This window comes from Rhizobium sp. LEGMi-198b (assembly GCF_054114205.1).
On record NZ_JBSYVH010000001.1, the window covers coordinates 286,587 to 343,898 of the forward strand.

Below are 57,312 nucleotides of genomic sequence, written 5' to 3' on the forward strand. Positions count from 1 at the left end.
GGACGGATCCAATAGGCCTGCGATTTCTCGCCGCTCTCCTTCGACGGACGATGCCATTCGTAAAAGCCCGATGCCGGGATCAGGATGCGCCGATGGCGCATGGCGGCGCGGAACGATGCCTTGCCGATCGCGGTTTCTGCGCGGGCATTGATCAGCAACGGAAATTCCTTGGGATCCTTCACCCAGGCCGGCGTGAAACCCCAGCGCACCAGCAGCGCGCGGCGATCCGGCAAATTGCTGCCCCGCTCCTGCCGATCGCCTGAAACGACGACCAGAATCGGTTGTGTAGGGGCAATGTTGAAGCGCGCGGGAAAGTCTTCATGCTCGAGATAACCGAGCAATTCCCGTACCTTCTTCTCCGTTTCGGTCAACGCAAATCGTCCGCACATGCAGCTTGTTTTGCACCCGCAAGGCGCCCGGTCAAGAACAAGGTCAGTTGCGAGGACCAAAGAGAATGATGGTCGCGCCCGCAAGGCAAACGGCAGCGCCGGAGAGATCCCAGCGATCCGGCGAACGCCCCTCGACAAGCCAGAGCCAGAGTAGGGAAGCAACGATATAGACGCCACCATAAGCGGCAAAGGTGCGCCCCGCCGCATCGCTCGGCACCAATGTCAGCAACCAAGCAAACAGCGCCAGCGACACCAGACCGGGCGCAAGCCACCAGATCGGCTTTGCTAGCCGCAGCCACGCCCAGAAGGCGAAACAGCCGGCAATTTCGGCCAGCGCCGCGAGCGCATAAAGTCCATAGGTCATCATGATTTCGGCAGCCTGGCTGGCGGATCCGAATCGCCGCCATTCTCATTCGCGAGTAAAAGGGCTTTTATTTCGGACGACAAGCACCGTATCCTTTGCCGCCGATATCTTCACCAGAACCCGAATCGACCCATGACCTCCACCCCTCGCCCCGCCTCCTCCGCCATCCTCGAACGTGACGGCCGGTTCCTGCTGGTGTTGCGGCGCAATCCGCCATCCGCAGACATGTATGCCTTTCCCGGCGGGCGAGCCGAAGACGGCGAAACGCCGTCGGAAACGGCATTGCGGGAGTTCAGGGAAGAGACCGGAATATCAGCCCGAAACCCCCGTCTCTACGAGACCTACGATCTCAGGAGCCATGCAGCAGACGGGAAGCTCGTCAGCCATTTCGTTCTGTCGGTCTTTCTGGTCGATGCCGACGAGGATGCGATTGCCGAAGCTGCCGACGATGCCGCGGCGATCGGCTGGTATTCGCTGGAAGAGATCCGCGTCCTGCCCGTTCCGGCGAGCGTGCTCGAATGCGCCGAACGGCTGACGGCTGCTCGGGTCTAACAAGATATTCGAAGCCCCAGCGTTAACGATGCGTAACAATAACGGCGTGGAAAGTGAGGCTTTCGCCTTGCTCCGGTCATGCTTGGCATATCAACTGTGTGTATGAATCACCGTCGCCTCATCAACCTGTTCCCGGTCTGCGCCGCGTTTGTGGCCGCATTTCCGGCCTTTGCGCAGCCTCCGGCGAGCGTTCCGGAGGCGCAGGTGCCGGGCAACACCGATAATGCTGAGCGGCCGACGCCCTATGACGATCAGTTGTCACGGCTCGCCGAAATTCTCGGCTCGATCCACTATCTGCGCAATCTCTGCAACACCGGAAAAGAAGATTCCTGGCGGGCTGATATGCAGCGATTGCTGGACGCAGAGACGAAAGACGAGCCGAAACGCAAGGAAAAACTGACTGCCTCGTTCAACCGAGGATATAGATCCTTTGCATCGGTTTACACGGATTGCACGCCGCAGGCTATCGTGGCTGAGGAGCGCTACCGTAACGAAGGTGCAACACTTGCCACAGAAATAACCGCTCGCTTTGGAAATTGACGATTTATTAACCCCTTTTCATGCCGAGCCGTGTCGTTTTAGGAAAAGGCTGATAAAGTCGTTAATCAAGCGGTAAGGACATGGACGTCTCGAGGAACGAAACAATGGAACCAAGCCTGAACGACATCGACGACATGATTGTCCACGAAAAAAGGCAGGCAGCGCTGGAATACCAGAACGAGGCCTGGGCTGACGGGATGGCTGACGGCATCGAGCCGGAAATCATCGCCGACGCTGCAATTGCCCATGCCATCCGCGAGACTATTCGCATTCAGGGAGAACAGGGCGCAGAAGCCTTGCTCGAATCACTTAGGGACCGCATGCTTGCTGGTGAATTCTCTCCGAACCGCACCCTGCAATAACAGCCAGAGATCCCTATGCACACCGTACCGGGCAATGAGTTTCGACGTTCCATTGCCTCGCTTGCCGTAGCGACCATGTTTTTCGGCAGCCTCGCCCTCCCTTTCCCGGCCTTTGCCTTCTCCCAGCTCAATCCGCCCGCCGCCCAGCCGGGCGTTGCCGGGAAATCAGCGCAGCAGCGCAATGACAAGCCGGTCGAAGAGGCGCTGGAGGCACCCTCAAAAACAATTCCCGCACCCGATCCGCTGGTTAACAACCAGGCCGGACAGAGCAGTGGTGCCGCATCGAGCAGTGCACCGAATGGCGGCAAGCAGGCGGAGATTCTCTTCGATATCAGCAAGGCGCCTGAGCCGGTGCGCAAGCTGCGGGAAGCGATCGTCGAGGCGGCCGCCTCCGGCGATCTCGAGCGTCTGCGTCCGCTGATGAACGTTGGCGGCGGCCTCAAGCAGACGCAGGTAACGGCGGACGATCCGACCGAAGACCCGATCAAGACGCTGCATGATCTTTCCGGCGATCCAGATGGTATCGAGATCCTCTCCATTCTCCTTGACATCATGTCGTCCGGCTTTGCGCATGTCGGCCAGGGCACACCGGATGAAATGTATGTCTGGCCCTATTTCGCGGAGAAGGACATCAAGTCCCTGACTGCGCCGGAAAAGGTCGATTTGATGCGCATCGTTACCGCCGGCGATTTCTCCGACATGCTGGAATTCGGCGGCTATAATTTCTACCGCGTCGGCATCACGCCCGATGGCAAGTGGAAATTCTTCACGTCGGGCGAATGATCCCTGCTCAGAACTTGCGGTTCCCGACCGGAGGCCTTACCTCTGAGCGATAGGCCAAATTAGCGGGTCCACAATGCCAGCCGTATTCCTCAGAGATCGCTCCTTTCTTCGCGTCACCGGCGCGGAGGCGGAAGCCTTCCTGCACAATCTCATCACCACCGATCTTGCCTCGCTCGGCGCGGACGAGGCCCGTCCCGGCGCGCTCCTCACACCGCAAGGCAAGATCCTGTTCGATTTCATGATCTGGCGGGATGGCCCCGGCTTTCTGTTGGAGACCGATGCAGCGCAGAGAGAAGGGCTTCTGAAGCGGCTCACCATGTACCGCCTGCGCGCACCGGTCGATTTTGCTGTAATAGAGACGGAAGGCGTCACGGTCGCCTGGGGCGAGAATGCGGCTGAAAGCCGGAAGGACAGCCGTTTTGCCAATGCAGGGATCACGCTGACGCGCACGCCCGGCCAGCACGGCGACGATGCGGAGGCGCTCTACCAGACGCTCCGCATCGCCAATGGCATTGCACTTTCCGGCCAGGATTTCGCCCTGCAGGATGCTTTTCCGCATGACGTGCTGATGGATCTGAACGGCGGCCTCGGCTTCCGCAAGGGCTGCTATGTCGGTCAGGAAGTGGTGTCCCGCATGCAGCATCGCGGCACGGCACGCCGGCGGGTCGTCATCGTCAGCGGCAGCGCCGATCTGCCCGCCACCGGCACCGAGTTGACTGCCGATGGCAAGCCGATCGGCACGCTCGGTTCGATCGAGGGCGCCAAGGGCCTTGCCATCGTCCGCATCGACCGCGCCGGCGAAGCCATCGCCGCCGGCACGCCGATCCTTGCGGCAGATCGCGAAGTTTCGCTCGCGCTGCCCGCCTGGTCCGGCCTCTCCTTCCCCACGCAGAGCGATGAGGCTTCGGCATGACAGCGGGTAATATCCCGCGCGCCTGGCAGCGCATGTTGTCCGGCCGCAGGCTGGATCTGCTGGACCCTTCGCCGCTCGACGTCGAGATCAGCGATATTGCCCACGGGCTTGCCCGCGTGGCGCGCTGGAACGGCCAGACCTCCGGGGATCACGCTTTCTCGGTGGCGCAACACAGTCTCGTGGTGGAGACGATCTTCCGGCATCTCAACCAGCCGACGCCGGACGAGCAGTTAGCGGCGCTGCTGCACGATGCGCCCGAATATGTCATCGGCGACATGATCTCGCCGTTCAAATCCGTGGTCGGCGGCGACTACAAGGTGGTGGAGAAGCGCCTGGAAGCCGCGATCTACCGACGCTTTACCCTGCCGCCGCATTGCGGGCCGGCATTGAAGGAAAAGATCAAGAAGGCCGATACGGTCTCTGCCTATTTCGAGGCGACGCTGCTTGCCGGTTTCACGCCGCAGGAAGCGCGCAAGTTCTTCGGCCAGCCTCGCGGCATTACGCAGGAGATGTTGCCGATGGAACCGATGCCGGCGATCGAAGCACAGAGGCTTTTCCTGGCGCGCTTCGCGGCGATCGAGGCAGAACGCGCCATCGTGAGAACCGACGCATGACCGCGATTGTCGTATCGCCGCTGGCACGCATCGCCGAGATGGCCGTTCGTCACGGCGCATCCGAAATGATCAGCTTGATGGCCAAGGAACAGACGTTTCACCGGCCGGCGGTGATCAAAGCAGAACGGCACCTGCTGCTTGGCATGAACGACATCAGCTTTCCCGGCACCGGCGACCTTGTGGCACCGCAGGAAACGCATGTCCGCGATATCATCGATTTTGCCAGAAACTGGGATCGCACGGCACCGCTACTGATCCATTGCTGGATGGGCGTGTCGCGCTCCCCCGCGGCCGCGCTGATCGCAGCGCTTGCCGTCCATCCCGAGCAGGACGATCTGGCGCTTGCCCATCGGCTGCGCAGCGCCTCGCCCTATGCGACGCCGAATGCACGGCTGATCATGATCGGTGACCAGATGCTTGACCGCAAAGGCCGGCTCGTCGACGCCGTCAAAGCGATCGGCCGTGGCGCCGATGCGGACGGCAACGCGCCCTTTGTCTTGTCGCTACAAACGGAAATCGGCGTCATATAAAAACGGAGACTGCGCTTGCGCAATCTCCGTCCATTTTCAGCTTTTACGAGAACGGCCGATCAGGCGGCAACGCTATCCGACGGATCGGGATCGTATTGACCGTAGGTATTCTGATAGACATTCATCGAGGCCTCCATCTCTTTGATGAAGACTTCCAACGCATTCTGGCTGGTATTGTCGCTCGTGGCCGTGCCGCCGCTGCTGCTGTTGGACGTCTTTTCCACGGATGAGGTGTCGGTGGCTGACGAATCAGTGCTGGTCTCGCCACTGCCGCTGCTCTGCTGCATCTGCAGCAGCATAGACGCCAGATTGCCCGAGAAAGCGCCCGTGGCGCTCTGATCGCTGCTGTCGTCACTGTCCTCGTCGGCAAGAACGCTTGCAGACAGGAGGCCGGATTGTGCTGCTTCCTGCAGCTCCTGGGCGTCCACAACGCCATCGTGATTCTTATCAAGGGGATTGTACGAGGCAGCGCTCATGCTGCTTCCAACTGAAGAAATACCACTCATCCAAATCTCCTGAAGTAAACGCTGTCAGGCGTTTTCGGTGGGACGCAGTACGCTCGTTGAAATGCCGATTGGCATAGGCCGATTTTCGGAGGCGGTCAAAGATAGGTGTTAATTGATTATTAACCCCAATTGACAGGCAGCGAATCATATTGGCGGTGGACCTCTGCGAGCGAGAGACAACCGCTGCTTGGCGCAGATCACGACAGTCGAGCGAATCACCCTTGGCGCAGGGCTATTCGATAACGGCGCAAGCCAGCCGTTTACCGGCGCCGCCGACAGGTTGGCTGCGGTAATCATCCGACTCCGCATGGATCATCAGCGTTCGGCCGCGAATGCCGTTTTTGCCGTCCAGCAAGACCATGCCGTTGAAGACTTGCGCCCTGAGCTTGCCGTCCTGATCGACATATTGATTAGGCATGTCGCCGGCATGCGGGCCATTGGCCGCAAGCAGGCCGTGTTCGGCATTTGCGGGATTGAAATGGCCGCCGGCGGATTCGAAGCCGTGCGTGTGGTCACAATGATTGTTCTCGTGAATATGGAAGGCGACCCATCGATTGGCAGGCAGGCCGGACACGTCAAGTTCGATCAGCACGCCCGTCTTCGCCTCGGTCAGGACCGCCCGTCCCGCCTGTTTGCCGTCGACACCGATAAAATTGGCAATTGCCGTCTGCTTGTCCTGCGCAGTCGCGGGCAGAGCTGCCGTCAAGGCCAGGGCCGCAGCAATAATGATCGTCCTCATGGAACATTCTCCCGTTTGAGTCGTGAAGGCAACGCATCACAGGGTCGGGTGTTCCCGCGAGAAGAGAAATGGGCAGGTCTTGGACGCAAAAAGGCCCGCCACTGTCCGGCGGGCCTTTATGATGGCATGGCCAAGGCGACCGCTCAGGCCGCCATGCTGCTGTCCACGTCGTATTGGCCGTAAGTGCTGTTGTAAGCATCCATCGGCGTCAACAGATCGAGGTCGTAAGCATTACTGGCCGCGGACATTTTGCCCGTCGTCGCGCTACCGGTGGGCATTTGCATCAGCTTTGCCATCAGGCTGCCCAATGCGCCATTAGCGCTACCGTTATCGACCGCATCGGTCTCGAGAATGCCCGGACGCTCGTCGGCTTCGCGCTCTTCACGACTCAAAACACCGTCGTCATTCGCATCGAGCCGCGAAAGCGTACCGCGATAAGGATAGGTACTATTGGATGTGGAAGATACATGGGACATACAAACCTCCTTGGGTGAGGAGCCGCCTCATGCGACGTCGTTTGTACGCAATACGTTCTGGTTAACTATGAGTGTTGATAGGCTGATTTGCCGCCCGGGTAAAGACGAATTGTTAATGAGTATTAACAATAGTTTTCAAGTTATAAATCGCTATTTCCTAATAAGTCTATGATGGCCGACCGCGCGATGCGTCCCGCTCTCTATCTGGTAATTCACTGTAATCATAGGGAAAATCGGCCGATTGGCCCTTCCTGTCCTGGTCTTTTCGTATAATGTAACGACGGAAGCCCATGGAGTGGATATGACTGAACTGCTGCTGATCGTGATTGTGGTCGTGGGTATTTTGATCCTGCGCAGCTACAACCAACGGCTACAACGGCTGGAAAGCCGCGTTTCAGAGCTGCAAAATGCGCTTGCCGGGCACGTGTTGTCGGTCGGTGCAGGCGAATCAGCAGCAGCGGCAGAGTCTGTTGAAGAGGTAATCGAAGCGTCCGAAACCGCGGCGCAGCCATTGACCGAAGCCGCTGCAGAGACAATGTCAGACATGGAGGAAGCCGCCTTTTCCGATGGCGGCACGCCAGAGCAACAAGAGGACATGGTCGCGGCCGCCCTTCAGCAGAAAGACGAAAGTCTGGAGAGCACGATTGGCGCCCGCTGGGCCGTCTGGGTGGGCGGTATTGCGCTGGCGCTCGGCGGCATCTTCCTGGTCAAATATTCGATCGAAAGCGGCCTGCTCAGTCCTGTCGTGCGGCTGGTGCTTGCCGCCATCTTCGGCTTGGTCCTTATCGCTGCTGGCGAAGTCATCCGGCGCCGGTCCGAGCCTATGCTGGCCAACACCTTCCAGAACGCGATGATCCCCGGCGTGCTGACGGCGGCGGGTGTCGTCGCGCTGTTCGGCTCGACCTATGCTGCCCATGGCATTTACGGCTTCATCGGACCGGCGGCCGCCTTCGTCCTTCTGGGGCTGATTTCGCTCGCCACGCTTGGCCTGTCGCTGCTGCATGGCCAGGCGCTTGCGGGGCTTGGGCTCCTGGCTTCCATGATCACCCCGGTGCTCATTGCCTCGACGGCGCCAAGACCGTGGACGCTGTTCGGCTATCTCGTCTTCACGTGGCTCGCCACCATTGCGGCATCGCGCCTGCGCCGTTGGCACACCGTACCGTCTTTCGCCAATGCCCTCCTCAGCATCTGGCCGCTGCTTTACATCTTCAATAGCGATGTCGTCGACCTGCCCCCGGTTACTCTGGCCATGCTGGCGATGATCGCCGGCACGATTTTCATTTGGCCCGGACGCTATGGAGCAGCCGCAACGATCGAGAAAGATATAGATTCGGTCGAAACCGAGGAGTTATCGGTCGCACCACCGGCCAGCCATTGGGCCGCGTTCCTGGCGCGCGCACCGCTTGGAATGACGCTGACGGCATCGATCGGCAGCGCCGCGGTCGCCCTGGCCTTCCTCGCTTACAGTCTTCTGTACGGATACCCGCTCCCGGACGCATCGCTGCTCTTCGCTGTGATCGTCGCAACCGTTGCGGCCTTCGGAGCCAGCCGCGTGTATGCGGCCTGGGCGGCAATCCTGTCGGCGATAGCGGCCGGCTTTGGCATGTTCATCGCCCTGATGCAGCCGGAGATCGGTGCGGAGCTGAACATAGCGCAGATCGTTCCGGCACTTTCCCATCTTGTCGTCTATGACGGTCTCGGCCTTGGCGCGATCTTTGTCATCGCCGGCTTCTTCTTTCTCAAGCGTTTTGGCGAAAGCGAGAAGCCCTTTGCCGCGCTATGGAGCGCGATCATGGTCGCCACGCCGCTGACGATCGCCGTGATCAGCTATGTCACCTTCGGCAACTGGATGCGCGACTGGCTGCATGGGCTTTATGGCATCGTGCTTGCTGCGGTCCTGATGGCGCTCGCCGAATTGCAGCACCGCCGTTCCCCGGAAGCCAACGGGGCCTTGCCGACCAATATCCTCGCGGCAGGCTCCTTCGCTGCCCTGGTCTTCGCTCTTCATACGCTGACCCATGACGCCACCCCGACGATACTGCTGCCGGTGCTTGGCATGGCATTTCTGCTCGCCGGGCGCGCCCGCTCCTGGCCGGCCCTGCCATGGACGATGGTTGCGGCGCTGCTCATCACCCTCGGGCGCATTGCCTGGCAGCCGACCATCGTCGACCCGGATGAACTCGGCACGACGCCGATCTTCAACATGCTGCTTGCTGGTTACGGCATCCCCGCGGCCCTCGCCGTCTGGGCCGCCTTCGAGCTCAGGCATTCGCAGGACCTCCGGCTGCGCAACACGCTGCAGGCGCTTGCGAGCTTCCTGGTGCTGCTGACCATCGCAATCCTGGTGCGCCATGCGATGAACGGCGGCGTCTTGAATGCAAACATTCCGACGCTCAGCGAACAATCGATCTACACATTGCTGGCGATCGGCGCCTCGGCGACGCTGATGGCGCTTGATCTCAGCGCATCGAGCCCCGTCTTCCGTTATGGCGGAATGGCGCTCGGTGTCCTCTCCGTCATCCTGATCCTGTCGTTGCATTTGCTCGGGCTCAACCCCTTCATGACAGGCGAAAGCACCGGCGGGATTCCTTTCTTCAACCTGTTGCTGCTCGGCTATCTGCTGCCGGCGATCGCCTATGGCGGCTTGGCGCTCTATGCGCGGGGCAGACGGCCACGGCCTTATGTGACGATGTTGGCCGTCGCCGGCGCGGTCATGGCCTTTGCCTGGGCGACGCTGTCGGTGCGCCGTTTCTGGCAGGGCGAATACATCCCGTTCTGGAATGACTTCATCCAGGGGGAAGTCTATTCCTATTCCGTCGTCTGGCTGCTGATCGGCATCGCCCTTCTTTGGCTTGGGGCGCGTTTCGATGCTCGCAGCCTGCGTATCGCGTCGGCTGCGCTGGTGTTCGTCGCTGTCGTGAAAGTGTTTCTGATCGACATGGCAAATCTCGAAGGCTTCCTGCGGGCACTATCGTTCATCGGCCTCGGCGCGGTGCTGATCGGCATCGGCCTGTTCTATCAGAAGGTCCTGACGGGGAGGAAAACGACGGAATGATTGCGGCGAATCTCTGCGCCCGGTAGGAACGCACGAGATCATTCCGACAGATCACTCCGACATGGGGCCGAAGATGGATACCAACAGGATGGCGCGGGCCTTTGCCCCGTTCGAGACGCTCGCCGCGCAGCTTATTCCACATGCGGCCGATGGCGACGACGGCTCGCACGACGTCGCCCACATCCTGCGCGTCTTCAAGAGCGCCATGTCGATCCAGGCCGAAGAAGGCGGCGATGCCCGCATCCTCGCCGCCGCCGTATTGCTGCATGATTGCGTCTCGGTGGAGAAAAATTCGCCGCATCGCGCCCAGGCATCGCGGCTGGCAGCCGAGAAGGCCTCGGGCATCCTGAGGGAGCTTGGATGGGCTGGCGAGGATATCGCCGCCGTATCGCACGCGATCACCACGCACAGCTTTTCCGCCAATATTCCGCCGGAAACGCCGGAGGCGAAAATGCTGCAGGATGCCGACCGGCTGGATGCGATCGGCATGGTCGGCGCTGCCCGTTGTTTCTATATCGCGGGGCGCCTGGGCTCGGGCCTCTACGATCCGTTCGACCCGCTCGCGACAGAGCGGCCGCTGGACGACAAGCGCTTCGCCATTGACCATTTCGAGACAAAGCTGTTCAAACTAGCGGATGGGTTTAAAACCGAAACCGGCCGCAGGTTTGCCGGCGAGCGGCACGAGCGGTTGAAGACGGTGCTGGCAATGTTCATCGACGAAATCTGAGGGCTATTCATGCGGATCAGCGATCTCTTCATCTATCCGCTCAAGAGTGCGCGCGGCATTGCCATTCCATCCGCCTCCGTCGACGCTTTCGGCCTGGTCGGCGATCGTCGCGCCATGCTGGTCGAACCATCAGGCCAATTCATCACGCAACGCGAATTGCAGGATCTTGCCCGCATCGACATCCAGCCTGGCCCCTCCTATCTGCGTCTGAAAATGGAGGGCAAGGCCGACATCATCGTGCCTCCGCCGCACCCGGACAACCGCATGGATGTCGTCGTCTGGAAATCGGATGTCAGCGCTTCTGTTGCCGACGAGGAAACCAACAAGGCCCTGTCGGCGTGGCTCGGTCGCGACGTCAAAATGGTCTTCTTCGACAGGCTCGCCAAGCGCGTCGCCAATCCGGAATGGGCCGGCGGCGACGCGCCGGTTACCTTCGTCGACGGATACCAGATCCTGATCACCACCACCGGCTCGCTGAAGGCGCTAAATGCCGATCTTGCCACCCATGGCGAGGGTTCGGTCGGCATGGAGCGTTTTCGCCCCAACATCGTCATCGACTGCGATGAGGAGTGGCCCGAGGACCGCTGGGCGGCGATCGAGATCGGCGGCATTCGGCTCGATCTCGTCAAGCCATGCGCCCGCTGCATCATGACGACGCAGGACCAGAAAACCGGCTCGCGCGACGTTCCGAACCCGATGCCCGCCATGGGCCGCGTCCGCATGTCTGCCGACCGCCGCGTCCCCGGTCCGCTCTTCGGCTGGAATGCCGCACCGCGCGGCGAAGGCACGGTAAAGATCGGCGATACGGTGACCGTGATCGAGGGGCGGCCCGAGGGCTGGTCATTCAAACGGCGATAGTCGTTCTACCACTTGTTTAGTGCTTGCGGGCCTGAGGCAGCAGGTTCATGTTTATCGCCATATTGAAGACCGTTGGTTGCGGCTGAAGGAGCCGTGGCGCACCGGGCTTTTTCGAGGTGCGTCCGATGGAATGTGCGGGCTGCGGTTTCGATATTCAGAGCGGTTTTGCTTTCTGTCCGCGATGCGGCGCAAAGCAACCCATCTCCTGCGCCGCGTGCGGCTTTCCCTGTCAGCCTGATTTTGCTTTCTGCCCCCGATGCGGCGCCGCGATTTCCGACAAAGCCCCATCCGCAGCCAAGCCGATCATCGAGGCTCCGCCGGCAAAATCCGGGGACGATGCCGACCGGCGACCGGTGACCGTGCTTTTTGCCGATCTCTGCGGCTTCACGACATTGAGCGAGCAGATCGACCCGGAAGTGATGCGGGTGCTGCAGAACGAATTGTTCGAAGAGATGACCCAGGCGGTCGAGGCCTATGGCGGCTTTGTCGACAAGTTCGTCGGCGATGCGCTGCTGGCTCTGTTCGGCGCGCCGGTTGCCCATGAGGACGATCCGATGCGGGCACTGAATGCAGCGCTCAACATGATCGATCGGGCGACGCAGGTCGGCGAGCGCTGGCAGCCGCGCGCCGGCGTACCGCTACGTCTGCATATCGGCATCAACAGCGGCCCGGTCGTCACCGGCGGCTTCGGCGCCGTTAGCACAAAATCCTATTCCGTCACCGGCGACACGGTGAATACCGCCCAACGCCTGCAATCCATGGCCGGCGAAAACGATATCCTCGTCGGGCCGCTGACCTATCGCCTCACCCGCCATGCCTTCGCTTTCGACAGCCTCGGCGCCCAAGCCTTGCGCGGCAAAAGCGGCAACGTGCTTGTCCATCGGCTGACAGGACCTTTGGAGGCACCGCATACGGCGCGCGGGCTCGAGAGTTTCGGCCTGCGAGCCCCGATGATCGGACGGGATACCGAATTGTCGCGGCTATTGACCTGTCTCGACCTTGCCTGCGGCGGTGCGGCGCAACTTGTCCGCCTCATCGGCGAAGCCGGCATCGGCAAGTCGCGGCTGGTCAATGAATTCATCGGGATCGCCGGCAATGCAGCCCGCTTTCAGGGCCTAGCCATCCGCAAGGCGACCTGCTCCCCTCTCGGCGAACAGTCCTATGGCACGCTTGCCGCGGTCGTGCGCAGTGCCTACGGCATCGGCGAGCGGGACAATCTCGACAGGACGCGACAATTACTGGCGACGGGTTTCCGCGCGCTCGATCTCACGCAGGAGGATGTCGAGGGACTTTCGCCGCTCTTTCTGCATGTCCTCGGCCTCGGTGACCCCAGTGGAGCGCTGCGGCACATCGAGCCGGAACAGTTGCGGCGGCAGATCTTCTATGCGGTCCGCACCGTCTTCGAGCGGCGGCTGGCGCAGGGTCCTCTACTGCTTGTCATCGAGGATCTGCATTGGGCGGATGCGGCCTCGCTGGAAGTGCTTCGCTTCATGCTGGATCGGCTGGAGCGCAGCCGGCTGATGCTGCTTGCGATCTACCGGCCGACATCGCAGATCGATCCGCTGGACTCCAATCGCGTCAGCGTTACCGTCCAACGTCTTGGCCCACTCAACGCAACCGACGGGCAGAAGCTGCTCGCCGCGTTTTTCGGCGAGAGCCATAGCAAGCTGCCGGTCGCGATGCGCAAGCGCATCCTTGATCGCGCCGGCGGCAATCCGCTCTTCATCGAAGAGATCCTGCGGGGATTGATCGATATGGGCAGGCTGCACAATGACGGTCAGCGCTGGCAAGTTGCGGCGGAAGAGACGGATGTCGATATTCCAGTCAATCTGCAGGCTCTCTTGCTTGCCCGCGTCGATCGTCTGCCGCAGGAGATTAGACGGTTGGCGCAGGAGGCGGCGGTGGTCGGCCCGAAGTTCGACACCGCCCTGCTCTGCTCCGTCGCCACCGACCCGACTGCCATCGATGCTGCGTTGGATTATCTCTGCGATGCAAATATCATCGAGGAATTGCGCGGGCCTGATGCCGGTGTTTCTCCCGCCTATCGCTTCAGCCAGTCCCTGCTGCATGACGTCATCTACCATAATCTCCTGCTGCAACGGCGCATGGAGCTTCATCACCGGATCGGACGGGTTCTGGAGCGCCAATATGGCTCAGCGCCCGACCGGCCGGAGCATTTATCACAGCTCGGTCATCATTTCAGCCTGACCACCGAGAAGGCAAAGGGGGCCAGCTACCTGATGGCTGCCGGCGATCTGGCGCGCAAGACCTACGCCAATGACGACGCGATGCGCCTCTACCGCCAGGCGCTTGCCGCCTTTGCAAACGAGCCGGAGGTGGCGCCGGAACAATTGGCACTCTTGGAGCGTCTCGCCGATCTCTGCGGCCCTGCCGGTCGCCGCGATGCCGCCTTGAACCATTATCAGCAAGCGCTTGCGATCCATCGTACCGGAGACGATCGGATCGCGGCGGCGAGGATATTGCGTAAGATCGGCCGGCTGCATCTCGAAGCGGGCCGCCGCGATCAAGCGGAGGCACATTGCGCCGAGGCCGAAGTCATGATCGCGACAATAGATGCGCCGATCGAACATGCGCATCTCCTGCAGGAGCGCGGCCATCTGGCGTTCCGCATGGGCGATCAGGCCGCTGCCGCCGAATGGGCGACACAGGCCCTGCAGCGGCTGCAAACGCTACCGATTGACGGAACGACCGAGGCCGGACGGGAGGCAGCGCGAGCGATGGCGGAGGCGCTGAACACCAAGGGCGCTGCACTCGCACGGCTCGGTCGCCGCCGCGATGCCGTGCAGGAAGTGGAGCGCAGCCTCACCGTTGCCGAAAAGGCCGATCTGCAAAGTGCCGCCTGTCGGGCCTATTCCAATCTCGGCGTGCTCTACACAATTGTCGATCCGGCCAACGCCATCAAAGTTTGCCGGCGCGGGCTGGAGGTCGCAACCCGGATCGGCGATCTCGGCTTCCAGGCACGCCTTCTCGCCAACCTCGCCGTTTCCTGCTGCACCTTCACGGATCGTTGCGCCGCCGAAGGTGTGCCGGCGGCGGAGAAGGCAGTGGAGATCGATCGCGCACTCGATCAGCGTGACCATCTCTCCGTACCGCTGATCGTCCTCGGGCAGATCCATCAATGCCATGGGCAGCCGAAGCTAGCTCGTAAGTATTACGAGGAAGCCCTTGAGGTCGCGAAGGAAATTGACGAACCGCAACTGCTTTTTCCGTGCTATGATGGCCTGGCGACACTGAGCCTTGAGCATGACGACATGGATGAGGCGGAACGGTATTTCTCGCTGGCACAGGATGTGTGCATCCGCCACAACCTCGATCCAGGCACACTCGTCGTATTGCCGTTTCTCGACTGATTGTCCTCGTCATGATGGTCGTCGGAGATCCATTGGGAGAATCGATTCAAGCACTTAAAGGGAGGAACGAACCATGCAGGAGAACCACGCCGGAAGACCATTGCAGCCTGGAGATCGCGCACCGAACGTCGTGCTGGATGCGATCACGCGGCAGGGCAAGGTCGCCATCGACGATTTTCGCGGCCAGAAGCCGGTGTTTGTCGGATTGTTCCGCGGGCTGCATTGCCCCTTCTGTCGCCGGCAGATCGCCGCCATGGCCGAGCTCACCGATGCATTGCAGGAAAAAGGCATAGACAGCCTGACCGTCGTCAACACGCCGATCGAGCGCGCCCGCCTCTACTTCCGCTACCATCCGCTTCCCAATTTGCTGGCAGCCTCCGACCCGGAACGGGTGTCGCACAAGGCCTTCGGCCTGCCGAATCTTCAGTTTACCGAGGCTGAGAATGACTGGCCGCACAAGGTCAGCATGGATGCGGTGATGTCGATGCGCATCGATCTGCCAGGCGAGCTTCCAGAGCCCATGAACCCGATGGCAGCGATGGAATTCCTCGACAAGGCGGACGGCTATGAAGTCAACGAGGATGACAAGCGGATGATCGCCACCGGCGAAGGCCAGCTTGTCGGCGAATTCCTGCTCGATCGGGATGGTGTCATCCGCTGGTCGTTCACGGAGGTCGAAGAGGCTGGCCGCCATATGTTTGGCATTCCCGCCCCACGGGAAGTCATGTCGGCAGCATCGAATATGGCTGTTTGAAGCGCTTTTTTACTTCCGAATCATGCCTTAGAGCATGATCCTTTCGGATTATGCTCTATCTTTTTGCGGCAATGCTCGGCCGCTCCTGTGCTTCCAAGGACGCCGCATTCATCGCTTTCAACGCCGCCTGGATGAAGCCGTCGCGCGCCGCGGCAATCTCTATGCCGCGCGGTTCGTAGACATGGCGATGCAGGAAAAAGCCGGTCAGGCGGAAGGCGGCAGCGAGACTGCCGGCATCCGCTGCTTCGACGGCGCCGGCGGCGAGGAAAGGCGGCAACACCAGCATCTTGTCGGCCCAAGGCAGGCCTGCGGCACGGCAGACGGCTCGCCCTGTCTTCGGCGAAACAAAGGCAAGATCGTCGTGCGTTCCCGTCGCCGCGCACTCCGTCAGATCGAGGCCGAAACCCAGGTCATTGAGGACCGCCAGCTCGAAGCGGACGAAAAGTTCGCCGGCATCCATGGGGTTCTGCAGGTTTTCGAGAATCACATTCAGCGCATCATAGAGATGCGGATGCGGGTCACGCTCAGGCAGCAGGCGCAGCAGAGCGCCCATGGCTTGCACGCCATAGACGGCGGTCGCCGTCTCCATCAGCCTCGCCGCCCGCAATCGCACCGGCTCCATGCGGAACTCGCCGAGATGCTCATGCAGCCGTGCCCGCCAGGTCACTTCGACCAGATTGCCAGCCTGCAGCACCGGCTGCATGGCGCGGGACCGGCCGGAGCGCACCAATCCCATGTGCCGACCGCGATCACGCGTCATCACCTCGGCGACGACACTCGTCTCGCCAAGGCGTTTGACGCCCAAGATGATCGCCTGATCCTGCCACTGCATCGGCCGGTTCGTCCTATAGAATGTCGTGATTCGAGTTTAGGACAAACGGCAGGCGCTGTCACATGTCAGACGATCCGCTTGGTAGCGGGCTGCTTGATGGCTCTGCCGGTGCCAGCCTGTCGACGAACGCCCACATGGCGGCCTCGTCGAAAGGCTTGTTGAGCAACGGCACATGCCGCAAATCGGGTGGAAAATCGAGCGTATCGGGATAGCCGCTGACGAAGCCGAAGGCGATGCCGCGCTCCCTCAGCAACCGGGCAAAGCCGAAACTCATCGACTCCCCCAGATTGACGTCGAGCACCGCAAAATCATAACTCTCGGTGTGAATGGCGTTGACCGCCTGTTCCAGGTTCGAGGCGATTTCCACCTCCTTGACCCCGATGAGACGAAGGATTTCCTCCGCCTCCATGGCAATGATCAGATTGTCTTCCAAAATGAGAACGCGCTGAACTGTCATATCAGCGCCGCCCCCGCATCCCCGCGCCAAGCGGCGTCGTGCCCCGTAAACATTCCCACATCTATCCCTCCGGCGCCAATCATCGGCCCGTGTTGAATGGATGGCATTCCCCCATCCGTATTGGCTAGATCTCATGTGACATGACCTTGCCCTGACCCGCTTCGCACTTTTTGTCCCGCCGGACTATGGGCTCGTCATCATGCTCCAAACGCATTTGCCGCCGCGGTTAGTAAAAGGTGAAACTGGTCGAAAAGTGACGAAAATGTAGTCTATGCTGATACACTCGTCATGAACATTTAAAAAAGACATGTGGCGGCCACATCATTGCCACCACGTCAGATGAACGGTCGCACGCCCGCATCCAGCCCGTCCCACTCGGCAAGCGCGGCGAGTCCTTGACCATTCAACACGTCGCAGCCGCGTTCATGCCAGCGGATCAAGCCGCGTTCCGACAGCTTTTTCAATGTCTTGTTCGTATGAACGATGGAGAGACCGAGCGTGTCGGCGATGTGCTGCTGCGTGATAGGAATGACCTTGCTGCCGTCGAAGAGATGCAGGGCCTTAGCCCGTTGATGCAGGTAGGCGAGCAGATAGGCGGCTCTTTCCAGCGCGGACCTGCGACCGATGCTTAAGAGGTGTTCGTCCAAAATGCGTTCTTCGCGCGCGGCGATCCACGTGAGATCGAAGGCGAGCGACGGATGCTTGTTGTAGAGCGCCATCAGTTCCGCACGCTCGAAAACACAGAGCGAGACCGGCGATAAAGCCTCGGTCGAATGCTGCATCTCGCCCATGATCGAGCCTTGCAGGCCGATGAGGTCGCCGGGCATCACATAGTTGAGGATCTGCCTGCGTCCGTCTTCGAGGGTTTTATAGCGAAAGCCCCAGCCGGAAAGGATCGTGAAAAGGTGGGCGCTGTGGGCACCCTCCAGAAAGATCGTCGCACCGGCGTCGACGACAAGCTCACCCTTCTTGAAATCCGAGACGAAACTCAGCTCATCGCGACTGAATTCGCGAAAATGCGGCAATCGCCGCAGCGGACAGAGCTGGCACGGCGTTTTTTTCCTGTGCATCGTCGTGGTCTTGACCATTCACGCCTCTTAGATCGCTTCGGTTGAAGCGATCTGTCCGATGGCAGTCGTGAGCTAAGACACTCAACGGGGAATTGTTCCCTCAGCGCGGAAACTCAAGTCCCATTTCGCGGAAGCGTTCCGGATCGTCGCCCCAATTCTCACGCACCTTGACGAAAAGGAAAAGGTGCACCGGCTGTTCGAGAATTTCGGACAGTTCCTTGCGAGAGGCCGTTGAGATCGCCTTGATCGTCTCGCCTGATTTGCCCAGCGCAATCTTCTTCTGGCTTTCGCGCTCGACATAGATCACTTGCTCGATCCGAACCGAACCGTCCTTGCGCTCTTCCCATTTTTCCGTTTCGACGTGCGAGGAATAGGGAAGCTCCTGATGCAGGCGCAGGAACAGCTTTTCGCGGGTTATTTCGGCGGCGAGCTGACGCATCGGCAGGTCTGAAATTTGGTCTTCGGGATAATACCAAGGACCCTCCGGCAGGGTCTTTGCCAGATAGTCCATAACATCGTCGCAGCCCGAACCGTTTTCGGCCGAAATCATGAAGGTCTGCTCGAAGGCGATCTTCTCGTTGGCGGCGGCGGCGAGCGCCAGCAGGTCCTCGCGACGGACGCGGTCGATCTTGTTCAAAACAAGGATCTTTGGCTGGGAAACTTCCTTCAATCCTTCGAGAATGGCTTCGGCATCGCCGCGTATTCCGCGCTCGCTGTCGATCAGGAGCATGATGAGATCTGCATCCTTGGCGCCGCCCCAGGCTGATGTCACCATGGCGCGATCGAGGCGCCGGCGCGGCTTGAAGATGCCGGGCGTATCCATGAAGACGATCTGCGCATTGTTGTGGATGGCGATGCCACGCACGATGGCGCGCGTCGTCTGCACCTTATGGCTGACGATCGATACTTTGGCGCCGACGAGCCGGTTGACGAGCGTCGACTTGCCCGCATTGGTCGGGCCGATGAGGGCCACGAAACCCGAATGCGTAGGGCCGATATTTTCAGCCGCACCTTCGCCGGCCAGGTCTTCCTGATTGGTCATTTTTTCCGTCATTTCTAGGCAGTCATTTTCATTTTTGAAGAGACTGGGGCTGCCATACACCTTCGCGCTCCAAAATCCGTGTCGCAGCCACCTGCTCGGCGGCGCGCTTGGAGCGTTCTATCCCGGTCTCGGGTGCCGTTCCCGCCACTTCCACCGTTACCGTGAAGCGGGGATCATGATCCGGTCCGCTGCGGTCATCAACCCTGTAAACGGGCGTGACGCCGAATTTCGCATGCGCCCATTCCTGCAATTCCGTCTTGGCATCGCGTCTGGCACCGTCCGCACGGACAGCGCGGCGCTCCCAGTAGCGCAGGATGAATTTGCGCGCCACCTCGAGGCCACCATCGAGATAGAGCGCCGCAATAAGGCTTTCCACGACATCGGCGCGCACGTTCAGCATGCGTTTGCCGGTCAACTTCTTTACATCGGCGCCCGTGCGGATGAAGAGATGGAGTTGCATCTCATCGGCGACTTCGGCGCAGGTCTCGGCGCTGACAAGCTGGTTGAGGCGCACCGAGAGCTCGCCCTCGGTCGCCGTGCCAAAGGTCTGAAAAAGGAGCTCGGCGATGCATAGGCCGAGAACCCGGTCGCCGAGAAATTCCAGCCGCTCATAGTTGCCGGCCTTATGCGTTCGGGCGCTGGCATGCGTCAGAGCCCAGTCGAGGCGCCCCTTCTCAGCGAATTCGTGGCCTATGACGGCTTCAAGCCTGACACGATCCGCCTGCGGGAGCGTCTGGGTCTTCGTCATTCGACAACCTTGAAGATGCGGTCCCAACGCATGTTGGTCGGCCATTTCCAGATTTCGCGGAACGAGGTGTCGTGGCCGAGCGAGAAGAAAATAACGCTGGCACGGCCGATCAGGTTCTCAGCCGGCACGTAGCCGACGTCGAAACGGCTGTCGTCGGAATTGTCGCGGTTGTCGCCCATCATGAAATAGTTGCCCGGCGGCACGACATATTCCTGGGTGTTGTCACCACGCGACGTCTGCGACAGATCGAGCGTGTCGTAGACCTTGCCGGTATCCGGCAGGCGCTCGCTGTAAACAGGGATGTCGTCGCCCGGCTCCTGGCTGTAATCCGAGGCAAAGGTTCCGTGCGGCTCCCGCGGGACAGCCTGGCCGTTGATGTAGAGGATATCGTTCTTCACCTGAATACGGTCACCCGGCAGGCCGATGACGCGCTTGATGTAATCGACATCCGGATTCGGCGGGAAGCGGAAGACCACGACATCGCCGCGCTTGGGTTCGCTGCCTAAGATGCGGCCGCTGAACAGATCCGGCGAGAAGGGCAGAGAATATTTCGAATAACCGTAAGCGAACTTATTGACGAAGATATAGTCGCCAACAAGAAGCGTAGGCATCATCGAGCCGGACGGAATGGTGAAGGGTTGAAATAGTACCGTGCGGATGATCATGGCCAGGACTAGAGCCTGTACGATGACCTTGATGTTTTCCCACAGGACATTCTGCTGTTTTTCGGCTTTCTCGGACACGCAGTCTTATTCCTTTTTCGCACCCCACCGGCGCACTTCACTTTCAGGCACTCTCTATCCGCTTCATACCACGGCGGCAATGGCGCAGGTATTAAAAGCGACACACGGTCGTCATTCAGCCCGCAATCGGCAGTGCTTCGATAATCACAAAGGCCTGAGCGAGAGGGAAATCATCGGTTATCGTCAAATGAATGGCGGCGCGATGATTTTCCGGCAGCATCGCCGCCAGTCTTTTGGCCGCACCGCCCGTCAACTGCATGGTCGGCTTGCCGCTCGGCAGGTTGACGACGCCCATGTCGCGCCAGAAAACGCCCTGCGCCAGACCTGTACCAAGTGCCTTGGAGCAGGCTTCCTTGGCGGCGAAGCGCTTGGCGTATGACGCAGCCTTGTTCTTGCGCCCTTCGGATTTGGCGCGCTCGATATCGGTGAAGCAGCGTTCGGTGAACCGTGTGCCGAAGCGTTCGATCGACTTTTCCACGCGGCGGATGTCGATAAGGTCGTTGCCTATCCCGATAATCATGAGAAGGCCCTCCAGCCAGCCGCTACGGCGCCGCGTTCCGTCAGACGCTCGATGCGTTCTCGGCAAGGGCCAGGCGTTCGCGCGCCCGCTCCATCAGCCGGGCCTTGCGGCGGCTCTTGAAGCTCTTCACGCCATAATAGGTCAGCGCATAGACGACGACGCCCGTGACGATTGCCGGCGGAATGCCGCCGATCAGCATCGGCTTCAGGATCGGGTCCCAAATCTGCAGCAGATCGCCCTTATGCCACAGCGCCGGCAGATCGACGCCACCGCCCTGACCGCCGCTATCGCGCGCCAGGATCAGATGGCCGATTTCCCAGGTGAGGCCCCAGATGAAAGGATAGGTGATGGGATTGCCGGCCGCCAGACAGCCGAGCGCGGCCGCGATCACGTTACCGCCGACGACATAGGCGATGATGATCGCCATGATGAAATGCACGCCGATAAACGGTGTCCAGGATACGACAATGCCGGCGGCAAAGCCCGCGGCCACCGAATGTGGCGACGCGGCAAGGCGCACCAGGCGTTTCCCAAAATATTGGAACGAGCGAATGAAACCCTTGCGGGGCCAAAGATGCTCCCGCAATTTTTCACTCAGCGTCAGTGGTTTTCGGCGGCGAAATAACATGCGGCTTATCTAGTGCAGGGAGGGCCGTCATGACAAGAGCGGCAAAGCGTATCTTGCGTCGATTATCCGGCCGCAGCGCCTGTACTCCTCAGAGTGCCACATGTTCAAGGAACATCAACGGGCCACTCCAGCTTTATTTGAGACTGAACATCCTGTCTGCTTTCGGCGGGATGCCCCAAGGGCGCAACAACAGGTACGCCCCTTCCCATTTTGCAAGTATTGTCAGCGATTAACGCTGGCGGAAGATACCGCGATCGACCTGACGCTGACGATATTCAAGGTCAAAACGGTCGTGCGAACCATTCAGATAGGCCATTTCACGTTCTTCAGCACTCGGAACGCGCAAGGCGCGGGCGAATTTCTTGATAGGACCAAACATTGTCTTACTCATCTCTGTTTCGTTTCTTCGATGACCAGAAGATAGGCGTGACAAAAGTTAATTACCACAGCTCGAAAATAGAAGCAGCCATGCGTCAGGCGCATGCCTTAGGCCGAACTTAGGCAAATATGATCATTAAATGATCACAAACTATGCAATCGGCTTTCAATCGAGCCATCGCGAAAGATAATTATTCGTAAAGCCGCTTCACGGTGGCAATGCAATCCAGCTCCTTGAGCTGCACCAGGAGCTGATTGAGCTGGCGCAGATCCCAGACTTCGACATCCAGCGCCATCTCGGTAAAGTCGGCGGCAACGCGCACCGTGTTGAGAAGGCGGATGTTAACGTCGATGTCGGCGACCGTCTGCGCGACCTTGGCTAGTGTTCCCGGCTCGTTCAGCGCATTGATCAGAATGCGCGCGGTGAAGCGGGACTTGTTGGCCTCATCCAGATCCCAGCGTACGTCGATCCATCGCTCCGGCTGGTCGTCGAAACGCTGCAGGACCGGTGACTGGATAGGATAGATGGTGATGCCCTTGCCCTTTTCCATGATGCCGACGATACGGTCACCGGGAACGGCACCGGTCGGAGCGAAATGCACGTCGACATCCGCTGCTAGGCCGCGGATCGGCAGGGCATCCACGCCTTCGACGCTGGCGGCGAGATCGGCCTTGGTCTTGCCGGGGATCTTGAAGATCATGCCGGAGGCGCTGCGGACATTGAACCAGCCTTCGTCGCCGGCGGGCTTGATCGTGACGCGCTCATCCTGATGATCCGGATAGACGGCCCGCAACACATCGAGCGATGACATCTCCCCTCGCCCGACAGCAGCAATCGCGTCCTCGACATCCTTCTGGCCGAGGCGGTGTAGCGCCGGCTTCAGAGCTTCACGCGAAAAGACCTTGCCGGCGCGCTCGAAGGTGCGCTCCAGAATGCGGTGGCCGAGGCCGGCATATTGCTTGCGGATGGCAAGGCGCGTTGCGCGGCGAATGGCGGCGCGCGCCTTGCCGGTCACGACGATCTCTTCCCAGGCAGCCGGCGGCACCTGCACGCCAGAGCGGATGATCTCAACTTCATCGCCATTGGAGAGGCGCGTCACCAGCGGCATGATCCGGCCGTTGATCTTGGCGCCAACGGTGGTGTCGCCGATATTGGTGTGGACGGCATAGGCAAAATCGATCGGCGTCGCGCCGCGCGGCAGGGCGATCAACTTGCCCTTCGGCGTGAAGCAGAAAACCTGATCCTGGAACAGTTCCAGCTTGGTATGCTCCAGGAATTCTTCGGGGCTGTCGCCTTCGGCCAACGCCTCGATGGTGTGGCGCAGCCAGGAATAGGCATTGCTTTCGCGCGATAGCAGTTCACCATCGCCATTATTGTTGGTGCCGTCCTTATAGAGCGTATGGGCAGCGATGCCGAATTCGGCGATCTCATGCATGCGCTTGGTGCGGATCTGCAGCTCGATGCGCTGGCTGGACGGGCCGACGATAGTCGTGTGCAGCGAACGGTAGTCGTTCTGCTTCGGCGTGGAGATATAATCTTTGAACCGCCCGGGCACGACGCGCCAGCGCGTATGCACGATGCCGAGCGCGCGATAGCAGGACGGAACATCATCGACGAGCAGGCGGAAGCCATAGACATCGGAGAGCTGTTCGAAGGAAAGCGATTTCGACTGCATCTTGCGGAAGACCGAATAGGGCTTCTTCTGCCGGCCCTTGACCATGGCGTTGGCGAGGCCGTTGGCAACCAGCAGGTCGCGCAGTTCCGTCTCGATCTTCTTCACCAAACCTTCGTTGCGCCGCGACAGCTCCTCCAGGCGCTTGGTGACCGTGTCGTGCGCCTCCGGATTGATATGGCGGAACGAAAGCTCCTCCAACTCTTCGCGCATATCCTGCATACCCATGCGGCCGGCAAGCGGCGCATAGATATCCATCGTCTCTTCGGAAATGCGGGCACGCTTTTCCGGCGACATGTGGTCGAGCGTGCGCATATTGTGCAGGCGGTCGGCCAGTTTTACCAGGAGCACGCGGACATCGTCGGAAATTGCGAGCAGCAGCTTACGCAGATTCTCGGCCTGCTTCGCCTTCTTGGTGACGAGATCAAGCTTCTTGATCTTGGTTAGCCCTTCGACAAGACGACCAATATCCTCACCGAACAGTTCGTCGATTTCGGCACGCGTCGCGGTCGTATCCTCGATCGTATCATGCAGGAGCGCAACGGCGATGGTCGATTCATCCAGACGCATGTCGGTCAGGATGGCGGCAACTTCGAGGGGATGGGAAATATAGGGGTCGCCGCTGGCACGCTTCTGTTGCCCATGCTTCTGCATCGCATAAACATAGGCCTTATTGAGAAGCGCTTCATTGGCATCGGGCTTGTATTTCTGCACACGCTCGACAAGCTCGTATTGCCGCATCATTCCCAAGCTACTCCCGCAAAATAAAAGCGCGCCAGTCATACGACCGGCGCAGGCATTACTTCATCATATCGCTCTTGGTTAGAGCATCAAGCTCGACGATCAGTAATCGTCGCTTTTTTCTGGCGGAACAAGGCCTTCGATACCGGCAAGAAGCTCTTCTTCCGACATCTGATCGAAAGTAACGGCTTCCGGCTGATCTTCTTCCTCATCGCCCGAAGCAGAAGCGACAGCGCCAGCGGCCAGGAGGCTTGCCGGATCGGGCTCTGGCTCGTCGACTTCAACGTGCTTCTGCAGCGAGTGGATCAGGTCTTCCTTCAGGTCATCAGGAGACAGCGTCTCGTCGGCGATTTCGCGCAGTGCGACGACCGGGTTCTTGTCATTGTCGCGGTCGATGGTGATCGAGGAACCCTGCGAAATCAGGCGAGCGCGATGGCTGGCAAGCAGCACGAGCTCGAACCGGTTTTCTACTTTATCAATGCAATCTTCTACTGTGACACGGGCCATTGCCTGTCCTTTGCGGTCGTGATGTCGTCATCATGTCTCGGAGTAGCACGCCCGATACAAGCAAACGATGGCAAATTCAAGTTTTTCCTGCTTCGGGGCTGCCAATCCCTCCACATTGGGCTAAAATTCATTAGACAAATCGCGCATTCAACCTACAGTTGCTTGGAATATCATAAATCGTGCCCTAAATCTCGGATATATGAATAATTCATAAAGTAATACGAATTATTCTTGGGCGTCATACAAGACATTGTTTTGACTGCATTTTGGGTAAAAGTAATTGCGTTTTGGTAACAATGGATATGTAAGCGATGTTCGACCCACGCGAAAAAATTGCACTTTTTATAGACGGCGCCAATCTTTACGCTGCGTCGAAAAGCCTTGGTTTTGATATCGACTATCGTAAGCTGCTGAAGGCCTTCCAGAAGCGCGGATATCTGCTTCGCGCTTATTACTATACGGCACTTATCGAAGACCAAGAATATTCCTCGATCCGCCCGCTCATCGATTGGCTGGACTATAACGGCTACAAGGTCATTACCAAGCCGGCGAAGGAATTCACCGACTCCATGGGCCGCCGCAAGATCAAGGGCAACATGGATATCGAGCTGGCAATCGACGCCATGGAGCAGTCGGAAACCGTCGATCACCTGGTCATCTTTTCCGGTGACGGGGATTTCACCACCTTGGTGGAAGCATTGCAGCGCCGTGGCCGCAAGGTGTCCGTGATCTCCACGATGTCCACCCAGCCGCCGATGATCGCCGACGACCTGCGCCGCCAGGCCGATCACTTCATCGATCTTGTATCGCTGAAGGCCGAAATCGGCCGCGACCCCTCCGAGCGTCCGCAGCGCCCAGTCGAACCGGCGCCTGCTGCGGCAGAGGCCGAAGATTAATCCGGGATCGGCGGGAGCGTCTGTGTCTGCCGCCGCAGCCGGCCCTTCGCTTTGGCTTAGGGCGTTCGTCTCAGTGTGTTCGTCGCTGCGATCGATTGACTGCTGGCTTTGATTGTCGGCGAGGAATTTCATAGACGGTGGAGTATTCCGCGTTTGCCGCGGCAGCCGGCCCTTCGCTTTGGCTCAGGGCGTTCGTCGCTGCAATCGATTCACTGGATCGATTGCTCGGGCTTTGCCCGACCGCTCCTCACCCTCACCCATTGTCCTTGAGAAGCCGGTTCTTCTGCCGGTTCCAGTCGCGTTCCTTCTCGGATTCGCGTTTGTCGTGGATCTTCTTGCCCTTGGCGAGCGCCAGCTCCAGCTTGGCACGACCGCTATCGTTGAAATAAATCTTCAGTGGGATCAGCGTCATGCCTTCACGATTGACAGCGGAGCGCAGCCGGCCGATCTCACGGCCGGAGAGCAAGAGTTTGCGGCGGCGGCGCGGCTCGTGATTGAAGCGGTTCGCCTGCAGATATTCCGGCAGATAGGAATTGATCAACCAGATCTCGCCGTCCTCATCGGAGGCATAGGATTCCGCGATATTGGCCTTGCCTTCCCGCAACGACTTGACCTCGGTGCCTTTCAGCACGAGCCCCGCCTCATAGGTGTCGATGATCTCGTAGTTGAAGCGCGCCTTGCGGTTTTCCGCGACAATCTTCTTCACCACGCGTTGGCTGCCTTTGGGTGCCATGGTTCTTCTTCTTTTTCGTGCGTCAATTCCGGCAGCGGCCACCGGCGCGCCAAGGTTTCACCCCTTAAATAAGCGAGACCGCCCTCCTTGTGAAGAGAGCGGTCGCGACGGAGACTGCGTGTGTGCGCTGGCGTTGCCGTCAGTTCAGGAGACCGGCGTGGCGCATGGCGGCGTCGATGGCCGCTTCCGTACCAGGCTCCAGCGTCGAGAGCAGCGGCGAGCGCACATTGCGACTCATCCGGCCAAGGCGGGAAAGGCCGTATTTCGCGCCACAGAGCCCCGGCTCCAGGAAAATCGCCTTATGCAGCGGCATCAATCGATCCTGATAGTCCAGCGCCTTGGCATAGTCGCCGGCAAGGGTCGCCGCCTGGAATTCGGCACAGAGGCGCGGCGCGACATTGGCCGTCACTGAGATACAGCCGACGCCGCCATGGGCGTTGAAGCCAAGCGCCGTCGCATCTTCGCCGGAAAGCTGGCGGAAGTCGTGGCCGCAGGTGATGCGCTGTTCGGAGACGCGCTCGATCTTGCCGGTCGCATCCTTGACGCCGACGATGTTGCCATGCGCCTTGACAAGCGCACCCATCGTCTCCGGCGTCATGTCGACCACCGAGCGGCCGGGAATATTGTAGATATAGATCGGCAGCTTCACCGCTTCGGCAATGGCCGAAAAATGGGCGTAGAGCCCCTTCTGCGTCGGCTTATTATAGTAAGGCGTCACGACCAGAACTGCGTTCGCGCCAACCTTCTCGGCGTGCTGGGCAAGCTCGATTGCCTCGCGGGTATTGTTGGAGCCGGCGCCGGCCATGACCGGGACGCGCTTGCCAGCCACCTCGATGCAAAGCTCGACGACGCGCTTGTGCTCATCATGCGACAGGGTCGGCGATTCACCCGTCGTGCCGACGGGAACGAGCCCGCTGCTGCCCTCTTTGATCTGCCAATCGACATGGGAAGCGAAGGATGCTTCATCCACCTTACCGGCGTCAGTGAAGGGCGTAACGAGTGCGGGAATGGACCCCTGGAACATGCAAGTCTCCTCGCGGCGCCGCTTTCATGCTTCAGCCGCAATCCATGGTTATGAATCCGCGCACCATAGAGCGCTGCCTTGACGGCGACAAGCGCGCTTTCGATGGTAAAGGGCAGTTTCCGATATCATAATTGATTGAAATTCGGGCCAACGCTAAGGTTTCGTTAATATAAACTTCGGCAAATGGAGGGGGCCTGTTTTTTGTCGTGAGTAGCCGGATGAAAAGACCTGTGATGATCTTGACCGCTATGGGCGTGGCGGTCGCATGGAGCACTTTTGCCTCACAGCTTCCCGGCGAGCAGACATCGGCCCCCGAGACGACCGATGTGGCGATGACCATGCCGGATCCGTTGAATACCGGATCAATCCCGCGCGGCTCCGCAATAGCACCCGTCAGCGGCGACCTGAAAGCCGGTCTCGATGCCCTCTCCAATAAGAACCCGATGCAGGCGCTCGCCATCCGCAACAGCATGAGCCAGGGTACGCTCGACCGCCACATTCTGACCTGGGCGATCGCTACCTCGGGCCGGCCCGGAGTTCCCTCCGGCGAAATCGCCGCGGCGGCGCGTGAGCTTACCGGTTGGCCGGGTCTCGCCAGCCTGCGTGGCAATTCCGAACGCGCGCTTTACGCTGAAAACCCGCCGGCCGACCAAGTGCTTGCCGCCTTTGGCAATACGCAGCCGGAAACACCGGAAGGCGCTGTCATCCTGTCGCGCGCGCTGGTTTCGCGCGGTGCGTCAGCGCAAGCGGCCAAACTCATCCGCAAGATCTGGCGCAATGAGGGGCTCGATAAGTCCTTCGAAGACAAGATCCTTGCCGAATTCTCGAGCCTCCTGTCGCCGGCCGATCACAAGGCGCGCATGGACTATCTGCTTTATCGCGGCCGCACGGCAGAGGCCAAGCGTTTCGGCGATCTCGGCAGGGCGCAATCACTCTACAAGACCTGGGCGGCAATCAACAATCGTTCCGCCAATGCCGGAACTTTGCTCGCCACTATCGATCCGCAATGGCGCAAGGACCCCGCCTATCTCTTCATGCAGGTCGAGAACCTGCGTCGCCAGGACAAATATGACGATGCCGCCAATCTGCTGATGCAGATGCCGCGTGACCACAGCGTACTCGTCAATACCAGCCAATGGTGGGATGAGCAGCGCATCGTCAGCCGCGGCCTGGTGGATCAAGGTAAATTCAAAACCGCCTATCGCATCGTCGACGCCAGCGTCGCGGAGAGTGCGCAGGATGTCGGTGAGGCGGAATTCCATGCCGGCTGGTATGCGCTGCGCGGATTGCAGGACGGCGCGACGGCCGCAACGCATTTCCGCAAAATTCTGCAGATATCGAACGGTCCGATCTCGCTGTCGCGCGCCTGGTATTGGCTCGGCCGCTCCGCCGAAGCCGGCGGTCCGGGCAAGGCGGCGGATTTCTATGCCAAGGCCGCCTCTTATCCCAGCACATTCTATGGCCAGCTCGCGGCCGAAAAATTGGGGCGCCGGACGCTGAACGTCACCTACCCCTCGCCGACGACCGAGGACCGGGAGCGCTTCCAATCCCGCGAAGCGGTCCAGGCCATCGCGCATCTCGAAGCGGCAGGTCACGGCTGGCGGGCTGACGCCCTTTACCGGGCACTGGCGAAACAATTGCAGAGCCCCGGCGAGATCGCCATGCTGGCGGCACGCGCCGAGCGCTCCGGCAATCATCAGCTTTCCTTGCAAGTCGGCAAGATCGCCTATGGTCGCGGCGTCGACGTCGCCGCGCTCGCTTTCCCGATCGGCGTCATTCCGGACAATGCCAATATTTCCGGCTCCGGCAAGGCACTCGCCTATGCCATCGCCCGGCAGGAGAGCGCCTTCAATCCGGCAGCAGTCTCCTCCGCCAATGCGCGCGGTCTGCTGCAGCTTCTGCCGAAGACGGCCAAGGCCGTCGCCGGCCGTCACGGCATAGCCTATTCCGCGGACAAGCTGACGCAGGATGCCGGCTACAACGCGACGCTTGGGGCCCATTATCTCGGCGAGCAGATCGACACCTTCGGCGGCTCCTACATCCTGACCTTCATTGCCTACAATGCAGGGCCAAACAAGGTTCCCGAGTGGATCAGCCGCTACGGCGATCCGCGTGGCAAATCGATCGACGATGTCGTCGACTGGATCGAGCGCATCCCCTTCCCCGAAACGCGCAACTATGTCCAGCGCGTCATGGAGAATTATCAGGTCTATAAGGCCCGCCTTGGACAGAAGACCGATATCGAGCACGATCTGATCTACGGACGCGGCTGAGCGCCGCGCCGGCGCCAGCATCATTGTTCAAGACGACAAAATCGCGTTACATCCCTCGTGAAACGCCATCCACGAGGGCTATCGATGCGTAATGACGACGAGAGCGGCTTTGTTATCAAAACAATCACTGCACCGGACGGGCTGAAGCTTTCCGCACGCGATTACGGCGGCGATTCGCCGGCCTTAAACCTGGCCCCGATCGTCTGTTTGCCGGGTCTGACCCGCAACTCCCGGGATTTCCACGAGTTGGCGCTGCTTTTGTCGCGGGATCCGGTGGCACCGCGCAGGGTGATTACGCTCGATGCCCGTGGACGCGGTTTATCGGCCTGGGACGACGACAAGAGCCACTATAATCTCGTGGTCGAGGCCCAGGACGTGCTCACAACCTGCGCCGCGCTGAATATACCAAAGGCCGTCTTCATCGGCACCTCGCGCGGCGGTCTTGTCTTGCATCTGCTGGCGGCAGGCCATCCCGATATCCTGAGGGCCGTCATTCTCAACGACATCGGTCCCGTTCTTGAAAAGGAAGGGCTTGTCGATATCCGCGACTATCTGAACCGCAACAGGAAGCCAGCCAACTGGGACGATGCTGTCGAGATTCTGCGGGAGAATCACGGTCGCGCTTTCACGGCACTTACAGATGACGATTGGCGCGACATGGCTCGGGCGATCTATACGCTCAAGGATGGTAACGTCGTAGCGGATTTCGATCCCGCTATTGCCGTCCAGATGAAGTCGCTCGATTTCGAAACGCCGCTACCGGATCTCTGGCCACAGTTCGAGTCATTTCAGAATATCCCCTTGATGGTGATTCGCGGGGAAAACTCCAAGCTGCTGACGACAGCCAGCCTAGAGGAGATGGCACGGCGCCATCCCGACATGACGGCAAAGATTGCTATCGGGCAAGGACATGCTCCGATTCTGCACCTCGGAGATATTCCGGCCGCGATTCGGCGTTTTCTGGCAACGATCTGAGCTTGCGCACAGCACCAGCGGCACCCATTGCGCAGAATAGAAAAGGCCCGGTTGGGAAAACCGGGCCAATCCTCTTCTGATCGGAGGTCAGATCAGAGTGTATGCTAATTCGGTTTTTGATAACCGAATTAGAAGCTGCGCTGGAAGCGGAGGATACCAGCCCACTGATCCTGGTTTACAGAATCGAAGTTGGTGTAGGTAACTTCCGGCTCGATGAGCAGGTTCTTAACCGGGTTGAACTTGAGGTTCGTCGTGGCTTCGAAGATCTTCGAGTCGGTGTAAGCGAGCTGCACGTTCCACTTCAGCTTGTCGCTGATCTTATAGCCAACGCCACCCCAAACAGCCCAGTCGCCCCAGCCGCAGAGGTCGCCACGGCCAACCGGGCAAGCAGATGCGTTCAGGTTCGAACCGGCATACTGGTTCAGCTTGTCGCCGTCGGTGTTCCAGCCGCCCATCAAGAAGGCCGTAAACGCGCCGAAGTCGGCGTCGATACGAGCCTTGATAGCGCCTTCTTCGACGATCGAGTCATAGCCACCGACAACCTTGAAGCCGAAGTTGCCAGCCTTGTAGCCAACGCCGGCAACGACGTTCGGGGCATAGTGGTCAGCCTTGGACTGAACCCAAGCGCCGCCGTAGGAAGACGTATCCGAACCGGAGTTGGAGTCTTCAAGCGAGACGACAGCCTTGAAGCCGTTGCCTGCATCGTAGTTGTAGGTGATCTGGTTCAGTTCGTACGGGCCGTCATAGACCACGTCGTCGTTGATGACGTCGCCGGCATAACCTGCGAACAGGTTGTACTGCGAGTCCTGCTTACCAACCAGGAAACCGCCGAGGCTGATGTTAGCCCAGAGCAGCTTGGTGGTCGTAGCGTTGCCGTCGTTCCAGTCGAAACGATAAACGGTGTTGGTCTTCAGCGGACCGTATTCGGTGTCCGTTGCGGTGTCGACGCTGAGCTGAGCGCGGGTGTGCCAGTAGGTGCCGCGATCGCCGCCCGGACCCGGGTTGTAGGCGTTGTACCAGCCGCCTTCGGTACGGACCATGCCGCCGATCTTGAGGCAGGTTTCGGTACCCGGGATGAAGAAGTAGCCAGCGCCATAAGCGTCGCAGATGCGAACGTATTCAAGCGGCTCCGGCTCGGCAGCAACGACGGCATCGGCTGCATGAGCACCGGAAACTGCTGCCAGCGCAGCAGCGGAGCCGAGAAGAAGGCTCTTGATGTTCATAATAACTCCAGTTCTAAATATCGATTAGGTATGAGAATTCGCGCCGAGAAATCGACGGGCCCTACCCCACCCCTGTGTTCAAAGTTGACCCCTGATCTGGGAGAACCAAGACGCTAAGTCTTGCTTCCGAGTTGGACCCTACAGATCGAATTTTTCAGAGCAATATCAGAGACAAACTATAATCATATGTGACGCGCGTTTCGAATTTCGCGTTGCACAAAAATCACGTCGCAAAACTGTCACATAGTTTCCATGTTCAGAAATTGAACTCTACTAGGCAATACTCTCCGAGAACACTCAAGTTATAAAATCTATACTTAGTTAGTATATTATAAATCAATAAAATACTGAAGCACCGCTTCTCCGGTATCCAAAGCAGCGAAGATCGGACTGTCCGAAATACAAAAAGCCCGGCTCAAAAGCCGGGCTTTTCGTCACCAATGTGACAATCAGATTATGACCGAGGTCAAACCAGATTAGAAGGTACGCTCGAAGCGGAGGATACCAGCCCACTGATCTTCGTTGATCGAATCCCAGTTGGTGTAGGAAACTTCCGGCTCGATGAGCAGGTTCTTAACCGGGTTCCACTTGATGTTCGTCGTAGCGGCGAAGATCTTGGAGTCGGTGTAAGCGAGCTGCAGGTTCCACTTCAGCTTTTCGTTGATCGGAACGCCAACGCCGCCCCAAACTGCCCAATCGCCCCAGCCGATGTCAGCAGCGTCGCCGCCACCGTTCGAGCCAGCGTACTTGTTCAGCTTGTCGCCGTCGGTGTTCCAGCCGCCCATGATGAAGGCAGAGAGAACGCCGAAGTCAGCGTCGATACGAGCCTTGATAGCGCCTTCTTCGACGATGGAGTCATAACCACCAACGACCTTGAAGGACCATGCGCCAGCCTTGTAGCCAGCACCGGCAACGACGTCCGGAGCGTAGTGATCCGAGCTGTCTTCGCCGTTGGAGCCGGTTGCGCCAACGCCAGAGTTGCTGTCTTCCAACGAGATCACAGCCGTGAAGCCGTTGCCGGCGTCGTAGTTGTAGGTGATCTGGTTGAGTTCGTACGGGCCGTCATAGACCACGTCGTCGTTGATGACGTCGCCGGCATAACCGGTGAACTGGTTGAACCAGGAGTCCGTCTTACCAACGGTAAAGCCGCCGAGGCTGATGTATGCCCAGAGAAGGTTGGTGCTCGTGGAGCCGCCTTCCTGCCAATCCCAACGCAGGATGGTGTTCGTCTTCAGCGGACCGTATTCGGTGTCGGTCGCGGTGTCGATGTTGAGCTCGGCGCGGGTGTGCCAGAGCGTGCCACGAACGTTGTTCGGGTTGTAAGCGTCGTACCATTCACCTTCGGTACGAACCTTGCCGCCGATCTTGAGGCAGGTTTCGGTGCCCGGAATGAAGAAGTAGCCAGCGCCGTATGCGTCGCAGATGCGAACGTATTCGAGCGGCTCCGGCTCAGCGGCAACAACAGCGTCAGCCGCGTGAGCACCGGAAACTGCTACGAGCGCAGCAGCGGAGCCGAGAAGAAGGCTCTTGATGTTCATTATTGACCTCCAGTCAAAGTTTCAATCGAGAATGAGAACTACCCGAAGGCATTCCCTGCCCCATCCTCGTGTTTCAAGAAGTGGACGATCAATCGCCCTCGCTTCCGAGATTGAAAATACAAGACGCGAACTGTCACGCAATCTACATCTTACCGGAAAGGGGGATTTGCGTGAGCCTTCCGTAATTCCTGTTGCCGAAAGGACACAAGTCCGCCACACGGGCCTCGGATTTGTTTATAGTTTGTTAAGAAAGCCCTTACGGTACCAGCACTTACAGGCTGCTTTTAAAAGATGACGTGGGCGCGGGGCCGGCCGTCACAATGGCCGATCCAAGGCAAAACCATGGCTGCCGCGACGTCGCGTTCGCTGTTTTCGACATTTGCCGGGATAGTCATCAACAGTGCGAAGCAAGCAAAATCACCTTCGCCATCTCAGCATAGCATCGAGAGCCAGTGATTCTGCTACGACCGATTCGATCGAGAATCGGTTTTGCCGATCATGTGCCAGCAAGATTGCAGCGAAATGACAAAAAGAGAATCGGCAACGACTGACGTGAGAGGTCGTTTGATATCAACGGTGAAGGGGGAAAATAGCTGTCCTGCAAAGTGCAAAGCAGGATGGCGGAGAAGATGGGAAGCTCCGCCATTTTCTCTTAACCGGCTGATCTAATTGATTTTCCTTGACGATAGCCGGTGATTTAGGCAGAAATGCTAGGCAGAAACCCTGCAATCAGCACTCGGAGACTGCTCTTCATGGCGGGATATCGGGCCAAGCCCCAGCGGCTTCTTCGCCTCAAAGGCAAGCAATACCAGTTCCAGATAGGCATTCCCCTCGCCTGTCGTGCCTACTTCAAAGGCGCTAAGAACGTCATCGAGAACACCGGCACCGGAGACCTCATGGCGGCACGACGGTGGCGCGACAAACGCGAACGGGAGATGCAGGACCTCTTCGCAGACATTCGAAGCGGACGACTCGTATCCGACGAAGCTGCCATGGTGGCGCGAGAGGGCGAGCTGGCGCGGGAAGCGTTCAGGAAATCAGAGGACGCGGATGAGCAGTGGCTGATTGTCACTAATGCTCAGGACCGTAGTGAGCAGCTTGAGCGGAAGCCCGAACTTCAGGCGACATTCGACAAGACTTGGTCCGGCCAAGAGGAAGTGGACGCCCATGTCGATGCATGGCTGAAAGAGATCCGGTTGGCAGCAAAGACCACTGCTGACTATCGAGGGATCATCAATCGACTCACTACATGGTGCAAGACAAAGAACTACACAATCGCGAGCATCGATAGGAAGGCGGCTGGCAAGTATGTAGCGGGCGAATTGCTTGACCCGGAGAAGATGACTCGGGTGACGGCGAAAAAGCACCTTACCGCTATCTCCGGTTATTGGGAGCACCTGCGGGTGCGCGGACACTCCGACCACCTAAAAGGTTCCAGCCCCTGGGCCGACCAGATACCCCAAGAGCGCGGCAAGCAGGGCGTGAAGGATGAACCGGAGCGGCCCTTCAGCGACGAGGAATTGCAGAAGCTGCTCTATCTCGATACGCCTTCGAAGCGTGGTCAGCCCGCATGGGTTTCTGAGCTAAAGGAGCTTGCATTGCTATCGACGCTCAGCGGACTACGCATAAGCGAGATCACTGGTCTTACGGTTGAGGCATGTCAGGCGGACGCCTTCGACCTGTCGAAAGCCAAGACCGAGGCCGGTGTCCGCTTGGTGCCGATACATTCGAAAGTGGCCGACCTTGTTGCCAAGCGCTGTGAAGGGCGGTCTGGGAAGGCACTGCTTTTCGCGGAATTCGAAGACCTCCCCAACGCACCCGACACGCTTTCAAAGGCATTCACGCGCCGCAGGAAAGCACTCGGGGTGCACGAGGGCCGCGAAGGTAAGCGCCGCAGTCTCGTCAACTTCCACAGCTTTAGGCGGACGTTCTCCGAGAAGGCGCTCCATGCGGATATTCCGGAAGCGTTCATTGAAGCGGTCATCGGACATATAGGCGACAGCAAGGGGAAGAAGTCCGTTCTTCGCAAGAGCTATGCCGTGAGGGGTGAGAGTTGGGAACAGCGTGTCCGCTGCGTCGAGGCCGTGACCGTACCGCCACCAGACAACAACCATGAACAATAAGAAAGGTAGTATGACAGACAACAAAAGACGCCGACGTTCCGAAATGACACCGGAAGAACTTCGGCAACACAAGCTGACCATTCAGCGCAAGTCGTATCGCAAGAAGCAGGACGAGGCGGGCAAAGCGCCGCGTAAAATCTTCGCCACAGACGAGGAACGCAAGGCGGCGGCGAACGCCCGACAGAGGAAGTGGTTTGACCGCAAGAAGCAGGATCGGGAATGGCTCGACAAGTGGAACGCTGAACAGCTTGCTCGCTACCAGAAGCGGCAGGGGCCGAAGGGACCGCCGAAACCACGGTTGACCGAGGAAGAGCGTAAGGCTCGACGGAAGGCGTATCGGGAAAGCTACGTCCGACCTGAGCCTACACCCGCGCAGATGGCCAAGTGGTCAGCGAATCGGAGGGAACGTTGGGCCACGTACTATGCCAATGAGAGACCGGAGCAACGAGAGGCACGGCTGGCTGCCAAGGCTTTCTATAGGTTGACCGAGGTGCAGCCAAAGGTCCGGGAGATTGTCGAGCACATCAAATACGACTTCGCCAAAGCCTCCTCAGAGGACGCACGGCAGGAAGTTGCCGACGAATGGGCCGACACGGGCCTCAGTTGTTGGCTGACGGCAAAGGCGCTGTGGTACCACGACGTTGCCAAGATCATGGCCCGGTATGGGTATAATGATTTCGAAGACCCGCTATAAAAAATGCCGCAGAAATCTTTGGGGGCATGAATAGAGTAGACCACGCGGAAGTACCCCCGTGCCCCCCTCGCGGCCTAATAGGGTACCTTGGCAATTTGTCGAGGATGAGTGAGGCAACGTGAGGTGTCCTGGCGAAAGGGGACTGTTGTAGGCTGCGCCAAGCGCTGCTGCAGTTATCTTCATGTTTCAATTTGCTTTGCCACGCGAACCCTCGCCCACGTAACTGCGGTTTCTCCGTAGGCCCACTCAAAGCCAGCAATGGTGTCTCCGTCCTCGGCGATACTCAGTAGCAATGTTTTTTCGGTCCCGACCATCCCAAGCAAGGTGGTAGGTTTACCGAGAGTAACTCGGAAAATACTGCCCTCAAGAGCTGCTCCAAATCGCCTAAGCCTTACAGTTACTTGCACACGCTCTTTCGTAGCTAATAGAGGCCATAACACCCCATTTTCGACGGGCCGCTCAAACTCTGTCACGGAAGTGTAGCCTCCAGCCTCATCACTGACCAACTTGATGATGCCGTCAGGTGTAGACCACTCTCCGAGAATGTCAGGACCAGACATCACCGCAGCGGCACGACCGACAACCCTTCGAACTTTTTGGCGACTGGCACCTATTTTCAAAGCAGCCGTGTGGTCCGCAGCTTCCTTCGAACGGGCCGCCTGAAGGGAAGTCAGCACGGTCACAACAAACGGGTCGTGGTTTTCGATAGATATCGCACCCTCCGCCTTCTGCTGCGCCTCCGCAAGGAAGCCGGCTTCCTGTAACATCTGGGCTAAGTTGCCATCGGCAATGGTCTCCCCCTTGGCTGAGGCTTCTTGGTAGGCCGCTACAGCCATCCCCTTGAGCTGTAGTTTGGCAAAGGCGACCCCAAGGTTGTTCCAGGCCACCCCGGTTCGTTCAGCCTTTGGGATCGCGTCATAGTGAAGTGCAGCAAGCTCGGGTTGATTTTGCTCGGAGTAGTCGAAAGCAAGCTCGAACCGTGCAGTAGCGTCACTAGGACGTCGTGTAACTATCATCTCACCAATGGCTATTGGAATTTCCTTGAAGCCGGCATATCGAGCTATCGCACCCAACGCAGTGAGGAAATCCGCCTCATCGGCATTTGTGGATCGGGGAACCGCATTAAGCTTTTGAAGAAGTGCCTCCGCCCTCGGCTGCTCGTCCTCATCGTCGCTAAGCTGAATAATACGCTCTATGACGGCGCAAGCCTGGGCTATATCGCTTGTGGCGTCCAAGGCATCTAGCAGCAGACGCCGAGCTTCCTCCACCTCTCCATAGTGTTGCATGGTACGGCCCAGGAGTTCCATCAATGCTGCATTTTGCGGATATCTTTCACTCCTTGACCGGATGAGTTCGACATCAACCGCCCGCCCTGAGAAGAGGGTCGTATACTCCTCAGAAGCCTCCCAATGCGCCACCTCTTCGTCGGAAGAGGCGAAACGAGACTTAAGGAACGCCTCAGCTATTTCGTCAGCTCGTTGTTGGTTCTTGCTGAAAATTGCGAAAGCGTACTGCCACCTGAAATCGGCGGCTGTCCAATCGACTGTAATTGCAAGTTCGTTTGTGACCGCGCGGGGTTCGTCCTCGTCAGCCTTGTCACTTCTCGCTTCGGTAGGTTCCGGTCTTTCTAGTGGTCTAATGCTCGCCATCTTCCGTTTGATACGGTTGCAAGCTGGCCCAAGGGCGGCCTCGGGGCTCGTTGAGAGCAGGACTTGATCGTAGTTTTCTGGGGAGATGCCCAGAAGATCGGATGGTAGATGCAAATCGGCATTACGGGGGCTGATGAGAAACGTTCTATCCCGGCCCAATCGGCCCATCGCGAGGCCTAATTCAAAAATAATATTATCGCGAATAACATTTCGCTTCTGTCCACGAATAACTGTGTGGTCGTTCTCTTCAGGGACACAGATGAAAATGGCAAAATCAGAGGCCTTCAGGCGACTCTCAAGTGCATCCAATGGATATTGAGTGGGTTCGAAAGTATCCTGCGTCCAGATAATGGGTGTGACGTCGAAATCGAGAACATTTTGAACAAGCTCCGCGATGTATTTAGTCTCAACAGACGATCCAATGAAGACGGTGGGCTTTGCCATATGCTGTGCGCTCGTGCGGTTTTGTCTAGGTGGATCGATAGAACCTAGATAAGGCTCCAACTTCAAGTCCTTGGGAATGCCCCAGGTCACATATGTCAGAAATATTCACTTAGTTGCGGCAGCGCGGCCTCGCCGCCTCAATGAACCCCGCGTGTCGCGTCTCTCCTCCCAGAGGTTCGATTTGCGAAAGGGCATTGGCGAAACAGTCGGTAGCGATTTTCTCGAAATGTATAATCTGCGAGACAGGCTATTGACCCGTCTCAAATGTCGTCTTATAAATCTTATATCGCAACCTCTAAGGGATTATAAGACAATGGCATTGATCGGATACGCACGTGTCTCCACAGTAGGACAGTCCCTTGAGGTGCAGATCGCCAAGCTGACCGCAGCCGGCGTTGAGTCCGACCATCTCTATTCCGACAAGAAGACCGGCGTGGATCGGGACCGCCCAGGCTTGAAGGACGCGCTGCGCTTCGCTCGGAAGGGTGACACCTTTCTCGTTTGCAAGGTGGACCGTCTGGCGCGGTCTACCATCGACCTGATGAACATCGTCAACGAACTCGACAAGAAGGGCGTTCAGTTCAAGGTTCTGGACCAGAGCATCGATACGACCACCAAAGAGGGCCGAATGATGCTTGGGTTCCTTGCGGTTATTGCGCAGTTCGAGACCGAGATCAGGCACGAGAGGCAGATGGACGGCATTGCGCAGGCAAAGCAGGATGGCGTCAAGTTCGGTAGGAAGACGGTCATGACCGATGAGGTAGTGGACATGATCAGGACCATGAAGGCAGACGGGAAGCCTATTGCGGAGATCATGAAGGCTTCCGGCATGTCCAGACCGTCAGTCTATCGGGCCCTTGGCACCGCAGGGGAATAACCCACGCTCTGGCACGTCGAGTTGACCACTGTTACGCTAGACAGACTATCGTTCAACCTCCTGAGGTCTCATGGCAAAGAGCAAACGTCATCTTGCACTCCTATCTCCTCATGTGGAGACCTTGAGGCGTGGAGAGACGGCAGAGCAATTTGGGACTATCTGTTTTCGTCCTCGTGGTGATGGGATGGTCGAAGTTCTTCTAATTACCACCCGCGAAACAGGCCGATGGACCATCCCCAAGGGCTGGCCAATCAAAGGGCTGAAGCCACACCAAGTCGCGGAGCGCGAGGCTTGGGAAGAGGCAGGCATCAAAGGGAAGGTAAAGAAAGCTTCGTTTGGGTACTACAGCTATCTGAAGACCCTGGTCGACGGAAGTGTGGTGCCGTCGATAGTGGAAGTGCATCTCCTCAGAACCGAGCAGGCATCCGAGAAATTCCCAGAGCGCGGGCAACGGCTGTTAGAATGGATGGTCCCCGAAGAAGCTGCGTTTCGTGTACAGGAGCCTGAGCTGAAGGGGCTCTTCAGAAAGTTGGCGGAGCGCTCGTTCACAGCCGCCTCTCCATGATTTGCGAGATGGTACCGGCATGATTGCCCCTTCCACTAGCGATAACCCACGCCCTGGCACGTTAGGTATACCCCTAGCATGGGTCCCCGTACGCATACTATGGTCACTTATGGTTACACCTAAGAGGAACCATGGTCACCAGGGTCCTGCCCAGCGTAGCGGATGATGGGCTTATGGTAACCTAAGGTGTCCATGGCGTGGGGCCGGCCCATGAAGGAGCCCATACCAAGATCAACCTGAGACACCATGGTTCTACCCGGCATGGCGACATGGCTACCGTTGTGCGACCGATGATGCGGCCTGCCCGAGCGTTAACCCACGCCCTGGCACGTTAGGTTCCTCACTGGCACGACAGGACGTTAGGTACATCGCTAGCATTGTCCTGACCCCTAGCTATTTCCCCTTCCCCTGGCACGACATGACGTTGGGTTGCCCCCTAGAATGACCGAGGTGGCATGAGGTTGTCCTGCGGCATCCCGGCAACTCTGAATTATGTACCCCCCTAGCACAACATACCGAAATCCAAACGATAGCGCTTGCCTGTCTGACCCGCCGCTCCTCCGGGGCGCGATGGGGTGGAGCGCTGCCGTGTGGGTTTCGCTTCGAAGATGTTCAAGACCCGTGTCTCGGGATCGGTATCGAACAGCCTGAGTACACATCCCCTACCCATCTTTTCACCCAACCATAGCCATAGCAAGACAACATAAGGAGACCAATGGAGAACCATGACATTTAAGCTTCGAGGAACAGGCACGGGCAAACCGCAGCTTGTCGGTATCACAGCAGGGGAGTTGCTGAAGAAGGATTTCGCGCCGAGGGAGTTTGCCATTGATCCGTGGTTGAGGACCGGAGAAACCGCGCTGATCTGGGCGGCAACGGGGGTCGGCAAGACGTGGCTCACGCTGTCCCTTGCGGTGGCTATGGCTGGTGGCGGTCGCGTATGGGAATGGAAGGCACCGAAGCCACGGAAGGTGCTTGTCGTGGACGGCGAGATGAACCTTCAGGACCTCCAGGGGCGCTTGAAGACACTGGTGGATACCGGAGCTGTCACAGGACTGGACCGGGTGGCGCTTGGTGAGAACCTGAAGTTCGTTGCTCGACAGGCACAGGACCCGGACAGCGAGTTCTTCGACATCACCGATCCATTGTCTCAACAGCACGTCTTGCAGGCCATGGACGATACGGGCTCTGAGGTCGTCATCATTGACAACGTCACCACCTGTGCCGATGGCCTGAGAGACGAGAATGACAGCGTGGCTTTCCGGCCCGTCATGTCCTTCCTGATGCGGATGAAGCAGGCTGGCAAGGTCGCAATCCTCGTTCATCACGCCAACAAATCCGGTCAGGACTTTCGAGGCTCCACGGCATTGGAAGCGACCTTCGAGGTCAAGCTGGGTCTGCACCCGGCAGGGGCGAGCGTCGGCAAGGCGTCGTTCATCGCGAAATTCGGCAAGTTCCGTGCACAAGGAGATAGCACCATTCAGCCACGGCAGTGGACCCTAGAGCTCTCAGGTTGGACCGTGGATGACGATGAGAGCGAGGGTGCCGGCAACGATGTCCTGAAGGCGCTGAAGTCCTGCAAGTTCGTCACGGCGGTGGAGATCGGGGACCACATAGGCCGGGATAAGCACTACGTCGGTCGCCAATTGAGGCTTCTGGTGGCCCAAGGGCAACTGAGGGAGGAGGATAAGGACCGCTATTTCAAGGCAGCTAAGCGCTTGAGGTCCAGTCCGTTCGATGACGAAACCTTTGAGGTGGACGATGGTGACCTTACGGGGACCGAAGTTGCACCATTGCACTGAGTAGCTTGGACGAGAGGGAGGCTCTGCCCCCTCGGGAGAATGGAGTTGCAGAGTAGCATTTACTAAGTGCTACTGCAATTTGCTACTTTCAATATAATCGAACAAATTCAAATAGATATGGAGAATTTCGCGGACACAGCAATGTGAGCCGTGCAACTCCCATTGATCGCACACCAACTATCGAAACGAAAGGACCAGACATGTGGTCAGGAATAAGAAACGGCAGGGATGCCCAAACACGCAGGGTACAGCCGAACTGGGCACTGGAATGCGTGAAGGCCGGTATTCCCCTTTGCCAACTCCCGCCGGCACCGGCAGCGGATGCGACCTACAAGGAGAAATGTCAGTACACCTGGGCGCTGCGAAGGGCCTGGGAAAGTAAGACCGGTCGCAAGATCGAACGGCTGACACCGCCAGGGTACAGCGACAGCACCACCCAGAAGCGGCGGGAGACGCGGATGAGCTAAGCCCAGAACTTACAGCTCTTGGCCTGGGTAAATCCCCGACATAGCGACGAAGGCGCTTAGGACGAAGAAGAGCGAACACCAGCCGCCAGTCCTATCGTTAGCCCTGAAGCGAGATACGGCTAGCCATCCCCAGAGCCCGATCCACAACGCATAGAGCGCCAACCTGATCATCCCAAATTCCATGTAATCCCCAATGCGCCGAGAGCGCTCCCCATTACGCCCGCCCCGTTCAACGCGAACCCAGGCGAACCCCAATCCACAATACGCAACCACAGCGTCCTCGGCAACCTATCGGGGCGCTTTCCGCATTCAACATTCACGCAACAGAAGAGGTACAATGTCCGACGCTATTTCCGTCATCAAGGGATTTGAGGGCTACATCGACCACGCTAAGTGGGACCGCACCGCTTACCGCGCTGGCTACGGTTCCGATACGACTACCCTAGCTGACGGACGTGTCGTTCCGATCTCCTCAGACACCGTCGTCACCCGCGAGGACAGCGAACGCGACCTAGCCCGTCGTGCGCAGGAGTTCGAGAATACCGCAGCCGGCCAAGTCGGCCAGGATAAGTGGGCATCGCTCCCAGGTAACGTCAGAGCAGCCCTTACGTCCACCACGTACAACTATGGCAGCCTTCCGCATGACGTGGTGGCTGCAGCGCAGACCGGTGACATCAATGCCATCGCTTCGGCTGTTACAGGCCGTGGTGACGACAACGGCGGTATCAACCGTGGTCGCCGCTCGAAGGAAGCCGAGATCATCCTCGGTGGACCTCAGGCCGCTGCTGACCAAGCTCCGTACACCCCGCATGTCTCCAATGCCACCCAGTACACCGCAGAGACCGAAGTTCCCCTTCCGGTCAACGAGGCTGTCTCTGGTACCCCGCGTGTCGACAAGCCGGAAGCCCCGAGCCTATGGCAGACCGAGAAGGACGCATGGAACCAGAACAGCACCCTGGCCCTGATCCTGAACAGCAATCCCTACAAGGCCGACCCTAATTGGAAGAAGCCGGGTGAGGAGCAACTTGCTGCCGATCTGGAGAAGGCGAACCTTGACCCAGAGCGTTATGCCAAGTTCCTTGGTGGCTCTACGTCCCAGGCCGGCTACAACAAGGCCATCCAAGACGCTCAGGCTGACCGGGATCGCCTCACGCGACTATCGCAAGCTGGCCTCACAGGGACAGTCCTCGACTTCGTCAATCAGGCCCTGGACCCAGTCAACGTTGCCACGGACCTTGCGGTCTCCGCAGTGGCACCAGAGTTCACCATAGGCAAGTACGGTTACCGCGTCAGCAAGGTTCTGTCCGCTGCCCTGGCCGGTGGCGCATCAGGTCTAGCGACCTCAGCCATCAACTACGGCTTCAACCCGAACGCAACCAAGGCCGATCTTATGATGGGCACGGTGATCGGGGCTGGCCTGGGTGGCATCGTTGGTCGTCTGTCCGCCAATCCGGCGACAGCGGCAGAGGGGCGTGGTCTCCAGCAGATCGGCCATCAGGTCATCGCTGAGCATGAAGGTGTCCCGTACGTGCCTCCTGCCAACCGTGGTTCCGTTGGTGCCGCTGCCGTGACCAGGGAGAACAGCGTCCTCGATCCTGAAGCCGCGATGGCCCAGGTGGAACATGACGCGACACCCCGGTCTGCATTCGCAGGCATCCGTGGCGACCTTGCTGCCATGGGTGACAAGTCGAAGAACCCCGGCACCCGCCTCACCATGAGCGGTCTCGTTCAGGACGGCACCGGTAAGATTGGGCCTTCCATCAACGGTCGTGCAGCGTCGGAAGATGCCGCCATGCTCAAGCAAGAGTTCGACGGTGCCTTCTATCGCACTTGGAAGCCGCAGAAGGACGCCTTCATCGCCAAGGGTGGAACAGCTCAGCAGTTTGATGACCTCGTCTTCAAGTATGTCGAGGACACACGGCTGCACAAAGGTGACTTCTATTCGCCCGAGGTGAAGGCCGCTGGCGACAACTGGGCAGCGCTCCGTCGCGAACAGCTCAAGTTGCAGCAGAACGCCCTCTATCGCGAAGGCGGCATTGCTCGTCCTGTGCAGGGTGCCGACAAGGTCAAGGCCAATGAGAACTACATGGTTCACGAGTGGCATAACGTCCTTGTCCATGCCGCTGACGAGCATTTCGAAGACGGCACGGTGCAGGCAGTGATCAAGGGTGGGATGCGCAAGTCCAACCCGACGATAGCCGAAGCCGATCTGGACAGGGTATCCGCTGCCTTCCTGAAGTCCATCAAGGAACGAGGGGCAGGTCTGGACAGAGGTGACTTCCTCGCTCGGGTATCCGGCGACAACATGGAAGACGCCATGAACGCCCTGGTGGAAGCGGGATCGCTCCGTCAGGAGGAGGCCGACAACTTCCTCAAGAACTGGGTGGCCGACAGCGGGAACGCCAAGTCGGATACCGGTAACGCCAAGCCGTTCAAGCACCGAGCGCTGATCGATACCAGCTATGTCCTGCCATACCGTCCCCGCGTTCGTGCCACCGGCCTGGAGCATGACGCAGAGTTCGGTGTGAAGGACCTCCTGAACCGCAACGTCGAATATCTGAACAACAAGTACTCCCGTCGTGCCGCAGGTAACATTGCCCTGGCGAGAATGAGGCTTGCGATCTCAGACATGAAGGACGAAGCCGGTGAGGTCATCTCGCACGGCACCACGGTTCTCGACGGTATCACCTCCGATGCCGAGTGGCGGGCTCATCTCGACCAAGTTGCCCGTCGTGGCGCTGAGGCTGGCCAGACTTCCCAGGAGATCGCTCAGGACCGGAGGCGTCTTCAGTTTGCTTACGACATGATCAAGGGGACGAAGACCTACGACATCAACAACACGACGTTCGGCTGGGGGCTCCGCATGTTGCGGAAGGTCAACTTCATCCGCATGATGAACCAAGTTGGTCTTGCTCAGCTCCCAGAATTGGGCAACCTCGTCGGCAGTGTCGGTCTGAAGGCGATGGTTCAGCAGGTCCCGAACATGCGCCGTGTGATCGGAGCTGACGGTGTGGCTCACCTGAAGAATAACTTCGGTGATGATGTCGAAGCTATCTTCGGCAACGGTCTCGAAGGTTGGACGAGGACACCCGAGGAGCGCTACGATGCCATGCTGGACATGATCCAAGGCACCAAGGGTGGCGATTGGGCGCACAAAGTCTCCAACCTGCTCGACAAGGGTAGTGCGATCACCTCGAAGATTTCCGGCATGGAAGGTATCGACACGCTCTCGAAGCGGTGGGCCTACAAGGCGGTGATCCAGAAGTTCGCCAACGCGGCTGCCGGTAAGGCCGAGTTCTCCGAGAAGCGCCTTGCTGACCTCGGTCTCGACAGGGCCATGTACGAACGCGTCAAGATTGCTCTGAAGGACCCGGCTGGCGTCCAGATGAACGGGAGTCGCGTAGCCGGTCTCAAGCTCGACCAATGGGCCGACAAGGAAGCCGCTGAAGCCTTCCGCCGTGCGGTCTATCGTAAGTCGACGGAGATCATCCAGCAGAACGACCTGGGCAACAAGATCATGTGGATGGGGCACCCCGTCGCACAGACGCTAACCCAGTTCCGAACGTTCATGGCTGCCTCCTACGTGAAGCAGACAATGAAGGCGCTGCATATGCGTGATCCTGAGGCCGCGATCAACGCCACCATGGCGATGTTCATCGGCGCGATGGTCTACGAGGTGCAAACTAGAGAGCAGGCAGTTGGACGTTCAGACTCCGACAAGTTCCTCAGGGATCGGCTGACGTGGGACAAGATTGCCGGGGCTGGCTTCGCAAAGGCCGGCGTCTCTTCGATCATCCCCATGCTGGTGGACACCACGCTTCCGGCGATTGGCTACAAGCCGGAGTTCTCCTACTCCCGCACGACGGGGCAGACCTCTGACCTGTGGTTCGGCAACCCGGCTACAGCCCTCCTTGACGACGTGCAGAAGGCAGCAAGTGCCACCCGTGGCATCTTCCATGGGGACCTGTCGCAGGAAGAGGCACGGGCAATCAACAAGCTCCTGCCGTTCAACAACGCCTTCGGCTACATGCAGGCGTTCAACTGGGGTATCTCGGGTCTACGGGAGAAGACTCCAAGATCACGGAAGCAGCCGGTTGGTCTCTTTGGAGACTAAGGTGAACTGAGGGCGGGGCAGAAATGTCCCGTTCTCACCGAGCATACCATAAGTAACACCCGTCAGCCCGGTAAAGCTAGAATAGTTTCAACAGCGCAATAGTTGCAGATGTGCAAGTAATTATTTTGAAATTATTACGATATTACCTATAGACAGCGAGTCGCAACTCAGTCACACATCGACGCGCCCACTAATCAATTTGGGCTATACGAAAAAGGATAGAGTTAAATGAGCTTCCACTTCCGCACCAAACGCGTTGAGTTCGAAATCGCCAGCTACGGCATCTACCTCAGCTTGGCTGCTTTTCGGAGAACCTTCGTGGCCTTTCGGGATTTCTCCGGTCAGGGCTTGAGCACCACGGATTGGAACCGGGTCGACAAAAGCGAGTCATATGGCCAGGCATGAAGTGCTGGCGTAGGCAGAAGAAATTAGGCAGGAGCTCTAGGCAGAAATGAATTTGAGGTTCCCGCCCAAGTCATTGTTTTCTAAGCCTAAATTTGATCTTTTCGGGGAATGGCGGAGAGGATGGGATTCGAACCCACGATACGCTTTTGACGTATACTCCCTTAGCAGGGGAGCGCCTTCGACCACTCGGCCACCTCTCCGGTGCGGCCCTGATACGGCCAATCATTTATCGACGCAAGCGCTTTTTCGCCTCCCTGCACGTTCTCCCTGCATTCGGCGGTGCGCGCATCCTGCAGGGAGAACTAGATAGCCGGCGTGCGGGTCCCTCTTAACGCAGCAACTCCTTAAGGTCCGCGGCCGAATCGGCCAGGATAGCCTTTGCCGGGTTGACGCCGCTTTCCAGTAGCTTCTTGCCAGTCACATAGGCCTTTGCGTCGTTGATAGCATCGACGGCGATGAAGCGGCCCTCCTTGAAATACCAGACCGAAGCCGATCCTTCGCGAGCGCCGGCGCGCAAAAGGGTTTCGTCATAGCCGACGTTGAAACCGGCGATCTGCAATTTTACGTCATATTGATCCGACCAGAACCATGGCTTCGGATCGTAGGGCTCGTTGCCGCCTGCAATGATTCCGGCTGCGGCTTCGGCCTGGTCGACGGCATTCTGTACCGATTCGAGACGGATGCGGCCGCCGTTCCAAGGCAGTTCCGCGCAATCACCCGCAGCGAAGATCGCGGGGTCGGAGGTGCGGGCAAACGAATCGACGATGATACCGTTGCCGACTTCCAGCCCCGCTTCCTTGGCCAGCCGGTCATTCGGGGCAACGCCGATGCCGACGATGACGAAATCGACATCTATGGTGGACCCGTCCGACAGCTCGGCGGCGACGACATGGCCGTTCTTGCCAACCAGTTGCTTCAGGCCCGTCTTTTCGCGGATGACGACATCATGTCCACGATGAATAGTCCGCATGATGTCAGCCGTCTCCTTGGCGGCGACGCGCTGCAGGATCCTGTCTGCCATTTCTATAAGCGTGACTTCGAGGCCGCGATGGCGGGCAACCGCCGCCGCTTCGAGGCCGATATAGCCGCCGCCGATGATGAGAACACGGCGGCCCGCGCGCATTTCGGCAGCGAGCTGATCGGCATCGCGTTTGTCGCGGGCGAGATAGACGCCTTCAAGCGCGCCCCCGACGGAGGGCGGCAACTCGCGCGGCGTTGCGCCGGTCGCCAGCGCCAGCGTGTCATAGCCCAGCGCCGAACCGTCCTGCATGACCACTTGTTTTGCCGCGCGATCAATCTGCTCGACCCAGGTGGACAAACGGATCTCGACATTGTTGTCGGCATACCAATGCTCAGGGCGGAACAAGAGCCGGTCGAAGGCCATCTCGCCGAGAAGATATTTTTTTGTCAGCGGCGGTCGCTGATAGGGAAGGTTTTCCTCCGCGCCGATGATAGTGATCGGCCTCGAATCTCCAAGCGCCCGCAATTTGGCGGCAAGCGCGAAACCGGCCTGCCCGGCCCCGACAATGACCAATCTGCCCGTCACGATCCTTACTCCATTATATATGGTTATGGCGGCTCGTTACCTTGATATAGGCGTCGCCCTCGCGGTTTTCAGGGGTAACGCCTACCCTTGCAAGCGTCAATCATAGCTGACCTTGCGCCAGAGATCGGGGGAAAATTGGGGCAGGACTTCAGGCCAGTATCTCGACCCAGCGGCGCTCATGGAATGATCGGGCCATGGCGTGCACCGACTTTTCGATGCGCAAACCGTCCAAGAAGCTTACGACGGACGCCGCGTCGCCGGAAATGGCGCGGATCAGCTCCCGGCATTCGATGATCTTCAGATCATTGAAACCGAGTCCGTGGCCAGGCGCAGGGATGAACCGGTCATAGGGTCGGTGCGCCGGCGCCGCAAGAATTCTGCGGAAGCCCTGTTCGGTTTGCCTGCCGTCCGCCTGATAAAGCTCGAATTCGTTCATGCGCTCCTGGTCGTAGACGATCGAGCCTTTCGAGCCGTAGATCTGCAGCGCAATGCGGCCCTTGCGCCCCCAGGCGGAGCGATTCGCCATCAGCACCGCAGAAATACCGCCCCCGAGCCGCATCAGCACATTGGCCAGATCGTGATTCTCAACGGCGCGGCGCCCGCCGTCCTTCAACGGCCGTTCGGCATAGGGCTTCACCATATCGGTGATGACAGCTTCGACATGGCCGAACAGAAACCAGAGCAGCGACAGCGGATGCACTGCGAAATCGTCAAGCGCGCCATAGCCGCCGGCAAGCTCGCTCTTCCAATAGAAGAGGCCCTCCGGATCGGCCATGAAGTCTTCATCCATTTCGACACGGACGTGATTGACCTCGCCGATCGCGCCTTCGCCGATCAGCGCCTTGATATGCCGCATCACGGGATTCTGAATATAGTTGTAGCCGAGGACGGCGACCTTGCCCGAGGCCTTGGCGGCGCTCAGCATGCGTTCGGCGTCGGTATAGGCCGGCGCCATCGGCTTTTCGCACCAGACATGCTTGCCGGCTTCCAGCGCGGCGATCGCCATTTCCGGATGGAATTGATTGGGCGTGGTGACGGAGACGACATCGACCTCGGGATCGGCGATCAATTCACGCCAGTCGGCGGTCGCCTTTTCGAAGCCGAATTCATCGCCACGCATTTTTGCCAGGTCGGGATTGGCTTCGGCAAGATGCACGAGACGCGGCCGTTCGACGTCGCCGAAGACGGTCTTGACCGCATTCCACGCCAGCGCATGGCATTTGCCCATATAGCCGGTTCCGATCAATCCGACGCCAAGCGACTTCATATCCATTTCCTCCACCGGCTTCCTCCTGAAGCCTGCGGCGATTTTTGGAATATTTGGACCGTTTTGACAAGCCGGTGCATCGACCAATTGCGCCACCTCATCAGAGGAATGGAATTTATTGAAGTAAATTCATACACTTAAAAATAATCGTGCCGAGTTATCCAAAATCCGTTATCGTGCAAAATATGGAATATTTGTTTCATTGACGGGTATGACGTCGAGAAGGGTGAGGCATGGACAACGAAATCGAAACGCGAACCAAGGTGCCGCGGGATTTTGAAAGCCTTCGCAGCATCATCATCGAGCGTAAGAATTCCATGCCGAAACGTCTGGCGCAGGTCGCGGCTTTCGCACTCGGCAATCCCGATGAAATCGCCTTCGGCACCACGGCAAGCATTGCCACTGCCGCGGATGTCCAGCCTTCGACGCTGGTGCGTCTTGCCCATCATCTCGGTTACGGCGGCTTCTCCGACCTGCAGAGCATTTTCCGCGAGCGGCTGCGCGACCGGACGCTGAGCTACGAAGAGCGGCTGATCACACTCGAACAATCCGGCATCGAGGATGAAGAGGCCGGGATTCTCTCAGGCTTTCTCTCTGCCGCCAGCCAGTCGGTCAACAAGCTTGCCGCCACGATCGAGACGGATACGTTTGCCAAGGCGGTGGATGTGCTCGCCGCTGCCGAGACGATCTATCTTATCGCCAAGCGCCGTTCCTATCCGCTGACGGCGCATATGACCTACGCCTTTTCCAAACTGAACATCCGCCATCAGATCGTCGCTTCGCCGAACGGCATCGACGGCGAGCTCGCCCGCTTTGCCACGGAAAGGGACGCGGCGATTGCCGCAAGCTTCTCTCCCTACGCTGCCGACAGCCTCGCCCAGGCGCAGGACCTCGCCGCACGCAACGTGCCGGTCATCGCTATTACCGATTCGGCCTTTTCACCGCTTACCGGCTGCGCCACCCACTGGTTCGAGGTGGCGGAGGCCGATTTTGCCGGCTTCCGCTCGCTGTCGGCATCCATGGCGCTCATCATGGCCTTCCCTGTCGCCATCGCCGAACGGCGGAGGAAAGAGGCGGTGGCAAAATTCCACAAAACCAAAATGGAATAAACATTCCGAATTGACAAAATTACGGAACCAATGTTTCATTACATCCATGGACGCGGCTGCGGGAGATGGCCGCAAAATAGACCAGAGCCCGGACGAAAACGAAGACGGGCGGACCGGCACATTCAATAATGCGTGACCCCATAGAAAACTGAAGAGTTATCGGGATCATGCCTGGACGGGAGGACATTATGGCACACGACAATCCTGGCGCCCAGCCGGAGCCGACACTCGACGTGATCACCATCGGCCGCTCCTCCGTCGATCTTTATGGGCAGCAGATCGGCTCGCGGCTTGAGGATATTGCATCTTTTGCGAAATCCGTTGGCGGCTGCCCGGCCAATATCGCTATCGGCACGGCTCGGCTTGGCTTGAAATCCGGCTTGATCACCCGCGTTGGTGACGAGCAGATGGGCCGCTTTATCCGTGAACAGACGGCACGCGAAGGCGTCGCGACAGAAGGGATCGCCACCGACAAGGAGCGGCTGACGGCACTGGTGTTGCTTGCGGTCGAGGCCGAGGGCGTGTCGCCGATGATCTTTTATCGTTCCGACTGCGCCGACATGGCGCTCGACGAGGATGATATCGATGAGAATTTCATTCAATCCTCTCGCGCCGTCCTCGTCTCCGGCACGCATTTTTCCAAGCCGAACACGGAGGCCGCGCAACGCAAGGCGATTCGCATCGCCAAGGCGAACGGCCGCAAGGTGATCTTCGACATCGACTACCGGCCGAATCTCTGGGGCCTCGCCGGCCACGCCGAGGGCTTCGAACGTTATGTGAAGTCGGATCGCGTGTCGTCGAAGATGAAAGAGACGCTGCCGGATTGCGACCTGATCATCGGGACCGAAGAGGAGATCATGATTGCCTCGGGCGCAGATGATGTGCTCGGCGCTCTCAAGGAAATCCGCCGCCTTTCCTCGGCAACCATCGTGCTGAAGCGCGGCGCCATGGGCTGCATCGTTTATGATGGCCCTATCTCGGATGACCTCGAAGACGGCATTGTCGGCCAGGGCTTTCCGATCGAGGTGTTCAACGTTCTCGGCGCCGGCGATGCCTTCATGTCCGGATTCTTGCGCGGCTTCCTGCGCGACGAACCGCTGAAGACCTGCGCCACCTGGGCCAATGCCTGTGGTGCCTTTGCGGTCTCCCGCCTGCTCTGCTCGCCGGAATATCCGACCTGGGCCGAGCTCGATTTCTTCCTGAAGACGGGCAGCAAACACCGGGCCCTGCGTAAGGACGAGGCGATCAACCATCTTCATTGGGCGACGACCCGACGCGGCGAGATCCCACTGCTGATGGCGCTTGCCATCGATCATCGCTCGCAACTCGTCAGCGTCGCCGACGAGCTGGGCATCGGCCATGACAGGATCGTTGCCTTCAAGCGGCTTGCGGTCGAGGCGGCGGCGCGCGTTTCGGGCGGTCGGTCCGGCTATGGCATGCTCATCGACGAGCGCTTCGGCCGCGATGCCTTCTTCGACGCCGCCGCGAAGAATTTCTCCTGGATCGGTCGTCCCGTTGAATTGCCGGGCTCGAAGCCGCTGAAATTCGAGTTCAGCCAGGATATCGGTTCGCAGCTCACCGAATGGCCCCTCAATCATTGCATCAAATGCCTCTGCTTCTATCATCCCGACGATCCCGCGGAGTTGAAGGCGGAGCAGCAGGAGAAGCTACGCACCCTGTTCGAAGCAGCGCGTAAGGTCGGCCGCGAGCTGTTGGTCGAGATCATTGCCGGCAAGAACGGGCCGCTGACTGACGATACGATCCCAACGGCGATGGAAGAGCTCTATGCGCTCGGCATCAAGCCGGACTGGTGGAAGCTGGAACCGCAGGAATCGACCGCGGCCTGGAAAAAAATCGATGCCGTGATCGCCAAAAATGATCCATTGTGCAGGGGTATCGTGCTGCTTGGCCTGGAAGCGCCGGCAGAAGAATTGATCCGCAGCTTCGAGGCGACGCTGGCCGCGCCCTCGGTCAAGGGTTTTGCCGTCGGACGGACGATCTTTTCCGATGCGGCGCGCGCCTGGATGTCGGGCGGCATGAACGACGAGGAAGCGATCGCCGACATGGCTGGCCGCTTCCAACAATTGACCCAGGCGTGGCTGAAAACCCGCGGCCTGGAATAGAAGGCGCATTGCTCCGAAAAGTTTCGGGGAAAGCGATGCGCAAACAATGGACTAAAATGCATTTGGGAGGCGCCCCATGGGCAAGACGATCCGATTGACGATGGCACAGGCTGTCGCGCATTTCCTCAAAAAGCAGATGACGGTAATCGACGGCCAGAAGCAGCCGATCTTCGGCGGCGTCTGGGCGATCTTCGGCCATGGCAACGTCGCTGGCATGGGGGAAGCGCTCTATCAGGTGCGCGACGAGTTGCCGACTTTCCGTGCCCACAATGAACAGGGCATGGCGCATGCCGCCATCGCCTATGCGAAGGCCGGTTTCCGTCAGCGCTTCATGGCCTGCACGACGTCGATCGGTCCCGGCGCCCTGAATATGGTGACTGCCGCCGGCGTCGCGCATGTCAACCGCATCCCCGTGCTGTTCCTCCCCGGCGATGTCTTCGCCAACCGCGCCCCCGATCCGGTGCTGCAGCAGATCGAGGATTTTGGCGATGGCACGGTGTCAGCCAACGATGCCTTCCGTCCGGTTTCGCGCTATTTCGACCGCATCACCCGGCCCGAGCAGATCATCACGGCGCTGAAGCGCGCCATGCAGGTGCTGACCGACCCGCTCGATTGCGGTCCGGTGACATTGTCGCTTTGCCAGGACGTGCAGGCTGAAGCCTTCGACTATCCGGAGAGCTTCTTCGAGGAACACGTTTGGACGCAGCGCCGCCCACAGCCGGATGCGGACGAACTGGCAAACGCCATCGCGCTGATCCGCACATCCGAAAAGCCCGTGATCGTCGCCGGCGGCGGCGTGCTCTATTCACAGGCAACGAAGGAGCTTGCCGCTTTCGCGGAAGCGCACGGCATTCCGGTCGTCGTGACACAGGCGGGTAAATCGGCGATCGATGAGACGCATCCGTTGGCGCTTGGCTCGGTCGGCGTTACCGGCACATCGGCCGCCAACGCGATTGCCGAGGAAACCGATTTGGTGATCGCTGTGGGCACCCGCTGCCAGGATTTCACCACCGGTTCCTGGGCGCTCTTCAAGAACGAAAAACTGACGATGATCGGCCTCAACATCGCGGCCTATGATGCGTTCAAGCACAATGGCCACCCCTTGGTGACGGATGCGCGCGAAGGACTAAAGGCCCTGTCCGCCGGCCTTTCCGGCTGGAAAGCTCCGGCAGTGCTTGTCGAGAAGGCTACACAGGAAAAGAAGATCTGGATCGAGGCTGCCGCCAAGGCCATGGCGACGACGAATAGCGCCCTGCCCTCCGACGCCCAGGTGATCGGCGCCGTCACTCGCACGATCGGCGACGAGAAAAGCATCCTCCTGTGCGCGGCCGGCGGCCTGCCCGGCGAATTGCACAAGCTCTGGCCGGCGACCGCGCCCGGCAGCTACCATATGGAATACGGCTTCTCCTGCATGGGCTATGAGATCGCCGGCGGCCTTGGCGCGAAGATGGCGCGGCCGGACAAGGAAGTCATCGTCATGGTCGGCGACGGCTCCTACATGATGCTGAATTCGGAGCTGGCGACCTCGGTCATGCTCGGCCTGAAACTCACGATCGTCCTTCTCGACAACAGGGGCTACGGCTGCATCAACCGGCTGCAGATGGCGACGGGTGGTGCCAACTTCAACAATCTGCTCAAGGACTCGCGCCACGAGATCATGCCGGAGATCGATTTCCGGGCGCATGCCGAGAGCATGGGGGCCGTTGCGGTCAAGGTCGCTTCCATCGCCGAGCTGGAACAGGCGCTCGAAGCATCGAAAAAGAACGACCGCACCTCGGTCATCGTCATCGACACCGACCCGCTGATCACCACAGACGAAGGCGGCCACTGGTGGGATGTCGCCGTTCCCGAGGTCAGCCCGCGCGCCGAGGTCAACAAGGCCCGCGCCGCCTACGAGCAAGCTCGCGCCTCCCAGCGTATCGGCTGATCGCTTTACGTCCTATTTCTGGAGGAGCGTTTCAGCTCCTCCGGCATTATTTTCAAGGAGACCATTGATGAAGGCCAAACTCGGCATGTCGCCCATCGCCTGGTGGAACGACGATCTTCCTGAGCTCAGCGACGACGTATCCCTTGAGGAATGCCTGCGGCAATCGCGCAGTGCGGGCTTCACCGGCATGGAACAGGGCCGGCGCTTCCCCAGCAATCCGGATGAAATGCTGCCCATCCTGCGCGCCGCCGACGTGACGCTCTGCGGCGGCTGGTTCTCCGGCACGCTTGTCAATGAGGAGCTGGCCGCCAACAAGGACCGCATCGCGCCGATGATCGCGCTGTTCAAGGCCGTCAATGCGCCCTGCATCGTCTATGGCGAAGTCGGCCGTTCCATACAGGGCGACCGCTCCAAGCCGCTCGCCACCAAGCCGCGCCTTTCCGATGACGAGATGAAGGCCTATGCCCGCCGCGTCACCGAATTCGGCGAATGGTGCGCCGAGCAGGGCATGCCGCTCTCCTACCATCATCACATGGCCGCAGTCGTCGAAACCGAACCGGAACTCGACGCCTTCATGCGCAATTCCGGCGCAGGCATTCCGCTTCTGCTCGATGCCGGTCACCTAGCCTTTGCCGGCGGCGACGTTCTGCGTGCCATCGACAACCACCACGCCCGCATCAACCACGTTCACGTCAAGGATATCCGCAAGCCCGTTGTGGATGGTCTGGATCGCAGCCGCCAATCCTTCCTCGACGCAGTGGCGCTCGGTGCGTTCACGGTGCCGGGCGACGGCTCGCTTGATTTCGGCGCCATCGTCCAGCGTCTGGCCGATTACGGCTATGAAGGCTGGTTCGTGGTCGAGGCCGAACAGGACCCGCGCAAGGCGCCGCCGCAGAAGATGGCCGAGATCGGTCATGCCGAGCTGATGCGCGTCATGACAGCGGCGGGCTATACGGTGGAAACCGAAGGCTTTCCCAAGGGGTAAAGACGAGCGCCCCTCCTCGCCCGCTATCCAGGGGTTGGCGAGGAGGCTCCCAAGCAATAGAGGACGAACACCCATGCCAAATCTCAAGGTCAAACCTGATGGCTCCCATGGTCGTGTCAGCCATGTCACGCCCGAAAGCGCCGGCTGGACGTATGTCGGCTTCGACCTTTACCGGCTGAAACCCGGCGAGACCGCCTCCGCCGAGACGGGCAATCGCGAGGTCTGCCTGGTCTGGGTCAGCGGCAAGGCGAGCGCCAAGGCTGGCGCGAAGGATTTCGGCTCGCTTGGCGGACGCATGAGTCCCTTCGAAGGCGCGCCGCATGCGCTTTATATCCCGGCCGGCTCCAACTGGTCCGTCGTCGCCGAGACCGACCTCGAACTGGCCGTCTGCTCCGCTCCTGGCGGTGGCTCGTATGAAGCCCGCGCCATTCCGCCCGGCACGCATCCGGCTGTAACGCGCGGCAAGGGCACCAATGTCCGCTATGTCAACAACATCATGCCGGAGGATGACGGCGCGGCGCATTCGCTGCTCGTGGTCGAAGTCATTACGCCGGGCGGTCACACCTCCTCCTATCCGCCGCACAAGCATGATCAGGACAATCTGCCGAACGAAAGCTTCCTCGAGGAGACCTATTATCACCGCCTGAACCCGCCTCAGGGGTTCGGCTTCCAGCGGGTTTATACCGACGATCGTTCACTGGACGAGGTCATGGCGCTGGAGGACGGCGATGTGACGCTTGTGCCCAAGGGATATCACCCATGCGCGGCCTGCCATGGCTACGACCTTTATTATCTCAACGTCATGGCCGGCCCGAAACGCGTCTGGAAGTTCCACAACGCGCCGGAACATGAGTGGCTCCTCAAGGCCTGAATGCCGCTAAAGGCTGCGCCTCAAGGACGCGGCCTTTTGCTCATACCGGCAGCAGACCGTATCGCCAGCCGCGGTCCCTGGCGTTGCGCGACAGTACCAACCACGTAAGCAGAAGCATTCCCGTTTCGGCGAAGACCGGCACCATCCAGATTCCGGTTTCGCCGAAGGCGAAAGGCAGCAGGAATGTCAGGGGCAGCGTAAAGAGATAGGGTCGCGCCAGGCCGAAGATCGCCGCTCGCTTCGCGTCGCCGATCGACTGGAAATAGGACGACAGCACGATCATCTGCCCGAAGAGGAAATAGGCGCCGACCGTCCAGGGCAAAATCCGTCCCACCTCCGCAACGATGACGGCATCGCCGACAAAGACGCCACCAAGCCTGCCCGCCAGCATTTCGACGGCCAATTCCACCGCGCTGCAATAAATCAGCGCCGACACCATCGCGATCTGCAGGCTCCGGCCGACGCGGGCGGGAAGCGCGGCGCCGTGGTTGTGACCGGATATGCTCTGCAGGGCGATGCTGAGGCCGAGGAGCGGCAGATAGGCGAAGGTCATCACGCGGGTGATGATTCCGTATGCCCCGACCGTCGCGACATAATCCCCCTGGTGCCAGATCGCCAGATTGAAGAGGATTGCTGCGGAACTCAGGGATATGCCGATGAAACCGAGGCTCATCGGCGCGCCGAAGGCTATGATCCCGCGCCATTCGGCAACCGGAAACGATATCGAGGGCCTCAGTGCGCCTGGCTGCCGCCAGCGGTAGAGCAGGATGATCGCCAGGCATATGAATTGCGCCGCGATCGACCCTGCGG

At 59.2% G+C, this 57,312-nt stretch carries 52 protein-coding genes and 1 tRNA gene (2 of these 53 running past the window's edge); 28 read left to right on the top strand and 25 right to left on the bottom strand.

Going from position 1 to position 57,312, the window contains the following annotated elements:
• Together ACXHXG_RS01365 and ACXHXG_RS01370 are read right to left on the bottom strand one after the other, a co-directional pair.
• Positions 1 to 389 carry the 5' portion of an SOS response-associated peptidase gene (locus tag ACXHXG_RS01365; RefSeq protein WP_457898287.1) on the bottom strand. The gene continues 376 nt to the left of window position 1, outside the view, so 389 of the gene's 765 nt are visible here — the first part of the coding sequence; it begins with the start codon at positions 387 to 389; its stop codon lies beyond the left edge, outside the window.
• A gap of 43 nt (positions 390 to 432) precedes the next feature.
• The gene (locus ACXHXG_RS01370) at positions 433 to 753 is read right to left on the bottom strand and encodes a YnfA family protein (protein WP_283051208.1); all 321 of its coding nucleotides are present in this window, start codon (positions 751 to 753) and stop codon (positions 433 to 435) included.
• A gap of 132 nt (positions 754 to 885) precedes the next feature.
• Between ACXHXG_RS01370 and ACXHXG_RS01375 the strand changes: the two genes are divergently transcribed.
• From ACXHXG_RS01375 to ACXHXG_RS01405, 7 genes are all read left to right on the top strand, one after another.
• The gene (locus ACXHXG_RS01375; protein WP_457898288.1) at positions 886 to 1,305 is read left to right on the top strand and encodes an NUDIX hydrolase; all 420 of its coding nucleotides are present in this window, start codon (positions 886 to 888) and stop codon (positions 1,303 to 1,305) included.
• Positions 1,306 to 1,383: 78 nt separating this feature from the next.
• Positions 1,384 to 1,845, top strand: coding sequence for a TIGR02301 family protein (locus ACXHXG_RS01380; protein WP_445944982.1), 462 nt, complete (start codon positions 1,384 to 1,386; stop codon positions 1,843 to 1,845).
• Positions 1,846 to 1,949: 104 nt separating this feature from the next.
• Positions 1,950 to 2,207 (top strand): hypothetical protein, encoded by a 258-nt coding sequence (locus ACXHXG_RS01385; protein WP_028753410.1) that lies wholly within the window; start codon positions 1,950 to 1,952, stop codon positions 2,205 to 2,207.
• Between the two features lie 15 nt (positions 2,208 to 2,222).
• On the top strand, positions 2,223 to 2,990 hold the full coding sequence (locus ACXHXG_RS01390) for a hypothetical protein (protein ID WP_457898289.1): 768 nt from the start codon (positions 2,223 to 2,225) through the stop codon (positions 2,988 to 2,990).
• A gap of 73 nt (positions 2,991 to 3,063) precedes the next feature.
• Positions 3,064 to 3,903, top strand: coding sequence for a CAF17-like 4Fe-4S cluster assembly/insertion protein YgfZ (gene ygfZ / locus ACXHXG_RS01395; RefSeq protein WP_457898290.1), 840 nt, complete (start codon positions 3,064 to 3,066; stop codon positions 3,901 to 3,903).
• Complete coding sequence (locus ACXHXG_RS01400) at positions 3,900 to 4,517, top strand: YfbR-like 5'-deoxynucleotidase (RefSeq protein ID WP_457898291.1); 618 nt, start codon at positions 3,900 to 3,902, stop codon at positions 4,515 to 4,517. The genes ygfZ and ACXHXG_RS01400 overlap by 4 nt, the downstream gene beginning before the upstream one ends.
• Entirely contained in the window at positions 4,514 to 5,047 is a 534-nt protein-coding gene (locus ACXHXG_RS01405; protein ID WP_457898292.1) for a tyrosine phosphatase family protein, read from the top strand. Before ACXHXG_RS01400 ends, ACXHXG_RS01405 begins: the two co-directional genes overlap by 4 nt.
• Before the next feature lie 59 nt (positions 5,048 to 5,106).
• Here the strand turns inward: ACXHXG_RS01405 and ACXHXG_RS01410 are convergent, their stop codons facing one another.
• The 3 genes from ACXHXG_RS01410 to ACXHXG_RS01420 form a co-directional block, all read right to left on the bottom strand.
• Positions 5,107 to 5,523, bottom strand: a complete 417-nt coding sequence (locus tag ACXHXG_RS01410) for a hypothetical protein (protein WP_457898293.1) — start codon at positions 5,521 to 5,523, stop codon at positions 5,107 to 5,109.
• A gap of 262 nt (positions 5,524 to 5,785) precedes the next feature.
• The gene (locus tag ACXHXG_RS01415) at positions 5,786 to 6,292 is read right to left on the bottom strand and encodes a superoxide dismutase family protein (protein ID WP_283049740.1); all 507 of its coding nucleotides are present in this window, start codon (positions 6,290 to 6,292) and stop codon (positions 5,786 to 5,788) included.
• A gap of 143 nt (positions 6,293 to 6,435) precedes the next feature.
• On the bottom strand, positions 6,436 to 6,768 hold the full coding sequence (locus ACXHXG_RS01420; protein ID WP_260303548.1) for a hypothetical protein: 333 nt from the start codon (positions 6,766 to 6,768) through the stop codon (positions 6,436 to 6,438).
• Between the two features lie 301 nt (positions 6,769 to 7,069).
• Here ACXHXG_RS01420 and ACXHXG_RS01425 point away from each other — a divergent pair, with 301 nt between their 5' ends.
• From ACXHXG_RS01425 to ACXHXG_RS01445, 5 genes are all read left to right on the top strand, one after another.
• Entirely contained in the window at positions 7,070 to 9,823 is a 2,754-nt protein-coding gene (locus tag ACXHXG_RS01425; protein WP_457898294.1) for a DUF2339 domain-containing protein, read from the top strand.
• A gap of 73 nt (positions 9,824 to 9,896) precedes the next feature.
• Positions 9,897 to 10,550 (top strand): HD domain-containing protein, encoded by a 654-nt coding sequence (locus ACXHXG_RS01430; protein WP_199773531.1) that lies wholly within the window; start codon positions 9,897 to 9,899, stop codon positions 10,548 to 10,550.
• A gap of 9 nt (positions 10,551 to 10,559) precedes the next feature.
• Positions 10,560 to 11,408: an MOSC domain-containing protein gene (locus ACXHXG_RS01435; RefSeq protein ID WP_457898295.1), complete on the top strand. Its 849-nt coding sequence runs from the start codon at positions 10,560 to 10,562 to the stop codon at positions 11,406 to 11,408.
• A gap of 125 nt (positions 11,409 to 11,533) precedes the next feature.
• Positions 11,534 to 14,779 carry an adenylate/guanylate cyclase domain-containing protein gene (locus ACXHXG_RS01440; RefSeq protein ID WP_457898296.1) on the top strand — a complete coding sequence of 1,082 codons (3,246 nt, stop codon included), beginning with the start codon at positions 11,534 to 11,536 and terminating at the stop codon, positions 14,777 to 14,779.
• A 73-nt stretch (positions 14,780 to 14,852) separates the two neighbouring features.
• A complete protein-coding gene (locus tag ACXHXG_RS01445) occupies positions 14,853 to 15,533 on the top strand; it encodes a peroxiredoxin-like family protein (RefSeq protein WP_104822515.1) in 681 nt (226 codons plus the stop codon).
• 55 nt (positions 15,534 to 15,588) lie between these two features.
• Here the strand turns inward: ACXHXG_RS01445 and recO are convergent, their stop codons facing one another.
• The 11 genes from recO to rpoZ all read right to left on the bottom strand — a co-directional run bounded on the left by recO (position 15,589) and on the right by rpoZ (position 24,872).
• Positions 15,589 to 16,365, bottom strand: a complete 777-nt coding sequence (gene recO / locus ACXHXG_RS01450; RefSeq protein WP_457898297.1) for a DNA repair protein RecO — start codon at positions 16,363 to 16,365, stop codon at positions 15,589 to 15,591.
• Between the two features lie 58 nt (positions 16,366 to 16,423).
• Positions 16,424 to 16,957, bottom strand: coding sequence for a response regulator (locus tag ACXHXG_RS01455; protein WP_457898298.1), 534 nt, complete (start codon positions 16,955 to 16,957; stop codon positions 16,424 to 16,426).
• A gap of 200 nt (positions 16,958 to 17,157) precedes the next feature.
• Complete coding sequence (locus ACXHXG_RS01460; RefSeq protein ID WP_260303517.1) at positions 17,158 to 17,910, bottom strand: Crp/Fnr family transcriptional regulator; 753 nt, start codon at positions 17,908 to 17,910, stop codon at positions 17,158 to 17,160.
• Between the two features lie 82 nt (positions 17,911 to 17,992).
• Positions 17,993 to 18,934, bottom strand: coding sequence for a GTPase Era (gene era / locus ACXHXG_RS01465; protein WP_283049726.1), 942 nt, complete (start codon positions 18,932 to 18,934; stop codon positions 17,993 to 17,995).
• Between the two features lie 28 nt (positions 18,935 to 18,962).
• Positions 18,963 to 19,682 carry a ribonuclease III gene (rnc, locus tag ACXHXG_RS01470; RefSeq protein WP_285168126.1) on the bottom strand — a complete coding sequence of 240 codons (720 nt, stop codon included), beginning with the start codon at positions 19,680 to 19,682 and terminating at the stop codon, positions 18,963 to 18,965.
• Entirely contained in the window at positions 19,679 to 20,425 is a 747-nt protein-coding gene (gene lepB / locus ACXHXG_RS01475; RefSeq protein ID WP_104822510.1) for a signal peptidase I, read from the bottom strand. The genes rnc and lepB overlap by 4 nt, the downstream gene beginning before the upstream one ends.
• 115 nt (positions 20,426 to 20,540) lie before the next feature.
• Positions 20,541 to 20,945 carry a holo-ACP synthase gene (acpS, locus tag ACXHXG_RS01480; RefSeq protein WP_457898299.1) on the bottom strand — a complete coding sequence of 135 codons (405 nt, stop codon included), beginning with the start codon at positions 20,943 to 20,945 and terminating at the stop codon, positions 20,541 to 20,543.
• A 40-nt stretch (positions 20,946 to 20,985) separates the two neighbouring features.
• Positions 20,986 to 21,573 (bottom strand): DUF2062 domain-containing protein, encoded by a 588-nt coding sequence (locus ACXHXG_RS01485; RefSeq protein WP_104822508.1) that lies wholly within the window; start codon positions 21,571 to 21,573, stop codon positions 20,986 to 20,988.
• A gap of 229 nt (positions 21,574 to 21,802) precedes the next feature.
• Positions 21,803 to 21,952, bottom strand: coding sequence for a DUF3563 family protein (locus ACXHXG_RS01490; RefSeq protein WP_104822507.1), 150 nt, complete (start codon positions 21,950 to 21,952; stop codon positions 21,803 to 21,805).
• 190 nt (positions 21,953 to 22,142) lie between these two features.
• Complete coding sequence (locus tag ACXHXG_RS01495) at positions 22,143 to 24,368, bottom strand: RelA/SpoT family protein (protein ID WP_104822506.1); 2,226 nt, start codon at positions 24,366 to 24,368, stop codon at positions 22,143 to 22,145.
• A 99-nt stretch (positions 24,369 to 24,467) separates the two neighbouring features.
• The gene (gene rpoZ / locus ACXHXG_RS01500; RefSeq protein WP_104822505.1) at positions 24,468 to 24,872 is read right to left on the bottom strand and encodes a DNA-directed RNA polymerase subunit omega; all 405 of its coding nucleotides are present in this window, start codon (positions 24,870 to 24,872) and stop codon (positions 24,468 to 24,470) included.
• A 311-nt stretch (positions 24,873 to 25,183) separates the two neighbouring features.
• Between rpoZ and ACXHXG_RS01505 the strand changes: the two genes are divergently transcribed.
• Positions 25,184 to 25,768, top strand: a complete 585-nt coding sequence (locus ACXHXG_RS01505) for a LabA-like NYN domain-containing protein (protein WP_104822504.1) — start codon at positions 25,184 to 25,186, stop codon at positions 25,766 to 25,768.
• 253 nt (positions 25,769 to 26,021) lie between these two features.
• Here ACXHXG_RS01505 and smpB read toward each other — a convergent pair whose 3' ends face one another.
• Positions 26,022 to 26,501: an SsrA-binding protein SmpB gene (gene smpB / locus ACXHXG_RS01510; protein WP_028753433.1), complete on the bottom strand. Its 480-nt coding sequence runs from the start codon at positions 26,499 to 26,501 to the stop codon at positions 26,022 to 26,024.
• A 139-nt stretch (positions 26,502 to 26,640) separates the two neighbouring features.
• On the bottom strand, positions 26,641 to 27,525 hold the full coding sequence (gene dapA / locus ACXHXG_RS01515; protein ID WP_104822503.1) for a 4-hydroxy-tetrahydrodipicolinate synthase: 885 nt from the start codon (positions 27,523 to 27,525) through the stop codon (positions 26,641 to 26,643).
• A gap of 218 nt (positions 27,526 to 27,743) precedes the next feature.
• Here dapA and ACXHXG_RS01520 point away from each other — a divergent pair, with 218 nt between their 5' ends.
• Together ACXHXG_RS01520 and ACXHXG_RS01525 are read left to right on the top strand one after the other, a co-directional pair.
• Complete coding sequence (locus tag ACXHXG_RS01520; RefSeq protein ID WP_457898300.1) at positions 27,744 to 29,798, top strand: lytic transglycosylase domain-containing protein; 2,055 nt, start codon at positions 27,744 to 27,746, stop codon at positions 29,796 to 29,798.
• Positions 29,799 to 29,882: 84 nt separating this feature from the next.
• Positions 29,883 to 30,773, top strand: coding sequence for an alpha/beta fold hydrolase (locus ACXHXG_RS01525; RefSeq protein WP_457898301.1), 891 nt, complete (start codon positions 29,883 to 29,885; stop codon positions 30,771 to 30,773).
• A 128-nt stretch (positions 30,774 to 30,901) separates the two neighbouring features.
• Here ACXHXG_RS01525 and ACXHXG_RS01530 read toward each other — a convergent pair whose 3' ends face one another.
• Positions 30,902 to 31,996, bottom strand: coding sequence for a porin (locus ACXHXG_RS01530; protein WP_104822500.1), 1,095 nt, complete (start codon positions 31,994 to 31,996; stop codon positions 30,902 to 30,904).
• A gap of 476 nt (positions 31,997 to 32,472) precedes the next feature.
• Positions 32,473 to 33,534 carry a porin gene (locus ACXHXG_RS01535; RefSeq protein ID WP_457898302.1) on the bottom strand — a complete coding sequence of 354 codons (1,062 nt, stop codon included), beginning with the start codon at positions 33,532 to 33,534 and terminating at the stop codon, positions 32,473 to 32,475.
• 752 nt (positions 33,535 to 34,286) lie between these two features.
• Between ACXHXG_RS01535 and ACXHXG_RS01540 the strand changes: the two genes are divergently transcribed.
• A complete protein-coding gene (locus ACXHXG_RS01540) occupies positions 34,287 to 35,657 on the top strand; it encodes a tyrosine-type recombinase/integrase (protein WP_457898303.1) in 1,371 nt (456 codons plus the stop codon).
• 10 nt (positions 35,658 to 35,667) lie between these two features.
• The gene (locus tag ACXHXG_RS01545; RefSeq protein WP_457898304.1) at positions 35,668 to 36,351 is read left to right on the top strand and encodes a hypothetical protein; all 684 of its coding nucleotides are present in this window, start codon (positions 35,668 to 35,670) and stop codon (positions 36,349 to 36,351) included.
• 179 nt (positions 36,352 to 36,530) lie between these two features.
• Here ACXHXG_RS01545 and ACXHXG_RS01550 read toward each other — a convergent pair whose 3' ends face one another.
• Positions 36,531 to 38,444 carry a TIR domain-containing protein gene (locus tag ACXHXG_RS01550; protein ID WP_457898305.1) on the bottom strand — a complete coding sequence of 638 codons (1,914 nt, stop codon included), beginning with the start codon at positions 38,442 to 38,444 and terminating at the stop codon, positions 36,531 to 36,533.
• A 313-nt stretch (positions 38,445 to 38,757) separates the two neighbouring features.
• Here ACXHXG_RS01550 and ACXHXG_RS01555 point away from each other — a divergent pair, with 313 nt between their 5' ends.
• From ACXHXG_RS01555 to ACXHXG_RS01580, 6 genes are all read left to right on the top strand, one after another.
• The gene (locus ACXHXG_RS01555; protein ID WP_457898306.1) at positions 38,758 to 39,321 is read left to right on the top strand and encodes a recombinase family protein; all 564 of its coding nucleotides are present in this window, start codon (positions 38,758 to 38,760) and stop codon (positions 39,319 to 39,321) included.
• A gap of 70 nt (positions 39,322 to 39,391) precedes the next feature.
• A complete protein-coding gene (locus ACXHXG_RS01560) occupies positions 39,392 to 39,886 on the top strand; it encodes an NUDIX hydrolase (protein WP_457898307.1) in 495 nt (164 codons plus the stop codon).
• Positions 39,887 to 40,611: 725 nt separating this feature from the next.
• A complete protein-coding gene (locus ACXHXG_RS01565) occupies positions 40,612 to 41,688 on the top strand; it encodes an AAA family ATPase (RefSeq protein WP_457898308.1) in 1,077 nt (358 codons plus the stop codon).
• A 200-nt stretch (positions 41,689 to 41,888) separates the two neighbouring features.
• A complete protein-coding gene (locus ACXHXG_RS01570; protein ID WP_457898309.1) occupies positions 41,889 to 42,155 on the top strand; it encodes a hypothetical protein in 267 nt (88 codons plus the stop codon).
• Positions 42,156 to 42,492: 337 nt separating this feature from the next.
• A complete protein-coding gene (locus ACXHXG_RS01575; RefSeq protein ID WP_457898310.1) occupies positions 42,493 to 46,269 on the top strand; it encodes a hypothetical protein in 3,777 nt (1,258 codons plus the stop codon).
• A gap of 228 nt (positions 46,270 to 46,497) precedes the next feature.
• Positions 46,498 to 46,674 carry a hypothetical protein gene (locus tag ACXHXG_RS01580; protein WP_457898311.1) on the top strand — a complete coding sequence of 59 codons (177 nt, stop codon included), beginning with the start codon at positions 46,498 to 46,500 and terminating at the stop codon, positions 46,672 to 46,674.
• Positions 46,675 to 46,783: 109 nt separating this feature from the next.
• Here the strand turns inward: ACXHXG_RS01580 and ACXHXG_RS01585 are convergent.
• The 3 genes from ACXHXG_RS01585 to ACXHXG_RS01595 all read right to left on the bottom strand — a co-directional run bounded on the left by ACXHXG_RS01585 (position 46,784) and on the right by ACXHXG_RS01595 (position 49,487).
• A tRNA-Ser gene (locus ACXHXG_RS01585) sits at positions 46,784 to 46,874 on the bottom strand.
• 128 nt (positions 46,875 to 47,002) lie between these two features.
• Entirely contained in the window at positions 47,003 to 48,220 is a 1,218-nt protein-coding gene (locus ACXHXG_RS01590; RefSeq protein WP_283049713.1) for an NAD(P)/FAD-dependent oxidoreductase, read from the bottom strand.
• Between the two features lie 148 nt (positions 48,221 to 48,368).
• The gene (locus ACXHXG_RS01595; protein ID WP_283049712.1) at positions 48,369 to 49,487 is read right to left on the bottom strand and encodes a Gfo/Idh/MocA family protein; all 1,119 of its coding nucleotides are present in this window, start codon (positions 49,485 to 49,487) and stop codon (positions 48,369 to 48,371) included.
• Between the two features lie 233 nt (positions 49,488 to 49,720).
• On the opposite strand from ACXHXG_RS01595, the gene ACXHXG_RS01600 reads away from it, so the two are divergent.
• From ACXHXG_RS01600 to iolB, 5 genes are all read left to right on the top strand, one after another.
• Positions 49,721 to 50,596: a MurR/RpiR family transcriptional regulator gene (locus ACXHXG_RS01600; protein WP_104822496.1), complete on the top strand. Its 876-nt coding sequence runs from the start codon at positions 49,721 to 49,723 to the stop codon at positions 50,594 to 50,596.
• A gap of 188 nt (positions 50,597 to 50,784) precedes the next feature.
• A complete protein-coding gene (locus ACXHXG_RS01605) occupies positions 50,785 to 52,719 on the top strand; it encodes a bifunctional 5-dehydro-2-deoxygluconokinase/5-dehydro-2-deoxyphosphogluconate aldolase (protein ID WP_285168121.1) in 1,935 nt (644 codons plus the stop codon).
• Between the two features lie 76 nt (positions 52,720 to 52,795).
• Positions 52,796 to 54,646 (top strand): 3D-(3,5/4)-trihydroxycyclohexane-1,2-dione acylhydrolase (decyclizing), encoded by a 1,851-nt coding sequence (iolD, locus tag ACXHXG_RS01610; protein WP_457898312.1) that lies wholly within the window; start codon positions 52,796 to 52,798, stop codon positions 54,644 to 54,646.
• A gap of 67 nt (positions 54,647 to 54,713) precedes the next feature.
• A complete protein-coding gene (gene iolE, locus ACXHXG_RS01615) occupies positions 54,714 to 55,631 on the top strand; it encodes a myo-inosose-2 dehydratase (protein WP_283049707.1) in 918 nt (305 codons plus the stop codon).
• A gap of 73 nt (positions 55,632 to 55,704) precedes the next feature.
• Entirely contained in the window at positions 55,705 to 56,502 is a 798-nt protein-coding gene (iolB, locus tag ACXHXG_RS01620) for a 5-deoxy-glucuronate isomerase (protein ID WP_104822492.1), read from the top strand.
• Between the two features lie 40 nt (positions 56,503 to 56,542).
• Here the strand turns inward: iolB and ACXHXG_RS01625 are convergent, their stop codons facing one another.
• Positions 56,543 to 57,312 carry the 3' portion of an MATE family efflux transporter gene (locus ACXHXG_RS01625; protein ID WP_457898313.1) on the bottom strand. Its footprint extends 598 nt past the window's final position, so only the last 770 of its 1,368 coding nucleotides appear in the window; the start codon falls outside the window, past its right edge — the gene reads right to left on this strand; it ends in the stop codon at positions 56,543 to 56,545.

Coding starts and splice junctions, on each gene's coding strand:
- ACXHXG_RS01370 (WP_283051208.1), bottom strand. CDS start 753: ATGACCTATGGACTTTATGCGCTCGCGGCGCTGGCCGAAATTGCCGGC.
- ACXHXG_RS01375 (WP_457898288.1), top strand. CDS start 886: ATGACCTCCACCCCTCGCCCCGCCTCCTCCGCCATCCTCGAACGTGAC.
- ACXHXG_RS01380 (WP_445944982.1), top strand. CDS start 1,384: ATGCTTGGCATATCAACTGTGTGTATGAATCACCGTCGCCTCATCAAC.
- ACXHXG_RS01385 (WP_028753410.1), top strand. CDS start 1,950: ATGGAACCAAGCCTGAACGACATCGACGACATGATTGTCCACGAAAAA.
- ACXHXG_RS01390 (WP_457898289.1), top strand. CDS start 2,223: ATGCACACCGTACCGGGCAATGAGTTTCGACGTTCCATTGCCTCGCTT.
- ygfZ (WP_457898290.1), top strand. CDS start 3,064: ATGCCAGCCGTATTCCTCAGAGATCGCTCCTTTCTTCGCGTCACCGGC.
- ACXHXG_RS01400 (WP_457898291.1), top strand. CDS start 3,900: ATGACAGCGGGTAATATCCCGCGCGCCTGGCAGCGCATGTTGTCCGGC.
- ACXHXG_RS01405 (WP_457898292.1), top strand. CDS start 4,514: ATGACCGCGATTGTCGTATCGCCGCTGGCACGCATCGCCGAGATGGCC.
- ACXHXG_RS01410 (WP_457898293.1), bottom strand. CDS start 5,523: ATGAGCGCTGCCTCGTACAATCCCCTTGATAAGAATCACGATGGCGTT.
- ACXHXG_RS01415 (WP_283049740.1), bottom strand. CDS start 6,292: ATGAGGACGATCATTATTGCTGCGGCCCTGGCCTTGACGGCAGCTCTG.
- ACXHXG_RS01420 (WP_260303548.1), bottom strand. CDS start 6,768: ATGTCCCATGTATCTTCCACATCCAATAGTACCTATCCTTATCGCGGT.
- ACXHXG_RS01425 (WP_457898294.1), top strand. CDS start 7,070: ATGACTGAACTGCTGCTGATCGTGATTGTGGTCGTGGGTATTTTGATC.
- ACXHXG_RS01430 (WP_199773531.1), top strand. CDS start 9,897: ATGGATACCAACAGGATGGCGCGGGCCTTTGCCCCGTTCGAGACGCTC.
- ACXHXG_RS01435 (WP_457898295.1), top strand. CDS start 10,560: ATGCGGATCAGCGATCTCTTCATCTATCCGCTCAAGAGTGCGCGCGGC.
- ACXHXG_RS01440 (WP_457898296.1), top strand. CDS start 11,534: ATGGAATGTGCGGGCTGCGGTTTCGATATTCAGAGCGGTTTTGCTTTC.
- ACXHXG_RS01445 (WP_104822515.1), top strand. CDS start 14,853: ATGCAGGAGAACCACGCCGGAAGACCATTGCAGCCTGGAGATCGCGCA.
- recO (WP_457898297.1), bottom strand. CDS start 16,365: ATGCAGTGGCAGGATCAGGCGATCATCTTGGGCGTCAAACGCCTTGGC.
- ACXHXG_RS01455 (WP_457898298.1), bottom strand. CDS start 16,957: ATGAGATCTAGCCAATACGGATGGGGGAATGCCATCCATTCAACACGG.
- ACXHXG_RS01460 (WP_260303517.1), bottom strand. CDS start 17,910: ATGGTCAAGACCACGACGATGCACAGGAAAAAAACGCCGTGCCAGCTC.
- era (WP_283049726.1), bottom strand. CDS start 18,934: ATGACCAATCAGGAAGACCTGGCCGGCGAAGGTGCGGCTGAAAATATC.
- rnc (WP_285168126.1), bottom strand. CDS start 19,682: ATGACGAAGACCCAGACGCTCCCGCAGGCGGATCGTGTCAGGCTTGAA.
- acpS (WP_457898299.1), bottom strand. CDS start 20,945: ATGATTATCGGGATAGGCAACGACCTTATCGACATCCGCCGCGTGGAA.
- ACXHXG_RS01485 (WP_104822508.1), bottom strand. CDS start 21,573: ATGTTATTTCGCCGCCGAAAACCACTGACGCTGAGTGAAAAATTGCGG.
- ACXHXG_RS01490 (WP_104822507.1), bottom strand. CDS start 21,952: ATGTTTGGTCCTATCAAGAAATTCGCCCGCGCCTTGCGCGTTCCGAGT.
- ACXHXG_RS01495 (WP_104822506.1), bottom strand. CDS start 24,368: ATGATGCGGCAATACGAGCTTGTCGAGCGTGTGCAGAAATACAAGCCC.
- rpoZ (WP_104822505.1), bottom strand. CDS start 24,872: ATGGCCCGTGTCACAGTAGAAGATTGCATTGATAAAGTAGAAAACCGG.
- ACXHXG_RS01505 (WP_104822504.1), top strand. CDS start 25,184: ATGTTCGACCCACGCGAAAAAATTGCACTTTTTATAGACGGCGCCAAT.
- smpB (WP_028753433.1), bottom strand. CDS start 26,501: ATGGCACCCAAAGGCAGCCAACGCGTGGTGAAGAAGATTGTCGCGGAA.
- dapA (WP_104822503.1), bottom strand. CDS start 27,525: ATGTTCCAGGGGTCCATTCCCGCACTCGTTACGCCCTTCACTGACGCC.
- ACXHXG_RS01520 (WP_457898300.1), top strand. CDS start 27,744: ATGAAAAGACCTGTGATGATCTTGACCGCTATGGGCGTGGCGGTCGCA.
- ACXHXG_RS01525 (WP_457898301.1), top strand. CDS start 29,883: ATGCGTAATGACGACGAGAGCGGCTTTGTTATCAAAACAATCACTGCA.
- ACXHXG_RS01530 (WP_104822500.1), bottom strand. CDS start 31,996: ATGAACATCAAGAGCCTTCTTCTCGGCTCCGCTGCTGCGCTGGCAGCA.
- ACXHXG_RS01535 (WP_457898302.1), bottom strand. CDS start 33,534: ATGAACATCAAGAGCCTTCTTCTCGGCTCCGCTGCTGCGCTCGTAGCA.
- ACXHXG_RS01540 (WP_457898303.1), top strand. CDS start 34,287: ATGGCGGGATATCGGGCCAAGCCCCAGCGGCTTCTTCGCCTCAAAGGC.
- ACXHXG_RS01545 (WP_457898304.1), top strand. CDS start 35,668: ATGACAGACAACAAAAGACGCCGACGTTCCGAAATGACACCGGAAGAA.
- ACXHXG_RS01550 (WP_457898305.1), bottom strand. CDS start 38,444: ATGGCAAAGCCCACCGTCTTCATTGGATCGTCTGTTGAGACTAAATAC.
- ACXHXG_RS01555 (WP_457898306.1), top strand. CDS start 38,758: ATGGCATTGATCGGATACGCACGTGTCTCCACAGTAGGACAGTCCCTT.
- ACXHXG_RS01560 (WP_457898307.1), top strand. CDS start 39,392: ATGGCAAAGAGCAAACGTCATCTTGCACTCCTATCTCCTCATGTGGAG.
- ACXHXG_RS01565 (WP_457898308.1), top strand. CDS start 40,612: ATGACATTTAAGCTTCGAGGAACAGGCACGGGCAAACCGCAGCTTGTC.
- ACXHXG_RS01570 (WP_457898309.1), top strand. CDS start 41,889: ATGTGGTCAGGAATAAGAAACGGCAGGGATGCCCAAACACGCAGGGTA.
- ACXHXG_RS01575 (WP_457898310.1), top strand. CDS start 42,493: ATGTCCGACGCTATTTCCGTCATCAAGGGATTTGAGGGCTACATCGAC.
- ACXHXG_RS01580 (WP_457898311.1), top strand. CDS start 46,498: ATGAGCTTCCACTTCCGCACCAAACGCGTTGAGTTCGAAATCGCCAGC.
- ACXHXG_RS01595 (WP_283049712.1), bottom strand. CDS start 49,487: ATGAAGTCGCTTGGCGTCGGATTGATCGGAACCGGCTATATGGGCAAA.
- ACXHXG_RS01600 (WP_104822496.1), top strand. CDS start 49,721: ATGGACAACGAAATCGAAACGCGAACCAAGGTGCCGCGGGATTTTGAA.
- ACXHXG_RS01605 (WP_285168121.1), top strand. CDS start 50,785: ATGGCACACGACAATCCTGGCGCCCAGCCGGAGCCGACACTCGACGTG.
- iolD (WP_457898312.1), top strand. CDS start 52,796: ATGGGCAAGACGATCCGATTGACGATGGCACAGGCTGTCGCGCATTTC.
- iolE (WP_283049707.1), top strand. CDS start 54,714: ATGAAGGCCAAACTCGGCATGTCGCCCATCGCCTGGTGGAACGACGAT.
- iolB (WP_104822492.1), top strand. CDS start 55,705: ATGCCAAATCTCAAGGTCAAACCTGATGGCTCCCATGGTCGTGTCAGC.